This window comes from Peribacillus faecalis (assembly GCF_014712675.1).
GTDB lineage: Bacteria > Bacillota > Bacilli > Bacillales > DSM-1321 > Bacillus_AD > Bacillus_AD faecalis.
Window position 1 is genome coordinate 1 of the sequence record NZ_JACXSI010000031.1, and the last position, 42,474, is coordinate 42,474.

The 42,474-nt window shown below is 38.4% G+C and carries 46 protein-coding genes; 35 read left to right on the forward strand and 11 right to left on the reverse strand.

The window, feature by feature from the left end; translation table 11 throughout:
- The first annotated feature begins 195 nt into the window (after positions 1-195).
- The 4 genes from IEO70_RS12830 (at position 196) to IEO70_RS12845 (ending at position 2,370) form a co-directional block, all read left to right on the forward strand.
- Positions 196-693: a kinase gene (locus tag IEO70_RS12830; RefSeq protein WP_190998814.1), complete on the forward strand. Its 498-nt coding sequence runs from the start codon at positions 196-198 to the stop codon at positions 691-693.
- 70 nt (positions 694-763) lie between these two features.
- Positions 764-919, forward strand: a complete 156-nt coding sequence (locus tag IEO70_RS12835) for a hypothetical protein (protein ID WP_190998772.1) — start codon at positions 764-766, stop codon at positions 917-919.
- Between the two features lie 381 nt (positions 920-1,300).
- Positions 1,301-1,588, forward strand: coding sequence for a PH domain-containing protein (locus IEO70_RS12840; protein WP_235973605.1), 288 nt, complete (start codon positions 1,301-1,303; stop codon positions 1,586-1,588).
- Between the two features lie 233 nt (positions 1,589-1,821).
- Complete coding sequence (locus IEO70_RS12845; protein ID WP_190998773.1) at positions 1,822-2,370, forward strand: GNAT family N-acetyltransferase; 549 nt, start codon at positions 1,822-1,824, stop codon at positions 2,368-2,370.
- A gap of 325 nt (positions 2,371-2,695) precedes the next feature.
- On the opposite strand, the gene IEO70_RS12850 is transcribed toward IEO70_RS12845, so the two are convergent.
- Complete coding sequence (locus tag IEO70_RS12850; RefSeq protein ID WP_190998774.1) at positions 2,696-3,145, reverse strand: MarR family winged helix-turn-helix transcriptional regulator; 450 nt, start codon at positions 3,143-3,145, stop codon at positions 2,696-2,698.
- A gap of 104 nt (positions 3,146-3,249) precedes the next feature.
- Here IEO70_RS12850 and IEO70_RS12855 point away from each other — a divergent pair, with 104 nt between their 5' ends.
- From IEO70_RS12855 to IEO70_RS12890, 8 genes are all read left to right on the forward strand, one after another.
- Positions 3,250-3,453, forward strand: a complete 204-nt coding sequence (locus IEO70_RS12855) for a hypothetical protein (RefSeq protein ID WP_190998775.1) — start codon at positions 3,250-3,252, stop codon at positions 3,451-3,453.
- Positions 3,454-3,848: 395 nt separating this feature from the next.
- The gene (locus tag IEO70_RS12860) at positions 3,849-4,133 is read left to right on the forward strand and encodes a hypothetical protein (protein WP_190998776.1); all 285 of its coding nucleotides are present in this window, start codon (positions 3,849-3,851) and stop codon (positions 4,131-4,133) included.
- Between the two features lie 344 nt (positions 4,134-4,477).
- Positions 4,478-5,176 (forward strand): ABC transporter ATP-binding protein, encoded by a 699-nt coding sequence (locus tag IEO70_RS12865; protein ID WP_190998777.1) that lies wholly within the window; start codon positions 4,478-4,480, stop codon positions 5,174-5,176.
- 11 nt (positions 5,177-5,187) lie between these two features.
- Positions 5,188-7,536: an ABC transporter permease gene (locus IEO70_RS12870; protein ID WP_190998778.1), complete on the forward strand. Its 2,349-nt coding sequence runs from the start codon at positions 5,188-5,190 to the stop codon at positions 7,534-7,536.
- 264 nt (positions 7,537-7,800) lie between these two features.
- The gene (locus IEO70_RS12875; RefSeq protein WP_190998779.1) at positions 7,801-8,148 is read left to right on the forward strand and encodes a PadR family transcriptional regulator; all 348 of its coding nucleotides are present in this window, start codon (positions 7,801-7,803) and stop codon (positions 8,146-8,148) included.
- Positions 8,135-9,121, forward strand: a complete 987-nt coding sequence (locus tag IEO70_RS12880) for an HAAS signaling domain-containing protein (protein ID WP_190998780.1) — start codon at positions 8,135-8,137, stop codon at positions 9,119-9,121. Before IEO70_RS12875 ends, IEO70_RS12880 begins: the two co-directional genes overlap by 14 nt.
- A 322-nt stretch (positions 9,122-9,443) precedes the next feature.
- Positions 9,444-9,860 (forward strand): VOC family protein, encoded by a 417-nt coding sequence (locus IEO70_RS12885; protein WP_190998781.1) that lies wholly within the window; start codon positions 9,444-9,446, stop codon positions 9,858-9,860.
- 75 nt (positions 9,861-9,935) lie between these two features.
- Positions 9,936-10,628, forward strand: coding sequence for a hypothetical protein (locus tag IEO70_RS12890; RefSeq protein WP_190998782.1), 693 nt, complete (start codon positions 9,936-9,938; stop codon positions 10,626-10,628).
- A gap of 35 nt (positions 10,629-10,663) precedes the next feature.
- On the opposite strand, the gene IEO70_RS12895 is transcribed toward IEO70_RS12890, so the two are convergent.
- Positions 10,664-11,011, reverse strand: a complete 348-nt coding sequence (locus IEO70_RS12895) for a VOC family protein (RefSeq protein ID WP_190998783.1) — start codon at positions 11,009-11,011, stop codon at positions 10,664-10,666.
- A gap of 128 nt (positions 11,012-11,139) precedes the next feature.
- Here IEO70_RS12895 and IEO70_RS12900 point away from each other — a divergent pair, with 128 nt between their 5' ends.
- Complete coding sequence (locus tag IEO70_RS12900; RefSeq protein ID WP_190998784.1) at positions 11,140-11,484, forward strand: NUDIX hydrolase; 345 nt, start codon at positions 11,140-11,142, stop codon at positions 11,482-11,484.
- 4 nt (positions 11,485-11,488) lie between these two features.
- Here the strand turns inward: IEO70_RS12900 and IEO70_RS12905 are convergent, their stop codons facing one another.
- Positions 11,489-11,986 (reverse strand): hypothetical protein, encoded by a 498-nt coding sequence (locus IEO70_RS12905; RefSeq protein WP_190998785.1) that lies wholly within the window; start codon positions 11,984-11,986, stop codon positions 11,489-11,491.
- Positions 11,987-12,247: 261 nt separating this feature from the next.
- Between IEO70_RS12905 and IEO70_RS12910 the strand changes: the two genes are divergently transcribed.
- From IEO70_RS12910 to IEO70_RS12940, 7 genes are all read left to right on the forward strand, one after another.
- Complete coding sequence (locus IEO70_RS12910; protein WP_190998786.1) at positions 12,248-13,066, forward strand: GNAT family N-acetyltransferase; 819 nt, start codon at positions 12,248-12,250, stop codon at positions 13,064-13,066.
- A 28-nt stretch (positions 13,067-13,094) separates the two neighbouring features.
- Complete coding sequence (locus IEO70_RS12915; RefSeq protein ID WP_190998787.1) at positions 13,095-13,592, forward strand: GNAT family N-acetyltransferase; 498 nt, start codon at positions 13,095-13,097, stop codon at positions 13,590-13,592.
- A 413-nt stretch (positions 13,593-14,005) separates the two neighbouring features.
- Positions 14,006-14,692 (forward strand): HAD family hydrolase, encoded by a 687-nt coding sequence (locus IEO70_RS12920; protein ID WP_235973606.1) that lies wholly within the window; start codon positions 14,006-14,008, stop codon positions 14,690-14,692.
- A gap of 225 nt (positions 14,693-14,917) precedes the next feature.
- Positions 14,918-16,102 (forward strand): MFS transporter, encoded by a 1,185-nt coding sequence (locus tag IEO70_RS12925; RefSeq protein ID WP_190998789.1) that lies wholly within the window; start codon positions 14,918-14,920, stop codon positions 16,100-16,102.
- 204 nt (positions 16,103-16,306) lie between these two features.
- Positions 16,307-16,459, forward strand: coding sequence for a hypothetical protein (locus IEO70_RS12930; RefSeq protein WP_190998790.1), 153 nt, complete (start codon positions 16,307-16,309; stop codon positions 16,457-16,459).
- 19 nt (positions 16,460-16,478) lie between these two features.
- On the forward strand, positions 16,479-16,931 hold the full coding sequence (locus tag IEO70_RS12935) for an NUDIX hydrolase (RefSeq protein WP_190998791.1): 453 nt from the start codon (positions 16,479-16,481) through the stop codon (positions 16,929-16,931).
- Complete coding sequence (locus IEO70_RS12940) at positions 16,892-17,473, forward strand: histidine phosphatase family protein (protein ID WP_190998792.1); 582 nt, start codon at positions 16,892-16,894, stop codon at positions 17,471-17,473. Before IEO70_RS12935 ends, IEO70_RS12940 begins: the two co-directional genes overlap by 40 nt.
- A gap of 43 nt (positions 17,474-17,516) precedes the next feature.
- Here the strand turns inward: IEO70_RS12940 and IEO70_RS12945 are convergent, their stop codons facing one another.
- From IEO70_RS12945 to IEO70_RS12965, 5 genes are all read right to left on the reverse strand, one after another.
- On the reverse strand, positions 17,517-18,143 hold the full coding sequence (locus tag IEO70_RS12945; RefSeq protein WP_190998793.1) for a LysE family translocator: 627 nt from the start codon (positions 18,141-18,143) through the stop codon (positions 17,517-17,519).
- A gap of 82 nt (positions 18,144-18,225) precedes the next feature.
- Positions 18,226-18,381 (reverse strand): hypothetical protein, encoded by a 156-nt coding sequence (locus IEO70_RS12950; protein ID WP_190998794.1) that lies wholly within the window; start codon positions 18,379-18,381, stop codon positions 18,226-18,228.
- A 309-nt stretch (positions 18,382-18,690) separates the two neighbouring features.
- The gene (locus IEO70_RS12955; RefSeq protein ID WP_190998795.1) at positions 18,691-20,511 is read right to left on the reverse strand and encodes a dihydroorotate dehydrogenase; all 1,821 of its coding nucleotides are present in this window, start codon (positions 20,509-20,511) and stop codon (positions 18,691-18,693) included.
- Positions 20,512-20,630: 119 nt separating this feature from the next.
- On the reverse strand, positions 20,631-21,677 hold the full coding sequence (locus IEO70_RS12960; RefSeq protein ID WP_190998796.1) for a hemolysin family protein: 1,047 nt from the start codon (positions 21,675-21,677) through the stop codon (positions 20,631-20,633).
- A gap of 82 nt (positions 21,678-21,759) precedes the next feature.
- A complete protein-coding gene (locus IEO70_RS12965; RefSeq protein WP_190998797.1) occupies positions 21,760-23,088 on the reverse strand; it encodes a hemolysin family protein in 1,329 nt (442 codons plus the stop codon).
- Between the two features lie 448 nt (positions 23,089-23,536).
- Between IEO70_RS12965 and IEO70_RS12970 the strand changes: the two genes are divergently transcribed.
- The 6 genes from IEO70_RS12970 (at position 23,537) to IEO70_RS12995 (ending at position 26,193) form a co-directional block, all read left to right on the forward strand.
- On the forward strand, positions 23,537-23,710 hold the full coding sequence (locus IEO70_RS12970) for a hypothetical protein (protein ID WP_190998798.1): 174 nt from the start codon (positions 23,537-23,539) through the stop codon (positions 23,708-23,710).
- A 66-nt stretch (positions 23,711-23,776) separates the two neighbouring features.
- Positions 23,777-24,331 (forward strand): GNAT family N-acetyltransferase, encoded by a 555-nt coding sequence (locus IEO70_RS12975; RefSeq protein WP_190998799.1) that lies wholly within the window; start codon positions 23,777-23,779, stop codon positions 24,329-24,331.
- Positions 24,332-24,359: 28 nt separating this feature from the next.
- Positions 24,360-24,842 carry an HIT family protein gene (locus IEO70_RS12980; protein WP_190998800.1) on the forward strand — a complete coding sequence of 161 codons (483 nt, stop codon included), beginning with the start codon at positions 24,360-24,362 and terminating at the stop codon, positions 24,840-24,842.
- Positions 24,843-24,848: 6 nt separating this feature from the next.
- Positions 24,849-25,001, forward strand: coding sequence for a hypothetical protein (locus IEO70_RS12985; protein ID WP_190998801.1), 153 nt, complete (start codon positions 24,849-24,851; stop codon positions 24,999-25,001).
- A 61-nt stretch (positions 25,002-25,062) separates the two neighbouring features.
- Positions 25,063-25,707, forward strand: coding sequence for an MOSC domain-containing protein (locus IEO70_RS12990; RefSeq protein ID WP_190998802.1), 645 nt, complete (start codon positions 25,063-25,065; stop codon positions 25,705-25,707).
- Between the two features lie 276 nt (positions 25,708-25,983).
- Positions 25,984-26,193, forward strand: coding sequence for a hypothetical protein (locus IEO70_RS12995; RefSeq protein WP_190998803.1), 210 nt, complete (start codon positions 25,984-25,986; stop codon positions 26,191-26,193).
- A gap of 400 nt (positions 26,194-26,593) precedes the next feature.
- On the opposite strand, the gene IEO70_RS13000 is transcribed toward IEO70_RS12995, so the two are convergent.
- Complete coding sequence (locus IEO70_RS13000) at positions 26,594-27,079, reverse strand: sigma-70 family RNA polymerase sigma factor (protein WP_190998804.1); 486 nt, start codon at positions 27,077-27,079, stop codon at positions 26,594-26,596.
- A 502-nt stretch (positions 27,080-27,581) separates the two neighbouring features.
- On the opposite strand from IEO70_RS13000, the gene IEO70_RS13005 reads away from it, so the two are divergent.
- Entirely contained in the window at positions 27,582-28,781 is a 1,200-nt protein-coding gene (locus IEO70_RS13005; protein WP_190998805.1) for an iron-containing alcohol dehydrogenase, read from the forward strand.
- Between the two features lie 141 nt (positions 28,782-28,922).
- On the opposite strand, the gene IEO70_RS13010 is transcribed toward IEO70_RS13005, so the two are convergent.
- Both IEO70_RS13010 and IEO70_RS13015 read right to left on the reverse strand, forming a co-directional pair.
- Positions 28,923-29,222: a hypothetical protein gene (locus tag IEO70_RS13010; RefSeq protein ID WP_235973607.1), complete on the reverse strand. Its 300-nt coding sequence runs from the start codon at positions 29,220-29,222 to the stop codon at positions 28,923-28,925.
- Between the two features lie 41 nt (positions 29,223-29,263).
- Entirely contained in the window at positions 29,264-29,719 is a 456-nt protein-coding gene (locus tag IEO70_RS13015; RefSeq protein ID WP_190998806.1) for a GNAT family N-acetyltransferase, read from the reverse strand.
- Positions 29,720-29,859: 140 nt separating this feature from the next.
- Here IEO70_RS13015 and IEO70_RS13020 point away from each other — a divergent pair, with 140 nt between their 5' ends.
- The 8 genes from IEO70_RS13020 (at position 29,860) to IEO70_RS13055 (ending at position 42,267) form a co-directional block, all read left to right on the forward strand.
- A complete protein-coding gene (locus IEO70_RS13020) occupies positions 29,860-30,855 on the forward strand; it encodes an LLM class flavin-dependent oxidoreductase (protein ID WP_190998807.1) in 996 nt (331 codons plus the stop codon).
- A 905-nt stretch (positions 30,856-31,760) separates the two neighbouring features.
- Complete coding sequence (locus tag IEO70_RS13025; protein ID WP_190998808.1) at positions 31,761-33,041, forward strand: DUF2399 domain-containing protein; 1,281 nt, start codon at positions 31,761-31,763, stop codon at positions 33,039-33,041.
- Positions 33,017-34,453 (forward strand): hypothetical protein, encoded by a 1,437-nt coding sequence (locus tag IEO70_RS13030; protein ID WP_190998809.1) that lies wholly within the window; start codon positions 33,017-33,019, stop codon positions 34,451-34,453. Before IEO70_RS13025 ends, IEO70_RS13030 begins: the two co-directional genes overlap by 25 nt.
- A 43-nt stretch (positions 34,454-34,496) precedes the next feature.
- Complete coding sequence (locus IEO70_RS13035; protein ID WP_190998816.1) at positions 34,497-35,126, forward strand: hypothetical protein; 630 nt, start codon at positions 34,497-34,499, stop codon at positions 35,124-35,126.
- On the forward strand, positions 35,123-38,323 hold the full coding sequence (locus tag IEO70_RS13040) for a coiled-coil domain-containing protein (protein WP_190998810.1): 3,201 nt from the start codon (positions 35,123-35,125) through the stop codon (positions 38,321-38,323). The genes IEO70_RS13035 and IEO70_RS13040 overlap by 4 nt, the downstream gene beginning before the upstream one ends.
- Before the next feature lie 160 nt (positions 38,324-38,483).
- A complete protein-coding gene (locus IEO70_RS13045; RefSeq protein ID WP_190998811.1) occupies positions 38,484-39,110 on the forward strand; it encodes a VC0807 family protein in 627 nt (208 codons plus the stop codon).
- A 189-nt stretch (positions 39,111-39,299) separates the two neighbouring features.
- On the forward strand, positions 39,300-40,694 hold the full coding sequence (locus tag IEO70_RS13050; RefSeq protein ID WP_190998812.1) for a HAMP domain-containing sensor histidine kinase: 1,395 nt from the start codon (positions 39,300-39,302) through the stop codon (positions 40,692-40,694).
- A 223-nt stretch (positions 40,695-40,917) separates the two neighbouring features.
- Positions 40,918-42,267 carry a HAMP domain-containing sensor histidine kinase gene (locus tag IEO70_RS13055; protein ID WP_190998813.1) on the forward strand — a complete coding sequence of 450 codons (1,350 nt, stop codon included), beginning with the start codon at positions 40,918-40,920 and terminating at the stop codon, positions 42,265-42,267.
- The last annotated feature ends 207 nt before the right edge of the window (positions 42,268-42,474 follow it).

Below are 42,474 nucleotides of genomic sequence, written 5' to 3' on the forward strand. Positions count from 1 at the left end.
AAATATCCCCTTATGAGATAGTTTCTGGGAGATAATCATTAAAATCAAACCACCATGAAATTCTATGAAAACGCGAGAAATCGGGAGATTTCGCTTTCTATATTGAGGGAGGTAGTGAAAGAAGGAAAAATCATTTTTTTCTTGAATATATTAAAATTACTAAATAAGCGGAAGGCATTTAGAACAGGAGAGAATATGGAATCTAAGTTAATTATCATACGAGGGAATTCAGGAAGTGGGAAAACAACAATAGCAGAAAGTCTCCAAAACCAATTTGGGAACGGAACACTTTTGGTTGCTCAGGATGTGGTTCGCCGAGATATGTTGAAGGTCCACGATAGGGATGGGAACCTTTCGATAGATCTGATTCGTCAGATTGCAGAATATGGTAAGGATAAATGTGAATTTGTTATAGTAGAAGGAATATTGAACAGTACTCGTTATGGTGAAATGTTAAGTAACTTAATACGTTTCTATAACGATAAGGCATATACTTTTTATTTTGACTTATCCTTTGAGGAAACAGTAAGGCGCCACAACCTGCGTTCTAAAAAGATGCAATTCGGTGAAGATTCGCTGCGTGCTTGGTGGACTCCAAAAGATTATCTCGGTGTGAATGGAGAAATAGTATTGACTAATGATATGTCACAAGACGATGTGCTGGAACTGATTATAAACCGACTTCAAGAGTAATTACTACGATTGTTTTTTCGGCTAAGTGGGTTATTTTGAGCGAAAATATATGGTAAAGGATGTATATGTAATGGGAAAAGATAGGGTTTTTCCTGAACCTCATAGATATGCTGTCTGTTCTTTTGAAGATATGCCCATTAAGCAATTTTATAAAGGCGTATTTGAAGAAGTCTATGTATTCTATCACCCTTTTATTAAACCGAAAGCAATTGATTATGACTGGTAAAAACTTATTTACAATATTATTGGTTTTCAGATTGAAAAGAGATTTAAGTATATGGAAAAATGTACTTAATCTAACGGTGGCTTTTCTATAATATCAAGAGCTGATCAATCAGCTCTTTTCTTATGTCATGGCTGTTTTCTAAAAGATTGTTGCTTTTGTCATAGAAAGAAATCTACTAAAAGGAAAATGTCCTAAAATCTGTTATTTTTTGAAACTGATTTAGGGTGTTGTTCGTATAACAATTATGGAGGTGATACAATGGTGTTTCCATCGAGAAAGGGTATATGGATGGGAATTGTGATTTGGGCTTCGATTGTTTTTTTTCTGTGGGTATTATATGGTTCAATTTTTGTTTAACTTAATCTATTAGGTATCGTCACAATGGTCGTTATAATTTACTTTTTGGGAACAGTTTGGTTCAATACTCGATATAAAATAGAAAAAAGTAATCTTAAAGTATCGTGTGGACACTTTAAAAAGTCTATTGATATACAAGAAATCAAATCAATTCGTAATACAAAAAATATATTTACCGCTCCCTCCCTTTCCTTTAATCGCATTGAAATACGTTACGGGAACTATGAGTCAATTCAAGTTTCACCAGTAGACCGACAAGCATTTATAAGTGAGTTAGGAAAAGTGAATCCCAACATTGAACTTGATAATTAAGTCAATAAATGTCTATGATTCTATCCCCTTTATATGGGGTCTTTTTATGCACTTTTGAACATTTCAACTATGTCATAAACGGGGCAATTGAGTTGAAGGTGGATGTTAAACTTAGAGGGTTCGGGAAAGTTGATTCGATACTATTTTACCCCTTTACTATAGACCGGCTCCATACCTTATAATTTGGAGGATAATAAGGGAAAGCATATGATGTGCGGAAAGGATTACACTAGATGACATGTAATAACGAACAATTCGTAACACTTCTTCCGGTAAACAAGGGGGAGCTAGCTAATTTTAAGCAGGAATCGCGCGAAGCTTTTTTAAAAGGATTAAAGGATAGCTTCCCGGAGCATGACAATCCAATAGAAATAGCACCAATTCCACCTGAAGAGGATATTGAAAATGCGCTGGCGGAACAGGATGCAGCTATTTATCATCTCGTAATGAACGGAGAAAAACTAGGTGGGACCATATTAAAAATTAATGAAGTTACGCAGCATAATGAAGTTGTGCTTTTATATACGAACGCGAATGCACATGGCAAAGGAATCGGAACAAAAGCTTGGCAAGCAATAGAGGCGGCGTACCCTTTTACTAAAGTTTGGGAGCTATACACACCGTATTTTGAAAAGCGCAATATTCATTTTTATGTCAATAAATGCGGATTTAAAATTGTAGGATTTTTGCACAGAGGTAATCCCGGTCCGGACTTTGAAATCGATGAAACGAAACCGGATACAGAATATGAATTTTTCCATTTTGAAAAAGTGATGGATTAGACTTATCTCAATATACACCTTATTTCGAGAAGAGAAATATCCACTTTTATATAAATAGCTGTGGGTTTTCTGCGGTTGAATTTTTTAATCCACATCATACAGATCCCGTACTTTTCGGTGACATGGAGGCTTTCCGTTTCGAAAAGGTAATGAAAAGAAATCTAAGTATGAGTTGATAAGTGTTTCTGGAAAAAACAACGGATGAATCTTTATTTTAAAAATTTTCATCCGTTGTTTTTTTATATTTCATTTAAAATTGGCGCTTCAACTTGACTGAAATAAAGCCCGGCCGGTATCACTTCATCAGAGCCCATATAAATTCAGATTAACTTTTAGCCTTCTCCTCACGAATAATTGAATTTATTTTCTCCATTGTTGTGACCATCTCATCTAACTCTTCAACCGGTATTTTTGAGTAATACTTGTCGGTCATTTGCTGAATTAATTCATCCAGGTAATTTATATATTTGTTTCCTTCTGGCCCAAGTTCCAAATAGTATTCTCTCTTATTGGCCGGATTTTTTGTTTTCTTAATCATATTTTTCTTTTCAAGTTTGGAGAGTGTCTGGCTGACAGCACTTTTCGTAATGTTGAAATCGGCTGCAATCTCATTTGCTGTAGTATGATGATGCGTATTTATATATGAAAGAATGGATTCCTGCTGTGCCGTCAGATTAAATTCATCCAAAATTCTTGTTTCTCTTGAGAGAAGAACACCAAAATCAGTATATGCCTTATCCATTCGTTGAACGATATCTAAATACGTCGATTTCATATAATTCCCCCTTTAATTTAGTTTAGTTCAATTAACTTAATTTTAGAATAGGACAATTCTGTTTTGACATAACCTTAAGAAAAAACCCTAAGGTGTGTGATAATATGAAAAAACAAAATCAAGTAGTTTTTTACACAATAAAAATTAAAGGTTCTACAATAAAAAAATTTATAATCCTGGATTGTATTGCCAGTATGGGTATATATTTTTTATTTAAATGGATTTCGGCAAGCATATTAATTGGAGTTATAGGAAGCATTGTTGGTACTCACGGCATTAAGAAAGTCCCTTTAATACGGATTAAGTAAATATGGTTATAAAACTTAAGAAAGAGGTACCGTGATATATATAGTGAACAAATATACTTCAAGGGCTTAAATATCAAGAGCTGATCAATCAGTTCTTTTTTGTTATTCCGTTAACGAGGAAGGTTAATGGATTTGATCTTACATTAACGGGGGTAATAGCAGAAGATTAAGGCTGTCATATTGACGGTCTTTTCTTATTCTGAAAAGAGGAAGAATAGTCCTGTAAAAATATTTGGTATAATATAGAAAAAGGATGGTGGCGATTTTGTGAAAAAAAGCAAGAATACAAATATCTGATGAGGTTGATTTAAATAAGATAGACGATTTAGAAATGACCTATTCTTATTGAGCTAACAGAGGCGATTGTGAATACTAAATAAAATGGGGGCATTATTATGTGGTTAATAATAGGACTTATTGCTATAGCAGCAACTTTTACAAATCTCTATATGTATAAGACAGGAAAAGATTATAAACTTGCGATGGCAATAGGATTATCATTTACAGCATTGACACTCTGTTCGGAATATAGTCTTGTAGCAAATTGGGTAAGAGCTGAAGATTGGGCAGCTTTATTAGACGTTGTACCGGCAATGGAAAAGGCATTATGGTTTTTGACAATCGTGTCTATCTTGCTAAATATAGCCCCTATACTTTTAGAACTGAAAGGTAAGAAATAATAACTTATTGTCATCGGGAAGACTACCATGGTATAAGGTGGAATTAATGTTTCCTATAATGAGAGTTATTTTAGCAGTAATAGTAGGTGCTTTCCTTCAATATCAAGGGCTGTGATCAGCTCTTTTTTTGTTATGCAATTAATTAATAGTTTCGGTGAACCGTATCATAAGTAGGTGCGGTTTTCTATTCGGTGTCGTTAATCTCATGCCTGCGTAATAACCCGTAAAAATCAGTGTTTGAAAATACTAGATGAAGGGTAAAAAATTGAAATTCGAATTAATATAAATAGTGGAAGTAATTCGTAACCCTTTTAAATAAAGAAAAGCCAAAAAGGAGCATTCGTATGATTAAAATGACCGGTGTTTCAAAGGTATATCGAAATGGTGAAGTGGAAACACATGCCTTAAAAAATATCAATTTAACAATTAATGACGGTGAGTTAGTCGCTATTCTTGGACCAAGCGGAAGCGGCAAGAGTACCTTGTTGAATGTGATTAGTGGACTGGATCAGGTCTCGTCCGGCAGTATCCTATTTCAAGACATGGAGCTTACTAAGCTATCAGATGACGAAATGACAAAATTTAGACGAGAGCATTTAGGCTTTATTTTTCAACAGTTCAATCTGCTTCAAAATTTAACGGTCTATGAAAATATTCAAATCGGCTCTGATATTGGCAAACAGCCACTAAGCATTGACGAGTTACTCCCTAAGATCGGACTGGAACAGCTGCGCAATAAATATCCCTATCAGCTTTCCGGCGGTGAGCAGCAGCGTGTTTCGATTGCCCGCAGCATCGCTAAGAACCCTAATATTATTTTTTGTGATGAGCCGACTGGTTCTCTGGATGAAGAAAATTCAAAAAAGGTGCTTGCCCTGCTACAGGAATTAAATCGTAACAGTCATAAAACCATCGTCATCATTACGCATAATTTAGGGATTGCAGAAATGGCCCATCGAGTTATAAAAATGAACTCTGGTGAAATTACTGAGATTGTTTCTAACGAGACAACAAAAGATGCTTGGGAAATTAACTGGGGATAGGGGGATATCATATGCTCTTGAAAAATGTCTTCAAAACAATCAAAAAAAAGTGGATGCAGTTGCTGGCAATCGGACTGATTATTATATTAAGCTCGGCTACCTATACAACAATGTACTACGCTTTAAGCGGCATTGAAGAGCCAACAGAAAAATATTTAGAGGATTATCAACAGGAGGATTTTTCTGTAGAAATGCTGAATGTGTTAACGAATAATGAGCTGCAAAATGCTCAATATAATTCACTTATAAAACAAGGTATTTTTACACTTTCAGAAATAAAACGGGCAGATCCTCCATTATTTAATGAACTTATAGAAAAACGACAAGAACAATTTACTGCTGCCTTCTCTGATATCGCAGTGGAGCTGCGTGAATCAAAGAAAATTCAATACAAATTAGATAACCAAAATCACTCCGCCTTATTATTAAAAGACGCTGACAAGATTAACTTATCTTACATAGAGCAAGGAAATAAACCTGAACAACCGAATGAAATTGCCATTGATAAGACGTATGCAAAAAAGAATGACCTTCGGATAGGTGACACATTAACCATCCAACATAAGACATATACTATTTCCGGGTTTGTACTATTTCCGGACTACACATTACTAGTATTCGATAATAGCTTAAATATGGATACGGCCAAGCAAACAGTTATTTTAATGACAGACAATGACTATGAAACGATTTATGAGCGAGAACAGTTTCGTTTAGCCGGCATTCAATTATCTGACGCTGACGTGAACACTGCATTCGATGAACAGCAGCTGCCATTTGTCACGCAAATTGTTGATACGACCGGCAATATGCGGAGCGGTGCTATATATGATGAATTAACTCAGAGCAAAACAACAGTTATCGGATTAAGTATTTTTATAACAGGCATAGCAATTATTATGATCGCGATTATGATCTACAATATTTTACAAAATGAACGCGGCCAGATTGGTATTTTAAAAGCTCTAGGGTACAGCCGTGTAAGAATTGCTGCCCCTTATCTGTTATTGATTTTAATGTATGCATTCATTATGCTGCTGCTAGGCTATGGTGTCGGCGTTAATCTTGCAGAGCCGGTGAAAAACTTATATCTCGATTTTTATTTACTTCCTGAAGTGCCTATTCGTCAGTTACCATCTGTATTTATTACAGCAATTTTAGTGCCTCTAACGTTTTTCGCACTAGTTTTCGGCTTTATTTTATGGAAAATTTTAAGAGAAGGTGCGTTGCAATTATTGAACCCTCAGCAGTCACAATCCATTAATCGTCTAAGCCGTATGGTGAGCAGGCTGCTTGTAAGTGCAAAGGGTTCAACAAAGTTTAAATACTTACAGGCAATCAGAAGTACAGGCAGCTTTATCATCTTCTTTTTAGGTTTAATGTTTGCTACTATGTTAATCACTCTATCCTTTATGTTAACCGGACTAGTCGATCGTATGACAGTTGGTTATTTAGAAAAGGTAGATTTTGAATACATAGCTTATGTAGATGTTTCAAAGACTGCTCCTGCAATACAAAATGGGGAAGAGTCATTTTTAACGTATCCCTATGCTAAGGTGAATAAAAAAATTATCACATTACAGGGATTGCAGGAGAACAATAGGCTTTATCAGCTTTACGATACAGATAATCAAAATATAACAGCATTGCTTTCTAAGGGTGTCATCATTACGCAGCCGCTTAGTTTAACTGAAGAGCTTTCAGTTGGAGACACCGTTAAGATTACAGTCAATGATCGGCAGATTGAGAAGCCGATTGTCGGTATTGTGGATGATTACACAGGAAATCAAATAATAATGGATATTAAGGAGCTAAGTTTATTTTTATCGAATGGACAGTCGGACAAGCTATATAGTGGTATTTATTCGAAGAAGTCTATTTCAGATGAACACTATTTATCAGTCAGTTCAAAGAAATCTATGCTGGATTTATCGGCTTCGATGAGTGAATATATGCTATTAATGACGAATATTTTAATTGGCGGAGCGGCAATCATCGCAGCTAGTATTTTATTTGTTTTAACTTCCTTTACTGTCGAGAAAAACTACTATGCTATTTCACTGTTAAAAGTCATGGGCTATACGAAACGTGAGGTCAACGCGATGATTTTAAACAGCTATTATGTCTATGCGCTGATTTGTTACGCCATCAGCATTCCGATTTCTTTAATGACTATACGCGCTGTTGTTAACCTTTTTGCAAATGAATATAATCTTGTACTGCCCCTGGAATATCATTGGATATATATACTTTATACCTTTGTTATTTTGTCGATTGTTTTCCTGATAAGTACATGGGTAAGCAGACGTAAAATTAACCGTATACCACTTCAGGAAGTATTAAAGCAGTATAATGGTTAACAATCCATTACGTCTCCATTTCAATTATTAGGAGTATTGGTGGAATAAAATACTACTTGTTTATAAAATTATAGAAAGGACCGATTGGATAAGTTGGTCCTTTCTTTATGAAAGATCCAATATGAGATTTCTATGTATGCACCTCACAAGTAAATCCGTTAAGTGAAATATTTTAAATATTGCACCATTTTAGGGGGCATAATAATGTATGATGCATAGTATAACGTATAGTGTATGAAAAACAGTATAGATTGAGGTGATCAGATGGACGGGTTGCTAAATTCTTTAATGACTGAATTAAGGAGAGGGACTTTGACATTGGCGGTTTTAAGCCGACTGCAAGCTCCACAGTATGGTTATTCACTTGTTCAATCGTTAGAGGATTCAGGGATACCAATTGAACAAAGCACACTATACCCCTTGCTCCGAAGGCTGGAGAAACAAGAGTTAGTGACGAGTTATTGGGACACGACAGAGAGCAGGCCGCGCAAATATTACTTGTTAAGCGATTTTGGAAAGGTTATTTATGTGCAGTTGAAAGAAGAGTGGCTGCGTAGCTCGAAGATCATGAATGGATTATTGGAGGGAGAGGGAGAAAATGGTGCTGATTGACCTTTATATCCAAGAGGTTACAAGGAGACTTCCGGAAAAAAGTCGTAAGGATATTGCCCTTGAATTACGGTCGACAATAGAAGATATGTTGCCGGAGGAGTATACGGAGCAAGATGTGAAGACCACGCTTGCAAAAATGGGGAATCCGGCAACGCTTGCCAGTGGTTATCGCGACCGGCCGCAGCATTTAATTGGGCCGCGCTATTTTGAGATGTATAAGACTATTTTAAAAATGGGTTTACCAATTTCAATGATTATTACTTTTATTGGATTTGTAGCCAGTCAAGTAGCCGAATTTAATGGGGAGGAAGCGATTTTAAATGTTGTGATAACAATCCTGTCTGAAGGCTTAGCAACAGCGCTATATACAGGATTGCAAGTATTCTTCTGGGCAACATTGTCTTTCGCGCTTGTTGAACGCATTGATCCTTCAAAAGACCAAGAACCGTTAATGTTCAATATGAAAAAATGGACGCCGGATGATTTGAAAGACACTCCTTATATGCCGAAGGAAAGAATGATTTCAAAAATAGAAGTGTATGGCGGCTTATTTTGGACTGTGATTTGGGCGACCGTTTATTTTTACGCCGATCATCTCGTAGGCGTTTATCAAAGCGGAAGCGAGGGACTTGTTTTTGTCACACCAATCTTTAATCAACAAGTGCTACAATCATTTTGGCCGTATGTCGTCATCATTATCGTTCTGGAAGTGCTGCTTGCGCTGTATAAGTTGGTCGTAGCGAAATGGACGATGAAAATGAGCTTGTTCAATTTGATTCTCCAAGTTATCTGCATAGTCATGTTTGTTGTCCTTATAAATAATGTAAATTTATTTCATCCAGACTTTATCACTTTCACGGCGGAAAATGTATTTACAGATTTGTGGGAAAGCTGGTTAAAGTTTTTAGCGATTGTCCTATTTATGATGGGTGCTGCTTACAATGCCTATGACGGGTTTCGTAGAGTCAAATGATAATATTATCGCGGATGATTTTAGTAACCTCCTAAACATTTATTTGTCCTTATACCACCTCTTTTTTTAAGTTTGATGAAGCAGTTATCCCTTGGTATTACCGTAAAATAGTTGAATCCCTATATTAAGCAACAATTTTTACGTAAACAACTTTAAATGGTTGTCGTATCTATTGTTGTTTTTTAATTTTTTTCTATGCAACGAACGGGACAGATTAGTGAAGGAAGGAGGTTGAATAAATATATAGAATATTTACGATAAGCTCATTGTGAAAGGTAAGAAGATTCATTATAGAAGACCATAAAATATTGGGGGTAATGGAGTGAGTGAAAAATTATTAAGGATAGGAACTACTTATATACCAGTGACTAATGTAGAACGATCTTCTGAATGGTACGTGAACAAATTAGGGGAAGAGTTAAGTTATAAAGATGAAGATAAAGCCATTCTTAATTTGGCCAACCAAAGTATTTTCCTTGTTCAATCGATGAAGGGGCAAAGCTCCAATTTTTATGATATTAATGGTGTGGAACGTTTTTCGGTCACTTTTGAAGTGAATGGTTTAAGTGCTTTAGAAGCAATCCATAAAGATTTTACAGAGAAAGAAATAAGTGTTGGAGCAATTGAAAACAGAGGGCATTCTGGAAGAAACTTCGTTTTCTGTGATTTAGATGGTAATAAATTTGATGTCTGGAGTGAATTAAGCCCAAGTTTTAAAGAAAAATACCTTATACAGTGACAGTCGAAATTCTTATTGAATTAAAGGGATGCATATTGGTAGAATAAACAGAAATGCATTAAGGGTGGAGATTATTTGAGAAAAAGATTAGGATGCTTACACGCACATTATTCTAATATTGAATATATTGAAGAAGCACTTTCTTCATATGATGTCGAATTAATACACTTTGTTGACCCGGCATTAATGTATCGAATCACATCAGATGAAAGTTTCAAAGTTGCGGATGCTCAGAAAAAAGTTAAAGAACAAATAGAGTGGATTGCTAAATGTAATGTTGATGCAATCCTCATTACGTGCACAAACTATATAGCTTTGTTACCTGAAGAGGAACTGTCAGTATCAATGCCGATTATAAAAATTGATGAACCGTATTTTGAATCCATATGCAATGTACAGCAACCTCAGACAATCCTATTTACAAATCCTGCAACTGTTAATGGAACGATGAAACGCCTTCATCAATATGCTGAAAAACATCAGAAATCTTTGGATGCAGAGGTTATTGTCATTAACGATACTTTTGAATTGATGATGAGCGGTCTACAACAAGAATATAATCGAAAAATCATTAAGTTCTTACATAGCATTATTAATGAAAAGAAAGTTATTTCAGTTGCACAATTATCTATGGTTGAAGCGTCTAAGGAAGCAGAGTTGCTGACTTCTTATTCAATAATAAATCCATTGGATACATTGATTGCTTTCATTGTTAGAGATCTGGAATTAAATAAGAAAACACGTGTTAGAAGTGAAGGAGCTATTTGATTAGCTTCTTTTTTTGTGCTGAAGTAGAAAGATGGCTAATCAAATTGACAGAAGCCAAGAGTATGCCCGTCCGGGTCTTTAAAATCAAATGTTCTAATATCGTCGTAATCGGCAATGTCTTCTGCGATCACTCCGTTTTCTACAAGGAACTTATGGACATCATCTATGTTCTCTGTAAAGAAATTAAAAGGGGAGTGTTTGGCAGGCGTAACTGTTGCGGATTGCACAAGGGTTAATGTAGTTTCTCCTACAGTGAAGGCAACATAACCATTTCGGTTCCATCTCATAGTTAATCCCAATATCTCTGAATACCATTTAATAGAGTAGTCTAAATCACTTACTTCAACAAATACCGTATCAATTCTCTTTACTAGTCCTTTCAATCTTCGACCTCTCCTCATTAATTTTTTTAAAATATATTCAACAAAATGGAGCGCATCCCCTTCTTGGAGTATAATGAATATTTCGTATAATATAAATTTTATTAAAAGTATACATAAGGAGTTTAGCAATGGAAAAGTGGGATTTATATGATCAGCATCGTAACAAAATAGAGAAACAAATGACTTTGGGAGATGAAATGACACCGGGCGAGTTTCATTTAGTGGTACATGTTTGTATATTCAATTCAAAGGGGGAAATGCTCATTCAGCAGCGCCAGCCTTTTAAGCAAGGGTGGTCGAACCTTTGGGATATCACTTGCGGAGGCAGTGCGGTTGGAGGCGATACAAGTCAGCAGGCTGCTTCAAGAGAGTTATTTGAGGAATTGGGGATTCAGTATAATTTTGAAAAGATACGTCCGCAATTTACTATAAATTTTGAACGTGGCTTTGATGAATATTATTTAATTGAGTAATATCTTAATTTTTATCCGTAGTTAACATTTCGAGCGTTTTCCATACAACAATTTTTTCCGATTCTTCTCCGTCATTGATAAAGTTAATTTTCACTCTTCGCTCAGGATCTTCTTTTACGTCTCCGAGCGTAAGTTTAAGTGCAATTTTTCCTTCACGATCAATTTCTGAATCGTCGAGATTCTTTAAATCCCCAATATCCGATTCACCCCATACGCCTGTTTTTTTAGATGGGTCTGCACCGAAAACGTCATATTTTATGCCGTCTTCCTCGTAATTAATCGGTTTTTTATCTCTCTTAATCAACTCTACTGATGTAATTATCACTGGCGATTCACCAGTCCATTCAATTGGAACGACAGCATGATAAGTTTCATTCGATGCAAAAGGATATCCGGTATTCCCCAGAAATAATTTGCCGGCAACCTCCTCATCTTTTTCGTTGCATCCTGAAACTGTGAACAAACCAAATAAAATGCTAAAAATTAATACAATCTTTTTCATATGTAATCCCCCTAAAATACCCCTGCTATCTTTTGTTGATTTTAACATAAAGTTCCATATATGATATGAAAGTTGGATTTCAAAATAGGTATTATTGGCGAATTTACTTATATAGAAGGCAATTAAATAAAAGTTAAGAAATGAAATATTTGAGCTGACGATTAGCTCTTTTTTTGTTATATCAGATTAGAAGAGGAGATACTTTTTCATTGTCGAACTATGTATGAAGGTGCTGATTAATATGATCTGGGGAGGAACAGTATGAATTTAGGAGTTTTGAATATAGGATTGGCCGAAAGGTTGGAGACATCGGAGATTGATACTTTGCGCTCCAGACTAATGGAGATTGAAAAAATTGATGGGAATGCAATGGGTGTGCACATTCAAGAGTTCGGGAATGCAACTGCTTTTTCCGTGAAAAACATACCTGGTCCATCGTTCAATACGGTTAAAGGGTTGAAGCAAGGTGATGAAGAACAAATTGAACGGATCATAGAATTTTACAGGCAAAAAGAAATTCCTGTCCGAATTGAATTGACTCCGGCACATGCTTCTTCAGAATTATTGACTTGCTTAAGTAAAGCGGGTTTTTATCATAACGATTTTCATACCACACTATATTCTCATCTGCCAAAAGATGAAGAACCTAATCAGATTAATGAACAAAAAATCATGATTCGTAAGTTAGAGAGTAATGAATTTGATATATTTGCAGAAATATACACGAAAGCTTTTCAAATGCCGTCATTTTTAAAAAGCGGAGTAGCTAAAAATAATGAAATCCTTTATCACAATAAACATTGGACCTTTTATATAGCCGACTATGAAAATGAACCCGCTGGTATAGGAGTCCTATTCATAAAAGATGGTATAGCCAATTTAGCTGCTGCAGCCACTTTGCCTGAATTAAGAAATAAAGGAATACAAAGTGCATTAATCAGGGAGCGAATCAATGAAGCTAAATTACAAGACTGTGATTTCATTGTAGGACAAGCAAGATTTGGATCTGTCAGCCAAAATAACATGGAAAGAGAGGGACTGGCTATAGCTTATACGAAGGCGATATGGGTTGGAAAGTGAACGGCTAGGAAAGGACGGTATTATATAAATGAAGGATTCTATCATAATCGATAAAATGTTTGCTGAAGATTGGGACTCCGTAAGTTCAATATATGAAGAAGGAATTCTCACGGGTAACGCAACATTTCAAGAAACAGTGCCTTCTTGGGAGGAATGGGATGAAAATCATCTTAAAGGGCTCCGTTTTGTAGCACGAGTTAATGGCAAGGTGCTTGGATGGACTGCGTTAAGCGCGATTTCTAGTAGATGTGTATATAAAGGTGTGGCTGAAGTTAGTGTATATATCAGTAAGGATGCCAGAGGAATGGGTATTGGAAGCAGATTGTTAGAAAGGCTGATTGAACAAAGTGAGGAAAAAGGGTATTGGACACTTCAGTCCGGAATCTTTCCTGAAAATGAGGCGAGTCTTCAATTACATAAAAAGTATGGTTTCATTGTAGTCGGAAAACGGGAGAAGATTGGTAAATTAAATGGTGTATGGAGAGATGTTTTATTATTAGAGAGGCGAAGTACAAAGTGGATTTAAAAACTCTCGCTTCTAATATGTCATATGAAAGGACCGACGAAGGTTGAATATAACTATTGATTCTCTTGCAATTTTTACCGCCTTGTGGGGAATACCCGCTTTTTTGGTTGTGAGGGCTTATTTAAAAATGGACAATGACGATAGAAAATCAGTAATTAAGGACTTCAGTTCATTTCGATCTATTTCTACAATTGGCTTTTTGGTAATAGGGGTGTTCTTTATACAATTAGGCAACTTATTATCTGTAAGCAAAATTAAGCTGTTTGGAATCGTTTTGATTACTATAGGTGGAATTTTTTCAATAATAGATTTGTGGAAAGACAGTAAACCTAAAAGTCTATTAATATTTGTTTTAATTTCGTTAATCATCTTCTTTAATGTTAATTAAGATTCTGAGAAAGGCAGTGAAGCTATTGAAAGAGTATCAAGCTGTGTTATTCGACTTAGACGATACTTTGCTTAGTCGGGATTTGGCAATAGATCAATTGTTTTTCATTATTTTAGAGAAGTGCTACGAGGATACTAACCATTCAGAGGAAATGTTACGAAGCTTTAAAGAATGCGATAAAAGAAGCTATGGTGACAATGACAAATCAAAAGTTTTAAATTCATTCTTTGATGAGTATCCACCTAAAAATCGCTTGCCGTGCCATTCGATTCAAGATTTTTGGAATCACCATTTTCCACAGTGTTTTTCTATAGACCCAAAAACAATACAAATCATAAATGCAATTAAGCAGCAAGCTAAAGTTGCAATTATAACAAATGGCTCCGTCCAAAGGCAAAACGCTAAAATAATGAATACTCATTTAAATAGCTGTTTCGATACAATTATTATTTCTGAGGAAGTCGGATTGAGTAAACCGGACAAACGTATATTTGAATTAGCATTAAATGAGCTCAATGTGCGTTCGGAAGAGGCTTTATTCGTCGGTGATGACATAGAAAAGGATATTGGTGGTAGTCAAACTATACATATGAAGGGGATCTGGTTCAATCCTCATAAGAGAGAGAATGATACCACTATAAAGCCATACGCAGAGATTTGGTCTCTTGATAGGTTATTAGATTTCTTACCAGGAGGTCTTGCTGAAAAATGAAGAAAATAAATGAACGGTTAGAAAAATTGTTAAATAGTTTAGTTAAATAGTTTAATGATTCATAATAAATAAACTATAATGGGGTATATTAACAAAAAAGGAGCGATGAATATGTCAGCCACAACATTCACTTACCCAATCAAATCGGAGGGTATGTTGGCTTAACAATCTATTCTCCGATTTGAGTTTTGCGCGTAAGAACTCAATTAATCGGAGGACGAAATCTTGAATATCAAAAATATTTATTATGTCATCACTAGCTCGCGTTCATTCATCATTCAGATGGTATTTACGCTGAACGCGATTTATTATGTTTCCCAAGCAGAGTTGAACCCGTTGCAACTCGTTTTAGTCGGGACAATTATGGAGTTGTCTATTTTACTGTTTGAAATGCCGACGGGGCTTGTTGCTGATTTTTTCGGCAGGAAAAAGTCGTTGGTGGTAGGTACGTTTATTATAGGAGCAGCACATTTGCTTGAAGGCAGTTTTCCAGAGTTTTGGGCAATTGCTGTTGGAGCGGCTTTGTGGGGAATTGGCTGGACCTTCATTAGCGGCGCGGAGCAGGCATGGATTGCTGATGAATTGGAGAATAAGCAGTTGGAGCAAGTCTTCCTAAAGGGAGCGCAATATAGTTCGATTGGCCGCTTCATCGGCATTATTGTCAGCATGCTGTCAGCCTTTCTTTTCTCTGTGCAGGCGACGATATTGATTGCCGGGGGAATGTTAGTGCTATTGGCGGTTATTGCGTTCATGATAATGCCGGAAACGAAGTATATTACGGCTTCCCGTGAAGATATGTCTGGGCTGGGACAGATGGTGCTGGCTATAAAGGGCGGCGTTTCACAAATTAAAGGGAATTCCGTCTTAGTTGGGATTGCGGTAGTTACGCTGTTTTGGGGTCTTGCCAGTGAAGGCTTTGACCGGCTGTGGGGCGCTCATTTCATTGAAGGATTTAATCTTGCGGAAGAGGATTCGGTTTATTGGTTTGGCGCTTTTTATGCAGTCGCTTTTCTGCTCAACATTGCGGTGCTGAAAGTGGTCGAGGTATATGTGAAAGGGCGCTATGCCTATGTGTTGCTGTGGATGAACGGCCTTTTATCAATTGCGATGCTGCTTTTTGCGTTCATAGGTAACTTCTATATAGCTATCCTGTTATATTGGCTGATCACATCATTGCGGAATGTCAATTATCCGCTTATGAGCGTGCTGACAAATGAACGACTGCAGTCACAAGGCCGTGCTACTGCGCTTTCAATGTTTGGTCAGCTTGATGCGCTCGGTCAGGTAGCAGGAGGTCCGCTTGTCGGCATTATTGCCCTCTATACGTCAATTAACGGAGGCATTGTAGCTTCGGCAATCTTAATCATTCCTACGCTGTACCTTTTGTGGAGGATGAGGAAATTGGCGTAAGAAAGATATTAAACCTTAAAAGTTAGCAAACACTGACTTTTAGGGTGTTTTTTATGTACTGAATTCGGCAAAATGAAGCATCTATTCATCGTAATTCTTCTAGTTTTATTTAATTTGCCTGTCTAATTATTTCCGAAAAATAGTTCATTAAATTTTACAAAATGTTACAATTAAATAGTCGGATTTGGGAGGAAGAGGGATGCGATGTTAAAGTTCATAGATGATTTGGCCGGCGCGGTTCACGACATTTTTAAATGTATCTTTACTGGTCTGTGTTACTTTGTTGCAGGTATGTTGATTATAGGTATTCCGCTTGCTTTGGCAGTTATTGCGGTTCAATATATTTTTGAGAGATGAAGGGGAGAGTAGCGAACTGATGGGGTACATAACGGATTTAAGGAAAGAAGTCGGCAGCCGTCCTTTAATTTTGACAGGTGCATGTGTTCTTGTGATGAATCAAAATCAGGAGCTTTTACTGCAGCTGCGCAAAGATAATCAGTGCTGGGGGTTGCCGGGCGGTTCGATGGAAACGGGAGAGACATTAGAGGAAACGGCAAAAAGAGAACTAGAAGAAGAAACAGGTTTGATTGCAAACAAACTGACTTTATTCAATGTGTATTCGGGAGAAAACTTTTACTATAAATATCCGCATGGCGATGAGGTATATGTTGTCGTTGCGGCATTTATTTGTCATGACTATGAAGGTATATTAAGAAGAGTTGAAAACGAAGTAGAGCAGTTGAAGTTTTTTAAATTGACGGATTTACCGGATAATATTAGTCCGCCTGATTGGCCAATTATTGCTGCTTATACAAAGGAAGTGATCTAGTTGGAGAAAAAATTTATCTTGTTAGACACTGCGAGGCGGAGGGGCAATCAAGTGAAGCGCCATTAACGTCAAATGGATTGAGACAGGCCGACCAGATTTGTGAATTCTTCACAAATGTAAGTATTGAAAAAATCATTTGCAGTCCTTTTTTAAGAGCGATTCAGACGATTGAACCGTTAAGCAGGAAAAGGAACATAGAAATTGGGAAAGATGACCGGCTGGCTGAAAGAGTATTAAGTTCGGTTAATTTGCCTGATTGGCTGGAGAAACTAAAAGCAACTTATGAAGATATGAATCTGTCATTTGAGGGCGGGGAGTCAAGTAGAGAAGCATCTGAACGAATCGTTAAAGTAATTGAAGATGTTATCGGAAATGAAGCAGAGCACACAATCATTGTGTCGCATGGAAATATTTTATCGCTACTTATTAAACATTTTGATCATTCATTCGGATTCGAACAGTGGAGAAGCATGTCCAATCCGGATGTATATTTATTAACAAGGTCAGAGGAGAAACATCATATAGAGCGCTTATGGAAATAAAAAAGCAGCAATGAAAGTTCTTTTTCGTTGCTGCTTCTCTTTATTAGTGCTGTGCCTTTTCGAAAAACAGCTTAATGCCGAAACCAATCAAAATCGTTCCGGTCAAACCTTCAATCGCTAATTGCGTGCGTGGCTTCTTCATAAATGCGCTGATTTGATTGATCAAGTACACATAAAGAATAGACCAGATTGCTGTCAAGACGGTATACGTAATCCCAAGTAGTAGAAACGACAGAAGTGTGTTGATGCCAGTAGTCACAAATTGCGGTAAGAACGATAAGAAAAAGACAGCGACCTTCGGGTTGAGTATGTTTGTCAGGAAGCCTTGCTTGAAACATGAACTGTCAGCAAATTTATTCGTTTGGTCAATGCTTACTGCTTCTTTCTTATACTTCAATGTCCAAAGCGTCTTAATGCCGAGATACAGCAAGTAAGCAGCACCGACATATTTTAAGACGGAAAACAGTATTGCCGATTTCATAATGATTGCTGAAAGTCCGAGGACCGCGGCAGCCGTATGAATGAGCAGGGCACAGCACGTTCCAAATACCGTTTTAAACCCGCCAGTGCGGCCGACAGTAACGGTGTTCTTCGTTGTAATCGCTGTATCAGGACCAGGTAAAATAATTAAAAAGATACACATAAGGACATATAAATAAAAATTCTCCAATTTCCATCACCTTCTGTCTTTGCGTTAATAACTGTATTATATTTTAATTATTCTGTAAGTTAAATATGTATTTTCAGATTGTTCATTCCTTCTTTTCATCTGATAAAATCTCTTTGATTTCTTTCAGAGTTTTGGCGATTTGATTTAATTTAACCTTTTGATGCTTTGCATGTATTAGAAAATTTGCGTAGGCCAAAAGAAAAATCAGCAGAAATAACATGACTATCATTAATTGCATAGGTTGTCCCCTTTCTAAAGGGCAACTGCCTATTCAGGTGGCCGCTCCTTTTTTCTTATAAATAATCGATACGGCCGACACACATATGAAAAAAATAAAGCCAATGGAATTACTTTGCTTCAAGTTTTCTATTTCTAAAATAACCAATTACTCGAATTACAATAATAATAGAAGAGATTATTATTGTACCAATTAATATTTCTTTTTGATCCGTAAAAATATATGATTAATAACATAACTAGCGCTAATAGAGTTAAGCCATTCTCTTTTAAAAACATCATTTTAATATCCTCCTCCTTTTGGCGAACTTCAAGCATGCTTCTTTAAGGAAGCATATGACAACACTAGTCCCAGCAAATATAAAATGACTAAAAAGTAAACGGGCAGCAGGTGGATGAAGCTTGTGTAGCCGATATAAAAGTGCGTTCCGATTCCGGCAATGAAAGCAGGCAATGCCCCAATCGCAAGTGTGTTCCAAACCCAGCGTTCCCCTTTTCGAAATCCCCATAATGAAAGCATAAGCACGAGCAATCCGACGCTAACAAGAGCGCCTCCAAACCCGGCACGGTCATGTGCAATAACCGGAATTAAACGATTGCTGATGCTGTCGAGCATTTGCGGTGTCATGCACAGGAAGCTTAAGTCTGTTGAAACAAATACGTTAGATACACCGATCGTCGAAATGACAATCCCGCCTATGAGTATCGAAAATCCAAGGATTATGAACATGAGCTGTCCATACAGTGCAAGCTGCCACGCTCTGTCATTAGTTTCGTGATGAGAAAAAGGTGAGCGTGTGGCGCTTTTGCTTTCCTTAAAGCTTAAAAAATAAATCGGCAACAAGACTAGCCAAAATAAGCCGTGAAGCCAATCAAAGTAACCGTATCCGATAAACAGAAAGATGCCGAGGAATCCAAGAATGGCAGCGCTGTGAAAGGCGACTTTAGCCCAATGCATACCATATTTGATTCCATGCCTCGCAAGCTGTATATACAAAATGCCACCGGAAATCATCGTCCCAGCTAGCGCCATGCGATCATGCGCCATAAACGCTAAAATTTGCGGATTGATCTGTGCTAGTTCAGCTTTTGTCAGACCGATAAATGATTCATCATAGGGCAGAATGATGCTAGAAAATGCAAAGTATAAGGCGATCAATCCCCCGACCAAAACAGAAAGACCGAACAGAAGGGACCAATGCCAAGGTTGACTGTTGGCTGACTGGACTTCATCCGATAATAACCGTTCATGAATACGTTTTGGCAGTCCTGGACCAGCTTTTACATAGCCTTCTGTCAGCATTAATAAATCGACTCCTGCATGAACTAAAGAGTATGCTTCTCCAGGTGTTTCAACGCCGCCGGAGCTAATGACGATTAACTCAGGATGCAGTTCTTTCACTTGGCTAACAACTCTCACTAAGCGTTTATGCGAATTTTCTGCCTCATACCAATATTCATCCATTGTCTTTTGGGGAGCATCAATGACAATGCCACCAATACTAGCATGTTGTGTAAGATTCTCGGTTTTTACGTCTTCAGCCGAAGAAGATGCATAAAAAGTACGCCCGGAAGGCATTTCATTTCTATTTAAATAGGAGTTGATTTGTTCATTTGTTGCGATGAAAGCATCCGCATAGGGGATTAAATGCTGGACAATTAGTGCAAATTCGCTTAGCTGTGTTTGTGGGTCAATTCTAGCAATGATAGGAATCTTTAAATTTAATCTATTCAACTTTTGAATGGCTAGTTTAAGAGGAACTTTCTCTTGATGGTTGGAGAACAAAATCTGGTTGTTGTTCTTTTTCGGTACTTCTTGCTGTAATGGTTCGTCTAAAACAATCGGGCCGATTTCTAAAAAACCGAAGCCCAGTTCTTGAAAGGCGTTCGTCCCTGATAACCGCGGATCGATTTGGCCGCTTAACCCGATAGGCGAAGGAAATCTCGTTTGATGAATAGTCCTCTGTAGTTCTTGCGGTGGTTCCATATGACCTAAAAAGCCAATTAATTTTCGGCCTCCAGGAATTGATGCGATGGTACTCATCGATTTATGAATGAATTCACGGCTTGATTTGGCACTGATTTTATTTAATAAAAGTTTTTTTAAAGGATGATAAGACCAATCTGGCATAAGCAGCACCTTCTCTCGACTCGTTACTTTCATTATAAAGGCAGAATGCTAAAATTGCAGAATCAAAAAAGAATCCTGCCGGTAAATTTTCTATCAATCCGGCAGGACAATTTTAATTGTTATGAGGCAGGAAGTTCTTCACGAATATTACCGACGATTTTTTCAAGAATGTCTTGCATTGTGACAAGACCGATGACTTTTTCTTGTTCATTCATAATGACAATCATGTGTACACGCTTTTTCTGCATTTCCAGTAAAACATCTTTAATCATCGCTGTTTCAGAGAATCGCGGCATCTCATGGATAAAATGCTCAAGTCGCTTTTCTTTCCCTGCTGCAATGCTTGTTAGCATTTCCTTTGTATTGATGAAACCGAGAACCTTATCCTTAAGGCCTCTTTCGATAACCGGGTAACGAGTATAGTTATACTGATCAAGCACTTCAATAATATCTTCAAGGACCATGCCTTTATCAAGCATGACAATTTTTGACTCAGGAATCATGATTTCCTTCAATTGCCGGCCATCAAAGGAGAAAATGTTTTCTAAGTACGAAAGCTCAGTCTGGTTTATTTCACCGCTATTATAGCTTTGTGTAACGATTAATTTTAATTCTTCTTCTGAATAAACTGTTTCGTGACCTGCTGGTTTAACGCCAAACCATTTCAGGAACACTCTTGATGAGCCGTTCAGGAACGTGATGAAAGGATACATAATTTTACCGAACCAATACAAAGGAGGCGCAAGCAATAAAGTCATTCGTTCCGCGTATTGAATCGCTAAAGTTTTAGGAGCTAGCTCACCGAACACAACATGCAGGAATGTCACGAGTGCTAAGGCAATTCCATAAGACGCAACTGTTGCGAGTGCTCCAGGTATCTCGAACCTTTCAAATATAGGGTGAAGCAGTTTTTCGACTGTAGGTTCCCCTAAAGCTCCGAGTACGAGGGCAGTAATCGTAATACCTAGCTGACAGGCAGATAAATAATAATCCAGTTCGTGTGCTACTTTTTTAGCCAATATAGCTTTTTTATTTCCTTCAGCAATGAGCTGATCGATTCTAGACATCCTAACCTTCAATATCGCAAATTCAGCACCGACAAAGAATGCGGTCAATGCGATAAAAACAACGATTAAAAATAAGTTTAAGGCAATTAATCCGTCCAATTAGTTCCTTCTTTAAAAGAAGGATTCACCTCCGAAATAGTTTTCGTTAAAGATAGATAGTATATTTTGATTTGCAGCATATTTAAGAAATGTGCGCATCTAAAGGACTTGTAACGTTTTTTCGAAGCAGGACCTGATTGATTTTGAAGTTGTCCATTTCTTTTACGACCAATACATGATCACCCAGCTCCAACTCGTCTCCCACTTGAACTTCACCGATCTTATTAGAGTGAATCCATCCTGCGATTGTATCGATATCGTCAATTTCATCAAACGATAAGCCAAAACGCTCTTCAAGCTCAACCAGCAGCACGCGGCCATTGATCATATATCGGTTATCGCCGAAAGTGCGGATATCAGCTACTTCATCGCCATCGAATTCATCGCGAATTTCTCCTACGATTTCTTCAAGAACATCTTCCATAGACAGAATGCCTGAAGTACCGCCGTATTCGTCAATGACTAGTAACATGTGGACTTGTTCTTTTTGCATCTTCAACAATGCATCTTGAATGCGGGTCGATTCAATGACAAATGGGAGTTCCCTGACAAAATCCTCTGGCTTCGATTCTCTTTTTGCAACGATCTGTGTCAGCATCTTCTTTACATTGAGAATCCCAACTATCTTATCTTTATCTCCATCTTCGACTACCGGGTAGCGCGTATAGTTATATTCATCCAACACTTTGATGATCTCTTCATAATTCATGTCTTTATCAAGTGTGATGACTTCAGTCCGGGGTACCATAATATCTTTTGCCATGCGCTCATCAAAAGAAAAGATATTTTCCATGTAAGTGAGCTCGGTCTTATCAATTTCACCGCCCTGGAAGCTTTGGGCCATAATGATTTTCAACTCTTCCTCGGAAAAAGAATCCTCATGTCCTGCAGGTTTAACGCCGAAGAGACGGAGGAATTGCCGTGACGTTCCGTTTAATGCCCAGATGAATGGGTAGGTAATCTTACCGAACCAATAAAGTGGGGGAGCAAGCAGTAAACTCATTTTTTCAGCGTACTGAATCGCTAAAGTTTTTGGAGCCATCTCTCCGACTACAACATGGAGAAACGTTACTAATAAAAAAGCAATTGCATAAGACGAAACTGATGCGGTTGTCTCTGAAACATTAAATATATCAAATACGGGATATAAAAGTCGTTCTACGGCTGGCTTTCCAAGGGCACCTAGTCCTAAAGCTGTGACTGTGATGCCCAACTGACAAGCAGAGAGGTAATAATCGAGATCACTCGCAACTTTTTTTGCAATACCGGCTTTCTTGTTGCCTTCTGCAATCAATTGATCAATTCTCGACATGCGGAGCTTAACAACCGCAAATTCCGCGCCGACAAAAAACGCTGTTAATCCAATCAATATTACTAGTAAAAATAAATTTGTAATCGTAATTATATCCAATTACTTCCCTCGTAAAGAGGGATTCACCTCCATTAAAATGTCTTTCCATAATTGCTTGGATAACCAAGCTTCCCCATTTAAAGACAATCAGAGCGATAACTTTTTATTTTGAACTTTTGAAAAAATTTTAAGTTAAATATTTATAGTAGAAGGCTATATTGTTTCAAAGGGGAGACAGAATCGTTTACGTAAAACTACTGCATATGAAGAAATGTTTCTTTCCAATGGTAATTGTGATAATTTCAGTAAGACCTTTCCAACGCGCTCCCCCCTTTTTTTATTAGTGTAAGAAAAATTATATCATATGAAAAGAATTCCAGTATAGTTATGAGTCTTTCTATGGGATAGTTTACTGAGTTCGTAGTGTAGCTTATATTACAGTGCTAATTGATTGATTATTCTTTTAATTGTACAATTAGTAAATAACTGGTTATTCAGGAGAGGGAACGTGAAAAAGCTGAATACTATTTTAATAGCTTTTTTGTCGTATATTGGCGGATTTGCCGCCTATAATCTAGTCTTGCATGTTGTTTGGGAACAATCATTAGGCGGAGAATGGGATACCGTATTATTTTGGGGCGGTTTGGCATTTACCTTATTTGCTGTACCTATTTATATATGATTCCGGAAAATATAAGAAAAAGTTGAAGAGTCGAAATATTACATAAGTAAAAAGAGGTGCACAATCATGCTTATACATAAAATTGATGAAGAAGTTTCTTTAAGGATGTTCAACTCGGATGATGCAGAGGAGTTTTATTATTTAACGATTCGTTCCAAGGAGTATTTAAAAGAATGGCTCGGTTGGCTCGATTATACAAAGACTGTCGCGGATACGGAGCGAAATATTGCAGCCAGATGTCAGGAGGTTGTCCAAAATGGCGGTTATCCGCAGTCATTCGCGATTATTTATAAAGGGAAGATTGCCGGTACAATCGGTTTTAATACCATTTATAAAGCTCACAAAATCGGTGTAGTAGGCTATTGGCTCGGGGAAGAATTTCAAGGGAAAGGTATTATGTCTAAAGCATTTAAAGCGTTAATTGATTACGGATTTAATGATCTGAAACTGAATCGAATAGAAGTAAGGGCTGCGGTTGGCAATACGAAAAGCAGAGCGCTTCCCGAAAAATTCGGCTTTCAGCAGGAAGGCACCATTAGGGATGCGGAGTGGCTGTACGACCACTTTGTCGACCACACTGTATATGGGCTTTTAGCTCGAGAATGGGGAAGTGAGCAATGAACTATATACAATCCATGAGAAAATATAAATGAGAAAAATCACATTATCAAATGGTCAAGTCGTAGAAACGGAATGTTTGAGCTGTTCCTTAACGAGCGGGCTTATTGAGCCGGATGGCGGTGTTGTTGCAGAAACGGATCATTTTCACGCGCACCAGGATGTTGCTTACCCAATAAAAGGGTTGATCATTTTGGCATCGAAACGCCATATTAAATGCTTTGATGAATTGACGGATGCAGAACGTCTCGATTATATCAACCTTCTATCGGAAATTCGCAAGGCGCAGAGAAAAGTGTTAGGCATTGAATATGTCTATTATTTTTACAATGAAGATACAACCCATCACTTCCATACGTGGATAGTTCCGCGCTACGAATGGATGGCGGAGTTTGGTCGTTCTATTGAATCTGTCAGACCTGTGCTCCTTCATGCAAGAAGGAATATGAATGATGAAGTGAATGTGAAGGAAGTAATGGCTGTAATTGAAATGTTGAGGAATGAACTGAAGTGAGATGAAATGAACAACGATAGAATTGCAATGCTGGCAGATGTTCACGGAAATACAAGTGCTTTAAAAGCGGTTGTCGAAGATTGTGTATTGCAAAGGCTTAATGAGCAATATAGCTATAAACAAGAGGTTATTGAATTTTTCAGAAAAAGACATTGGTGAATCATTGATTACATATAAGTTAATGGCAAGGATAACTTTTATATGAAAATAAGGTGATGAAATGAAAAATCCAGTATATAAAGTGATTTCGTTAAATGCAGGGAAAATTGAAACGTTAACGTACGGCAAGCAAACAATTGAATCAGCAATCCGCAAGCAGCCTGTCGGGGAGCCGGTATACTTGAGCAGAATGGGGTTAGTGTGTGATGAGCAGGCGACTGAAGTGCATGGCGGAGCGGATAAGGCATTATGCTTATATCCGTATGAACATTATTCGTATTGGCGCGACATTTTACCGGACTTTAGCGAAACTGCCTTATTTGGTGAGAACTTGACGGTGGAAGGATTAACGGAAAAGAACGCTCATATCGGTGATACTTTCTCGTTCGGCGAGACGATTATCCAAATTTCCGAGCCGCGCAATCCGTGCTATAAACTGGCTGCTAAATATGACGTGCCTGATATGGTTATCAAAGTGCGGGATACAGGATATACCGGCTTTTATTTCAGAGTGTTGCAAGAAGGAACGGTCAAGCCTGGCGATAATCTTGTGCTAATTGAGCAGCATCCGCACCAAGTTTCGGTCGACCTCGTGAACGATGTGACATTTTTTGACCGGAAGAACAAGGAGAAGCTCGAAAAAGTACTGCAGGTCGATGCTCTATCAGAAAACTATCGTAACAGTTTAAAGGGACATGACTTATAAAAAAGTGTATTTGCTATTATTCATTTATTGTGCCATTGCTTTTAGCTGTCTTCAGTTATTCGAGCATCGCTTGTTGCTGCCACTATTAATGGCAGGCGGAATTTTATTAGGTGGACTGCTGAAAGGTTACGCCAAGGATCATAAAAATCGGCAGTAAAAAAGCTTTTATAGTCAGCCCATGCTATAATATACAACTTAGGGACAATTACGATTTTTTTCATAATTGAAGGATGCTAAAATGCCTCCGCCTACTGAACAAAAATGGAGGTTACAGCAATGAATAAAAGATGGACAATCAAAGATATTCAAGCATATGTAGAGAAAAATTCCGATAGTAAACTATTATCGACAGAATACCACGGTTTTTCCCAAAAGCTTCTTTTTAAATGTGAATGCGGGAATAATTTCGAGAAATCATTCACGAAGTTCAAAAAGAATAACCAACGCAAATGCGACACGTGCCAACCACCAAAAGAGTCACGTTAATAAGAAACATTCATGATTTCACACTCACACCCCCGGGATGAAAATATTTTCCCGGGGTTTTGTTTTCCACCAAGCTACCCATAATGGTAATGCTATGGTGTGTAACTTATACGACGGTTTTAATGGTGGTTTTATCCCTGGATAAGAAACTGTATGGAAATTGCTTGTGTATATGGGACCCGCCCTTCATTCATGATACGAGTTTAACAATTGTCGAAGCGGATAATCATACATGTAAAATTGTGCTTGCGGGAGATTTGGAGCATCGGGCTATGTAATTTAAGACAGATGACCGGTAGTCATCTGTCTTATTTTTGTCTTTCAATAATCAAGGTATGATTGAAATGCTGTAGTTTTATAGAGAGGATTCCGCTAATTCGGAGTCCTCTTGCTATGTTCTTTACAGGAGTTCCATCTGCTTCCGTAAACTTTTTAATGCTGATCTCCGCCACGATTTTACAACTGTTTTATTGACCTGATAAATGGCGGCAATGTCATCAAGCGAATGATCGTACAAAAATGTATGAACGACCCATCTTTTTTGGAGCTCGGTCAAATTCTTACAATAATGGAGAACAGCATCTGTTTCCTCAATGGTATAAGTGTGAGTGTAGGAGGGCCGGATATCGGATTCCACCAACGAAGTAATGTTGTGTCTTTCATATCGGCCTTCGAGTTGCAACTCATTCAACAGTCTGCCGCGAATCGTCGCATAAGCAAATGTCGAAAAAGCGGAAGAATGGCCATCATATTTGGTGCTTGCTTCCCACAGTGCCTGTAAGGCAACACTGTAAAAATGGTCGAAGTTTTTATAGATTCTCAAGGAATGCATGATTTTATACAACATTGGCTTGTATTGCTCAACTAATCTTTCAAAATGATCCATTAAACTATCCATTCTGAAAAACGCGTTCTTCGTTTATTCCCAGGTGCCTTTACTATAAAGCTAATCGAAAAATGCTGCTAATCAGCGCAGTTTACGTTTGATTCTCCAAACATCATGTACGGCCTAATTAAACGTTTTGTTTGAGATTAGATAGTGAAAGTTTGAGTATTTCTTATAGGGAAAGGAATTTTTCTTATGAATTGTGGTGGAAAATAGAATATTAGATTTGAGTTGGCTTATATATTAAATGATTCCAAGTTGGATTGTGCCTTTGGACACCGAATAGCGTCTTGGCAATTTGGAGGGAATAAAAAATGGCCATCCGTTCAATAAAGAATGAAAGGCTGGCCATATTTGCCTGGATGTACCAGGAGGTAAAACTAAACCAATAGCAGTTTGAAGGAATTAACGGCTTTAATTTTCTTTGTAGAAAGGTAAAACGAGTATTGAAAGCGAAACAATACGATGTGGAAAAAACTTCTTGAAAAAGGAGAGTAGCCGAATGTTCAAGCTTTACTGTAGAACTTATCAATTCATTCTTAAATTTGTTGCGTATTTCCTCCCTTGGCGCAAGCCTGAGCTTTTAGAAGGGAAAGGGAGCCTGAGCCGTTTGCCAGGCAATATTAAAAAGCAAGGGATTAGACGTGTACTGATTGTGACAGACAAAGGTATTACTTCATTCGGTTTGGTGGATAAAATGATAGATGGACTAGATGCAGAAGGAGTACAATATTTTGTTTACGACCAAACAGTACCGAATCCGACAATCGATAACATCGAAGAGGCGCTTGTAATCTATAAAAAGAATCAATGCAGTGGTATTATCGCTTTCGGCGGTGGTTCGCCGATTGATTGTGCCAAAGGTGTAGCGGCTCGTATCGCAAGACCGAAAAAGCAGATTCCTCAATTGAAGGGGCTCCTAAAGGTGAGAAAAAGCATACCGCCGCTTTTTGCCGTGCCGACCACTTCCGGAACAGGCAGTGAGGCGACAGTTGCCGCGGTGATTTCCGATAAAAGAACGAATGAAAAGTACGCAATTAATGATCCATCGCTTATTCCTTACGTGGCGGTGCTCGATCCACTGCTGACGGTTAAGCTTCCGGCGCATATAACTTCGACGACTGGCATGGATGCGCTAACTCATGCGATCGAGGCGTACATCGGCAATAGCAATACTGAGGAGACGAGGGAATGCAGCAGAGAGGCGGTACAGCTGATTTCCGAAAATTTATATGAGGCGTACATTAATGGCAGCAATTTGACTGCCCGCAAAAACATGCAGCGTGCAGCTTACTTGGCGGGGATTGCTTTTACTCGTGCTTATGTCGGCTATGTGCACGCCATCGCTCATACATTAGGCGGATTTTACAATGTACCTCACGGGCTTGCTAATGCGGTTATTTTGCCACATGTGCTCGAATATTATGGCAGCGCGGCACATAAGCCTTTAGCGGAGCTTGCCGATGAGGCGGGAGTTTGTGAAGCTTCGGATTCGATTGAAGAGAAGGCGAACAAGCTGATTGACGCCATCAAGAAGTTGAATGAGGATATGGATATTCCAACTACAATAAGCGGCATTAAAGAAGAGGATTTGCCGGTGATGATCGAGCGGGCATTAAAGGAAGCAAACCCATTGTACCCGGTGCCGAAAATTTTAGGAAAACAGGATTTGCTGAACCTTTACAAAATGATAATGGAATAGCAATCAGGGCCTGTTTCGGCCCTTTTTTACTGTTTCTTACTCGCAGGTCGCTTCCGCTTTTCGGTTCCCATATGGCTCTTTTTTCATCGAGGCGAGTCTAAGGACTATACATAAGATGAAAAAGGACTGGTGACACTTTTTCTAATTTGTAACGGAGTGATTCGGTCTCTTTTCTTTAGTGAAGATGCCAATCAAAAAAAGTGTAAGCCCAATCAGGAAAAAGATTGGGAACAATACCCACATCAGCATGTCTGCTCGGCCATTCTGTACAATAATCGCATATATCAAACCGACTGAAAAAGACAAGGACGGTGCAATGGTTACCATAATGGTAATGCCCCAAATGATGTTTCTCCATTTTTTCGTCTTTTCGTTACTGAGGAAAAAAGCGATCGACAAGCTGACCAACATAATCGAGATTGCAAAGTAAATTGCTGCCATCACTATACCTCTCTTAATTTCCGAAATTTTCCTACATTATATCAAATTTCCTTCGTCATAAAAACACTGTTTGGATCTTCTATATAACCGGAAAACGGCTTGCAATAGCGAAATCCGAAGCTTTCATACAATTTTCGCGCCGGTTCAAATGCCGCCATTGAGCCAGTCTCCAGACTTAAACGGCTCATACCACGATTTACTGCCTCTTGGATAATGTGCTCTAACATTTTCCGTGCGACACCTTTTCGTAAATGATGAGAAGACGTGCGCATCGATTTAATTTCACCGTGCTGTGTATCCAGCATCTTCAATGCACCGCAGCCGATGAGTTGTCCATTTTCCCAGGCGCTCCAAAAGGTGATGTCAGGCTTCTTTAAATGCTCCAAGCTAAGGGCATGTATGCTTTCTGGTGGGGAATGGAGCGTCATCGAATAGAGATGTTCGTTAATCAGGTGTGCCACTTCAGGTCCGCTTAAGTCATCCACTTTAATTTCCAAATCCTTCATCTCCTCATCGAGTTTGCGAGTATCATACATGAAAAAACAGATACTGTGAATAAGCCAAAAGCAATTTATTATCTCTCTTTAGCATAAATTGTTAATATGGAGTAAATACATGATTGAAAGGAAACAAAATAATGAAGACTCAACTACCGGTTTCAGCTTTGAATCTGGCGCCGATTCGCCAAGGGCAAACGCAGTCGGATGCAATCGAAGCATTGGTTGACTTGGCGCAAGCCGTCGAGGAAATGGGATATATCCGCTATTGGATTGCCGAGCATCATAATTCACCATCACTCGTCAGTTCAGCGACAGCGATCTTAATTAAACATACATTGGAGCATACAGAAAAAATTCGCGTCGGCTCAGGTGGAATTATGCTACCGAACCACGCGCCGCTAGTTGTGGCTGAACAATTCGGCACGATGGCAACGATTTATCCGGGACGCGTCGACTTAGGACTTGGCCGCGCGCCGGGAACAGATATGAGGACCGCGTCTGCGCTGCGCCGCAACAAAAGCGATTCGCTTTACACATTCCCGGAAGATGTGCAATCGCTGCTTGACTATTTCGGTCCGGAACAGAAGCAAGGGCATGTGAAAGCTTATCCAGGTGTCGGAACCAATGTCCCGATTTACATTCTCGGCTCATCGACAGACTCTGCGTATTTAGCGGCGAAACTCGGCCTGCCGTACGCCTTTGCCTCACACTTCGCGCCGCAGCAAATGGAGATGGCGATGATGATTTACCGTGAAAAATTTCAGCCGTCCGAATATTTGAGCGAGCCATACATGATGGTGTGCTTAAACGTGATTGCTGCTGAGACAGATGAGGAAGCACGTCGAGAATTGACAACAATGCAGCAATTTTTCCTGAATGTCGTGCGAGGGTCAAGCAGCCCGCTGCAGCCACCGGTCGACAGCATGGACAACATCTGGATGCCGCATGAAAAAGAAGCCGCCCAATCAATGTCACGCCTGACCTTCTTAGGCAGCAAAGAAACCGTCCGCGATCAATACAAGCGCTTCCAGGAAGCTTATAACGTCGATGAAATCATGGTCGTATCATACATATTCGACCCCGATAAACAAAAACGTTCCTATCAGATTTTTAAAGATATTGTTGATGAATAGAAAAACCGTCACCGATCCTTTTTCATTTTTGACTTTGCCTCTTGAATTCACTTCAATGAAAAAGGAGCCATGCGGGAACCGAAAAGCGGAAGCGGCCCGTTCAGCCCCGACCTGCATAAGACGAATCACGTAGGAAATTGTAAAATTTCTGAAGTGATTTGGCTTATGACCTCGAGGGGCTGGCCGCTGCAGCTAGACAAAATCTAAGAAGGAACAGCGACTAAAAGCGCTACGTCCTGTAGCAACGTCGCTGTGACTCTCATCCTGAGAGCCCCACACGAGAAACCCGGTTTTGGTTTCTGGGGTGGGGTGGCTTAGGCCCGAGCATGGCAGGTGTAAGGTTAGACATCGAGAAAAACCGTCACCGGTTGTAAGGTTAGATAGCCAGCTAAAATCAAGAATATATGCTTCTTTTTAAATGAACTTCGCTTGCGCGGGGTTCTTTTGTTTGAAAATTAATTAGGAGGGGGCATACATGCTCCTTCTATTTTTTTGTTCGGTCGGCTTAATTATTTTCAAAAGTGGAAGAAAAAACTTTAAATGTGGAAGAATCTTAAAAATGGTGGGCGAATTATCTCTAAATTGGGAAGAATCGCAAGGAAAAGCGGCTTAATTAAATTCAAATTGGGTAGAATTCGCGTTAAGCGAATAGCGTAATTTATATTTTGGAGTCGAAATATTCTTTGTATAAACCTATTGTTGGGATTCTCAAGGGAAGCGAAGCAAGGTGAACGCAGGGCAGATTACAAGTTTGGTGCCTTTAAAGTGGTGGGATTCCAGTTATATATGGCATTTCTTTCAATAATCATCCTGGAGCTTCTGAATGCTCCATTTGGCAATATTATAACTTCCATTCCTATTTTGGTACTATAGAAGTACGAGATTAATGAAAAAGAGGAATGACCATGATTAATCAAATCGTTTTAGATTTTTTACAAGCTTATATACTTAAAAAGGATGAGCAACTTGATATTAGTGAAATAGAGGGAAAAGAGACAATCGATGTTCCAATTGTGAAGCGGACTGAACGCACATTTCGTGTGCTGGGCATGTTGACTTTATCAATAGAATCATATTCATTAGCGGATAGTCCAGATGAAGAGCTTAAGACGTACCATTTCACACCGAGAAAAAAACTAGCTCTTGATGATCAGCGTATTCAAGTTAAACGATGGATGGAGCAAGGCTGGATCATGAAAGAAGTGCGTTTTAGGAAGGATGGGAAAACAGTTGAATCAATTTGCTATAGAATGGGCTACCGCCTTTTTCAATATGAAGAGAATAAAAGATTGAAAAAGTTGAAAGCACAGGAACAAGTCTGGAAGGAATTAGAGGAAAAAATTGAGCATATATCGTTTGACTTAGAGATGCTAAATACTAGTAGAAGAGAGGCCATACTTACTTTGAAAGAAATGGCATTGCAAATGGCTAAGAATCAAGGAGGAATTATTGAACAGTGGACGATGGATAAGCGTCTGCGTTTTTTGCATTTCACTGTTGCGCTTCTGCAGATTAGTGTGCAAAATCGAGATTTTGATTGGAAAGAAATCGGCGCGCTGTACTATAAACGGATTGGTGGTTCAAAAGAATTTGACCGAAATAAAGAGGAATTTATCGAGCAAATAGAGGATTACATTGGATTTCCGTTAAACGTAATTGGGCTCACAAGCTTAGGAAGAATTACGCCACTGTTCTTTGCCGGTCAATTGAAGGGGCGGTTTGCAGCATTTCAATATGGTCCTGTCCATGCCTTAACAGATTTGGCAATTGCAGAAGAACAGTATGAGACGAATGCAAAAACACTGTGGTTGGTGGAGAATCGGGCTATTCTAACAAGAATAGCAGCTGAAACAGGCTTTCTTGAAGAAAATCAAACGCTTATTATATGTAATGATGGTCACCTCCGCTCTTCCCATAAAGAAGCCATCTCTCAAATTATCAGTAATAGCTCACTTCTGCAAGTGATCCTTTGGACTGATTATGATCGAGATGGCCTTCAAATCGCAAGGGAATTATATCAAATCATTGGTGAGCTTCCGTGTAAATGGATTAGCCCTGATGGTAATGTGATAACGGATTGGGAAGTCTATGAGACGGAAATGCATCTATATCTAGAACATAAGCAGAAAGAACAGGAGCAACTATTGGGAGGTGCTGAACAATGGAAAAGGTGGGTTCATCATTAATATCGATCTTTGAGGAAGATCAGTCCGCTCCGGAAGTACTGCAGTCGATGCGCGATCTTGTATCTTTATCTGGTGTATTAAGTGAACTAGGACCGGCAAATGCATTTTCGGTACCAGGTGAAGTGCTGCGGTTTTTACGAATCATTCAGTTAATTAATGAGGAAGCATTGGGACTTAGTGACCCAATTGAAAACAGTGATACATTGTATTATCGTTATCGCAGCCGTTTTATTGATAGTGAACCGCCTTCGAAAAAAAGAGTAGCACAAATTGTCACTGTACTAGCTAAGTATAATTGGATTTCCAAGCAATCGAAGCAATTGAAAATGCGCAGTTTGGGAAAACGTATGATGGATGCTTTAATTCGATTAGCCAATGATGGCCTTGCCTATTACATGCATGATGAAATTGGTCGCTCGCTTTTTCAGGCGAAACGGGATGCGGAATTAAGCGAAGCCTATGACGATCGCGGCATTTCAGGAGGAAATAAGATTGCCAGTCTCATTCGGAATGTGGAAAATGCCATCGCATTACTAAAGGAGAGGGAGCTAGAACTGTTGGCTGACCGGAATGCACTTCCACAATTACAGATGATTCATGATTTGATGAAGGAGCTCGAAGATAAGCTGCAGGAGCGTCTTCGTAAGTTTCAGACGCTTGAGGATAGTCTTGTACTAACAAATCTGATGCAAAAAGGAACGGCTGTACTGGCGGAAGGGACCAATTTAAGTCTTGGCATGATTAATAAATATTTAAAGTTTACGAGTATGAAGCAAACACCTTTTGCTTCAATGATCCGCCCTGAATTGGTTCGTTCCTTCATTACATCAATGTATGATCCTCCTCTTGACTCTGATATTCCGAATGTTTATCAGCTATTTAGTTTCATGGAGCAAAATCAATATGAGGATGAAGGAATGGATGGTTTATGGATTCCGGTAAAGTTTGCCTCGCCGCTATCTGCAGAAAACATTGAGGAAGCAATTGATTTTATTGAAACATATGAACCGGTAATTGATTCAATTACAGAGGAGGAAGATGACATCATATACACTTCTGAGGAAATTTTGCAGGAAGAAATGAAGGATGTATTCGGTGAATCGAAATGGTTATTGACGAAATCGATGATTCAAACGGATGTAATTGAGCATTATTTGCAAACGGTCGAGCAAGCGTCAATGGAACAAGTTGTAATCGAAGCAACGTCAGATCGCTGGAGTGATGCTGTTAACAGCATCACCGCAATATCTGCTCTTGTAAGCAACAAGCAAATTACTATAGAAGAAGCAGAAGAAAGTCCAAACAAAGATAAAATCTATCATAAGGAATGGGAGTGGATGAATGATGCCGATGGAAGAGCAACCATTCGATCAAAACGAAAACAAGAGTCATCAACAGCAAATAGAGAGTGAGAATTATCAAGAGGAGTCGGTGAACGTCAATCCGTTAAATGCAATGGCTTCTTTAAGAGGTATATTGTCAGAGAACGAAGAGCTTGTATTTATGAATATTCTTTTTTCTTCATCAGCATCGATTCGCTCGGCGAACTTTGGTTTATCACGAAAAGAAGTCGAGAAGCAATTGAAGATACAAAATGATGAAGCGGCATTTGAGTCTTTTTTAATGCGTGTCAATCAGGCGGTCAGCCGGTATTTTCAGCTTATTTATGATGAACGCCGTGATCAGGTGATTGCTATGATGCGTGTGCCAGCCAAAGCAGCTCGCAATACACTTTCAAAGGAAAGCTTGGCGATTCTTCTTTATATGTTCTATCAGCAGGAAGTTTTACAGCATGAATTCACGCTGTTTGATCAGCTGTTAAACGCGTTTGGACATGAAACGACGAAAGCCAATCAACGGATATTGGCGAATCTCGATCCATTGAAGCGAATTGGCGCTATCGAAGAATATGATACCAATTCAGAAGAGCGGGCGTATGTTATGACAGCGATTGGTTCTCATATGTTTTCAGATTCCTTTCTGCGCAGGACGGCGGAGTTCAGCCAATCGACACAGCTGAATAAGGAAGAAGTGCTGAAATTCTTCAAACGCTATAACTTATATAAGGGAGGCAATCAGCTATGATTCCATGGCGAATGCGCTTTGCCGGCATTCGGGATTATGGTCCGACAATGCTTGGTATGGAAGGTATCGATGAACATATTATGATAACTGGTCCAAATGGGTCCGGGAAATCGACGATAACATTTTGTATGGGAGCTGTTTTGTATTCTAGCAAAGTGGAGATTGAGGGTTTAAAATCTCGTAATCTATTACCAGAGCAAATATGGAAGGCATCTATAGATTTATTGTTCTATAATGGCGGACAGCAGAAAATCGATGCGCCTCCTTATATTGAATTTTCATTAAAAATTGTCCAGGAACCTGGACAGCCAATTAAGAAGGAGTTTTACATTTCTAGCGGTGACGTCATCGATCAATGGGAAAGTATCATCAAATATACGTCAGGAGACCGTTACAATAATTTTTCAGCGTATCGAAAGGATTTACAGCAAAAGTATAAAATTGATCCGGACCTTTTCTATCTTATTTGGTATCAGCAGGAGGTAAACCAATTTGCTGTCATGCACCCTGAAGAGCGCTTCCGTATTTTTAGTGAAATGCACGGCATTAATAAAGCACAACAAAATTGGGAAGAAAGTATGGAAAAGGTGAAGGAAGCTGAAATCACCTTGCAAGTGGCAGATACGAATGTGAAAAACCACCGAACAAATCTAAATTTACTTCGAACTGAACGAGATCGCTTCCGGGACAACCAGAAAAGACTGCGTGAAGGGGCACAATTGTCAATTGAAGCGCTACTGCAATTGGAGCAGCACTATAAGCTTGAGATTAAACGTTTAGACGAATTACTAATCGAGCTGCAGGAAGATATAAAAGAAGCGGAAGAACATAAAGCTCAGTGGTTGATTCAATTAGAATTGCAAAAGGAAAAGCTAGAAGATTATAAGCTGGAAAAAGAGCAAAATAATGAAAGTTATGAGCAGGAGAATGAGGTTTTAGAAAAATTAAAGACACAAGAAGAGGAACACTTGGAAGAAAAAGTGCACTTAGAGAATGAGCTTGAGGAAATAACCGAGCAGCAAAAGTTGATTCGCCATACAGAAGAAGAAGTGTACCAGTTATTGACGGCTCTTGAGCAAAAACAGATGGAAACGGGAGAGCAATTCGATCAAGTAAGGGGGCAACTTCAAAAGCAAGAGGCGAATAAGCAGAAAAATGATGAACGGATAGCCGAGCTGCGACATCAAATTGAACGAGATCACAAACTTGAAGCAGAGCATCAGAAACTGTTGCGCCAATATGAGAGCAGCCATAATGTCCAAAGAACGATTAAGCAGTTAGAGGAAGCCATTGAAGAGCATAAGAATGAAAAATATGAAAAAACGAGGATGCTTAATGAGCTTCAGGCTGAAAAACAGCTCTTACTGGAAAAACGCGATTTATCCAAAAGGCAGCAGGAGTCACTTAGCTTTTTTAGAAGTAGAAATATAAAGGCGTATCCTTTACGCGAATTGCTAGAGTTGGATGCAGTTGCAGATGTGAAGCTAGAAAATCGGTTTAATGCGGTTAAGTATACGGTGTTTTTCGAAGGGAAGGAAACGACGCCGCCTAATGATTTGTATCATGTACCGTTAATGAATATTATTCCTGAAATGTACGTGAATGAAATTCCTGAATTGCAAGTAAGGGTGAGGGAGCAACTTTCTGCTGAACTGCAGCCGCAGGCACTTAAAGCATTATGGTGGCTACAGCAGTTTTTTCATGAAAAGGAAGTTTACATCAAAGATGATGTATTGTACGATTCGATGGGACTTAGAGGACCGCAAGAAAGAGACAAATATATTTTAAGTGAAAAAGCGATGTTTGTCCGTAAGCAAGAGGTAAACAAGCAGATAGGTCTTATTGTAAACAGGCTAGAAGAAATTTCACAATTAATTAGCAATAAAACAATTCACCTGCAGCAGTTAAATAGTGTGATTCAGCGCGTGAAAGAAGCTGAGGCTTTTATAACGAATTTATTGGAGCGCGAGCAAAGAGTGAATGATCTACAAACAGAATTACAACGACAACAGTTACTGAAGGACAGTAAGGCAGAATTAGAGAATCAAAGAGAGCAACTGTTGCGCTTGCAAATAGAGCAAGAACAGCAACATAAGCAGTTGCAGCTGGAAAAAGAGTTTTATGTGAAGCTAGGTAATAGGAAAGAACAGTATGAGCGGCTAATGAAATTCAAAGCAGAGTTGGAATTAATTAAGCAAAAGATAAACTACTCTGGCAATCAATTGGAGATACTTGAACGCCAAATCTCTCATTTTGACAGAAAGATGAAGGCCGAGCAAAAACATATTGAGGATACAGAAGGTCAAATTACAGGGGTACAAAAAAATATTAATTCCATTGAAAGGCAAGCAAGAGACTGTAAAGAAGAATTGGATTTGACGCAGCAAGAGCTTATTATAATGATAGGGCAATTAGAGGAATTAAAAGCTGTAATACCGGAATTGTATGAAGAATTTTCCTCTCATTATGTTGCTATGGATAAGTTCTCTGAACGCATTCTGAAGCAACAACTTCAAAACGGGGAAATTCGTTTCAATAGTGCTCGTACTGAAAGTAATATTGATCCTGCTGCCGAGGAGAATTTTGAGAAGGCGGAAGAGGAATATAATCGTTTGCATAGAGAGTTTCAACAATCCCAAATTTTGCTTGAAAGCGATAAGGAACGTACGGAGCAACTGAAGGATCAACTAGAAACGACAATCAATATGCGCGTGCTGGAAATTCAAAAACGATTTACAGCTTATATGAGTCAATTCCAATTTCAAGGGGAAATAAGTTGGGATTCACATGAGGATAAGAAAGGTCGAACACATTTTGAACTATTCATTAAAGCGCGGAAAGAAGGACATAGAGGAACGATGGAGGATGTGAGTATTAAAGCTCGGGGCGGCAGAGTCGGCAAAGGCGTATCAGGCGGTGAGGAGTCATTAAGTTCTTTGCTGTTTGCACTGGCACTCCTACAAAATCTCGAAATATCACCTGGATTCATCGTACTTGATGAATTTGACAGCGCGCTTGATGAAGAACGAAAATCTAAGGTGTTTGATTTATATGTACATGAATTAAAACGTAAATTAATTATTCTTACTCCGAAGTCTCATGAGGAAGCGTATATTAATCGCTTTAGAAAAGCCTTTATTATCGACCACAATCCTGCGATACCAAAAAGCAAAGTAATTGGTGTGAAAATGAAGTAATGATAGAAAAATAGTATTGAACTGTGCCTCCAATGTATGAATTGGGGGCATTCTTGTTTAAACCCTCTGTTCTTAAGATGTTAAATCTTTTATATTTCTGTTAGAATGATTTTTACATAATTTACAAAAAATATCACACTTGAAATTAAGGGGCGAGCTTGTGAAAAGGTTTTGGATCGATTTATTATTCACGTTATTTTTACCGATGGTTATTTGGAACGTTGGCAAGGACGCTTTAGGCGATTATTATGCGATATTATTATCGACTGTTCCAGGGTTCATTTACGGGGTGACCATTTTTATTCTCTCAAAACGATTTAATTTATTCGGATTTTTTCTTTTGTTCAATTTATTATTAGGTGGCCTCGTGGATATTCTTTCTGGAAACATGGAAAATATGCTCAGAAACCAAATGTACATAAGCATCGGATATGCTCTTATCATCCTGGTGCTGTTACTCATAAAGCGGCCATTGCCATTATATTTTATTGTCGATATTGCGGTGTCGATGGGGTATGACCGCAAAGAGAGCATGGATTTTTTTCGACAATCTGACCTTTATAAATTTGTTCTTTTTATGACAATCATCTCAATTGTTCAAAATACTGCCAGTGGGCTGATAAAGGGCTTCTATCTATACATGGATGGCGCAATAGAGTATACGTTCATATTACTGATGCTGCGTATTTCAAGTGGGATATTTTTCGCAATCAATGGTGTGTTAATCGCTCTTTTAATGAGAAAAGTAAAACAATTTCGTTTGGGAAAAACTGCTCCTTTACATTGAAAATACAACAAAATATATTAGAGATATTGTTTATCATCATTATTTTGTGATCTACTTAACAAAATGAAAAAACTGCTTTTTATTTCATAAAATCAACATCCTTTTTGTTATATTGATAATGTTATTTTACGGTAATAGAAAAAGAGTTTATATGACGATCAAACAAATTCCACATAGGATGAAGAATGAATGATGAAATTTAACGACAGTTTGAAGAAAAAATCAGCTTTTTTCTTGGTAGTTTTGGGCCTTTTAGTTTTCTTTATTGGATGGGGAGTATTTAGGGCATTTTATTTAGATTACCATGAAAAATATGTTGTGAAGTCTGTTGTCAAGCTTTTCGAATACATGGACAATCATTATGAAAATAAGGATGAAGCAATCGAATGGGTATCTCAAACATTGAACATGCATGTACATGAGATTGAAAGTATAGATAGATTTAACACGCATGTCCCGTCTGTTTCAGATGCGGAGCAAATAAAGATATCAGCTAGTGATAGAAAAGAATTGGAACAAGGCAATCATATCGTAAAAAACTATAAAACGAAGGATTTTGGGGTTAATATGTTGACGATTTGTTACCCCGTTATTAAAAACGGTAACATAGACAGTCTCTTGGTTACATATATGCCTGTCAATAATCCGCAGCTGACACCGTTCGGCATGCCGTTGCGGATAGTCTTAATCCTGACGATGGTAGCGTTTGTAACTTTTTATTTCGCTAAGAAATCGTTCGGAAAATCCTACAATCAATTGCAGGACCTCAAAAGGGCTACTAAAGAAGTATCGAAAGGGAATTTTGATGCGAAGCTTTTGAAGAGCAGTAAGGATGAACTTGGGGAAATCTTTGATATTTTTAATGAAATGTCCACTGCCTTAAAGACAGGCCGAGAACGTGTCATTGAAATTGTTGATGATATCTCTCACGAACTCAAAACACCTCTCACGTATATTAAAACCTACAATCAAGCCTTGCTGGATGGGATCATCCAAGATCCGCAAGAGCAGTATAAGAGCTATCTGCTCATTGACCGTGAGACAAACAGACTGCAAAAATTGATCCAAAGGTCACTAGATTTTACGAAGCTGGATGCGAATGTTGTTGATCTTTACAAACAACCTATCGTCTTTGCCCAATTAATAGAAGAGATGATGGTGAAGTTTGAGCCGATTTTTCAAAAACAGCAGATTCAATTTGAGATGGACCTCGATTATGACGTCATCATTGATGGTGATGAAGATAGGCTTGAACAAATCATTCAAAACATCGTTCAAAATGCGATTCGCTATACAAAGGAAAATCCGCGCATTGAAATGAAACTGGAGAAACAAGGAGACAAGTGCATACTATCCATCGCAGATAATGGAATCGGCATCAGCGAGAAGCATCTTGCTGTCATAACCAATCGTTTTGTGCGTGTCAAGAAAGTACGTTCTAGCAAGGAATCCGGAACAGGTATTGGATTGTCCATCGTAGAAAAATTGATGACTTTACACGATGGTGAAGTGAAGATTGAAAGTGAACTTGGTGTCGGTACGACGTTTAAGTTGATTTTTCCTTGTATGGCATTAGATGAATAGATGAAAGAGAGGGGCGTCTCGTGAGACGCCCCTCTTCGTATAGCTTCTGTAATAAATGAACGAAAAAATAAAATTTACTTCATAAATTCAACAAATTTTTTTGCTACTTTGAATTAGATTGTGTACGGATTGAATAGGTTAGAAAGGTGTAAGATTTATGAGAAAGACATCACTATTTATAGCGAATTGTAGGGGAGCTTCTAATTTCAGGGGAAAATCCGCCTTGTTTTTGATTACTATGGGTCTCTTCACATTTTGCCTTGGAGGATGGCTTTATAGAGCGTTCTACTTAGAGTTCCATGAAAACTATATAGAAAAATCTGTGATTGAGCTATTTGAGTACATGGAAGAGGATTTTGAAAATATTGAGGAAGCAATCGAATGGACATCCCGAGCAATAAATATGAGATGTTATTACTTTGAAGATGTAGACGATTTTATCGCCAATGTCCCATCTTATGTGAATCCGGATGATGTGCTTTCTTATAGTGAGCAACAAGAAATAGAAAAGGGTAATTATATCGTGAAAAATCTGAAGACAACAGATTTTCAGATTAATGTTTTGGCATTCTATTATCCGATTGAGGAAAACGGAAAGGTAGAACATCTTTTGGTTACATATCTGCCTGTCAATAATCCGTCTATAAAATCAATATGCATTTCACTAATCGGTGCTTTATTGGCAATGGTTGTAGCCTTAATGACATTCTGGTTCGCTAAGAAGTCATTTGGACGGTCGGACGATCAATTACAAGAAATTAAACAAGCTGCGAAAGAAGTCTCAAGCGGCAATTTTGACATAAAAATAGGGAAGAACAGTAAGGATGAGCTCGGTGAAATTATCGATGTATTTAATCAAATGTCCACAGCTTTAAAAATAAATCAAAAGCGTCTCAAAGAGTTCTTAGAAGATATATCCCATGAAATTAAAACACCGCTGACATACATAAAAACGTATAATCAAGCTTTGCTCGATGGACTAATCCAAGATCCGCAAGAGCAGTACAAAAGCTACAGGCTCATCGATCGCGAAACGAGCAGACTGCAAAAACTTATCCAAGCATTATTGGATTTTACTAAGCTCGATGCAAATGCTATTGAGTTGAACAAACAGCCAATTGTTTTTGCGCAGAGCATTGAAGAAATCATGATGAAATATGAGCCTATTTTTCAACAGCAACAAATTCAGTTTAAGATGCTGTTGGATTATGATGTCGTAATCGAAGGCGATGAAGAAAGAATCGAGCAAATCATTCAAAATATCGTTCAGAATGCCATTCGTTATTCGAAAGAAAATCCTTGTATTGAACTGAAGCTCAGCAGACAAGGAGATGTTTGTACATTGTCAATTTCCGATAACGGAGTTGGTATCAGCAAAGAGCATCTCTCCATCATCACTAATCGGTTTGTACGCGTCAATAAAGTACGCTCGCGTAAAGAATCCGGAACAGGCATCGGCTTGTCGATTGTAGAAAAACTGATGATTCTTCATGGAGGAGAAATGAAGATTGAAAGTGAACTGGGTGTAGGAACAACTGTCAATATGACATTTCCCTGCATTGAAATAGACTAAAAAAGCAGAGGGGCTTCCCCTCCGCTTTTTTTTAGGAAATTATAAAAATAGTATTCATCTGAAACTGACTGCAAATTCATGAGTATGAGCAATACCAAAAGGACCGGTGACGGTTTTTTCTGTGAAAATAAAAAAACTAAACGAAGCAAGTAGCGAAGAAAAGTAAGGAGAAAACAAGTGGATTTCAAAAAATGCCCAATCTTAAGA

Coding starts and splice junctions, on each gene's coding strand:
- IEO70_RS13050 (WP_190998812.1), top strand. CDS start 39,300: ATGATGAAATTTAACGACAGTTTGAAGAAAAAATCAGCTTTTTTCTTG.
- IEO70_RS12860 (WP_190998776.1), top strand. CDS start 3,849: ATGTGGTTAATAATAGGACTTATTGCTATAGCAGCAACTTTTACAAAT.
- IEO70_RS12845 (WP_190998773.1), top strand. CDS start 1,822: ATGACATGTAATAACGAACAATTCGTAACACTTCTTCCGGTAAACAAG.
- IEO70_RS12990 (WP_190998802.1), top strand. CDS start 25,063: ATGAAAAATCCAGTATATAAAGTGATTTCGTTAAATGCAGGGAAAATT.
- IEO70_RS12930 (WP_190998790.1), top strand. CDS start 16,307: ATGTTAAAGTTCATAGATGATTTGGCCGGCGCGGTTCACGACATTTTT.
- IEO70_RS12955 (WP_190998795.1), bottom strand. CDS start 20,511: ATGCCAGATTGGTCTTATCATCCTTTAAAAAAACTTTTATTAAATAAA.
- IEO70_RS12835 (WP_190998772.1), top strand. CDS start 764: ATGGGAAAAGATAGGGTTTTTCCTGAACCTCATAGATATGCTGTCTGT.
- IEO70_RS12880 (WP_190998780.1), top strand. CDS start 8,135: ATGGTGCTGATTGACCTTTATATCCAAGAGGTTACAAGGAGACTTCCG.
- IEO70_RS13010 (WP_235973607.1), bottom strand. CDS start 29,222: ATGGCAGCAATTTACTTTGCAATCTCGATTATGTTGGTCAGCTTGTCG.
- IEO70_RS12870 (WP_190998778.1), top strand. CDS start 5,188: ATGCTCTTGAAAAATGTCTTCAAAACAATCAAAAAAAAGTGGATGCAG.
- IEO70_RS12875 (WP_190998779.1), top strand. CDS start 7,801: ATGGACGGGTTGCTAAATTCTTTAATGACTGAATTAAGGAGAGGGACT.
- IEO70_RS12910 (WP_190998786.1), top strand. CDS start 12,248: ATGAATTTAGGAGTTTTGAATATAGGATTGGCCGAAAGGTTGGAGACA.
- IEO70_RS13035 (WP_190998816.1), top strand. CDS start 34,497: ATGGCTTCTTTAAGAGGTATATTGTCAGAGAACGAAGAGCTTGTATTT.
- IEO70_RS13005 (WP_190998805.1), top strand. CDS start 27,582: ATGTTCAAGCTTTACTGTAGAACTTATCAATTCATTCTTAAATTTGTT.
- IEO70_RS13030 (WP_190998809.1), top strand. CDS start 33,017: ATGGAAAAGGTGGGTTCATCATTAATATCGATCTTTGAGGAAGATCAG.
- IEO70_RS13020 (WP_190998807.1), top strand. CDS start 29,860: ATGAAGACTCAACTACCGGTTTCAGCTTTGAATCTGGCGCCGATTCGC.
- IEO70_RS12840 (WP_235973605.1), top strand. CDS start 1,301: ATGGTCGTTATAATTTACTTTTTGGGAACAGTTTGGTTCAATACTCGA.
- IEO70_RS12935 (WP_190998791.1), top strand. CDS start 16,479: ATGGGGTACATAACGGATTTAAGGAAAGAAGTCGGCAGCCGTCCTTTA.
- IEO70_RS12905 (WP_190998785.1), bottom strand. CDS start 11,986: ATGAAAAAGATTGTATTAATTTTTAGCATTTTATTTGGTTTGTTCACA.
- IEO70_RS12915 (WP_190998787.1), top strand. CDS start 13,095: ATGAAGGATTCTATCATAATCGATAAAATGTTTGCTGAAGATTGGGAC.
- IEO70_RS12980 (WP_190998800.1), top strand. CDS start 24,360: ATGAGAAAAATCACATTATCAAATGGTCAAGTCGTAGAAACGGAATGT.
- IEO70_RS12855 (WP_190998775.1), top strand. CDS start 3,250: ATGAAAAAACAAAATCAAGTAGTTTTTTACACAATAAAAATTAAAGGT.
- IEO70_RS13000 (WP_190998804.1), bottom strand. CDS start 27,079: ATGGATCATTTTGAAAGATTAGTTGAGCAATACAAGCCAATGTTGTAT.
- IEO70_RS12975 (WP_190998799.1), top strand. CDS start 23,777: ATGCTTATACATAAAATTGATGAAGAAGTTTCTTTAAGGATGTTCAAC.
- IEO70_RS12900 (WP_190998784.1), top strand. CDS start 11,140: ATGGAAAAGTGGGATTTATATGATCAGCATCGTAACAAAATAGAGAAA.
- IEO70_RS13025 (WP_190998808.1), top strand. CDS start 31,761: ATGATTAATCAAATCGTTTTAGATTTTTTACAAGCTTATATACTTAAA.
- IEO70_RS12850 (WP_190998774.1), bottom strand. CDS start 3,145: ATGAAATCGACGTATTTAGATATCGTTCAACGAATGGATAAGGCATAT.
- IEO70_RS12950 (WP_190998794.1), bottom strand. CDS start 18,381: ATGCAATTAATGATAGTCATGTTATTTCTGCTGATTTTTCTTTTGGCC.
- IEO70_RS12865 (WP_190998777.1), top strand. CDS start 4,478: ATGATTAAAATGACCGGTGTTTCAAAGGTATATCGAAATGGTGAAGTG.
- IEO70_RS12985 (WP_190998801.1), top strand. CDS start 24,849: ATGAACAACGATAGAATTGCAATGCTGGCAGATGTTCACGGAAATACA.
- IEO70_RS12995 (WP_190998803.1), top strand. CDS start 25,984: ATGAATAAAAGATGGACAATCAAAGATATTCAAGCATATGTAGAGAAA.
- IEO70_RS13040 (WP_190998810.1), top strand. CDS start 35,123: ATGATTCCATGGCGAATGCGCTTTGCCGGCATTCGGGATTATGGTCCG.
- IEO70_RS12830 (WP_190998814.1), top strand. CDS start 196: ATGGAATCTAAGTTAATTATCATACGAGGGAATTCAGGAAGTGGGAAA.